The sequence below is a fragment of the Halomonas sp. KM-1 genome (genome assembly GCF_000246875.1).
Lineage (GTDB): Bacteria > Pseudomonadota > Gammaproteobacteria > Pseudomonadales > Halomonadaceae > Halomonas > Halomonas aerodenitrificans.
In genome coordinates, this window is record NZ_BAEU01000017.1 from 1 (window position 1) to 43,753 (window position 43,753).

General features: G+C 66.4%; 40 protein-coding genes. 22 read left to right on the forward strand and 18 right to left on the reverse strand.

Going from position 1 to position 43,753, the window contains the following annotated elements; translation table 11 throughout:
- The 3 genes from B8115_RS01085 to lhgO form a co-directional block, all read right to left on the reverse strand.
- A partial coding sequence (locus tag B8115_RS01085; protein ID WP_010625882.1) for a hypothetical protein occupies window positions 1–654 on the reverse strand: 654 nt, incomplete at its 3' end.
- Complete coding sequence (locus tag B8115_RS01090) at window positions 651–1,478, reverse strand: hypothetical protein (protein WP_010625883.1); 828 nt, start codon at window positions 1,476–1,478, stop codon at window positions 651–653. The genes B8115_RS01090 and B8115_RS01085, both read right to left, overlap by 4 nt.
- A gap of 59 nt (window positions 1,479–1,537) precedes the next feature.
- The gene (lhgO, locus tag B8115_RS01095) at window positions 1,538–2,737 is read right to left on the reverse strand and encodes an L-2-hydroxyglutarate oxidase (RefSeq protein ID WP_010625884.1); all 1,200 of its coding nucleotides are present in this window, start codon (window positions 2,735–2,737) and stop codon (window positions 1,538–1,540) included.
- Window positions 2,738–2,973: 236 nt separating this feature from the next.
- Between lhgO and B8115_RS01100 the strand changes: the two genes are divergently transcribed.
- Window positions 2,974–3,861 (forward strand): cytochrome c5 family protein, encoded by an 888-nt coding sequence (locus B8115_RS01100; RefSeq protein WP_010625885.1) that lies wholly within the window; start codon window positions 2,974–2,976, stop codon window positions 3,859–3,861.
- A gap of 180 nt (window positions 3,862–4,041) precedes the next feature.
- Here B8115_RS01100 and rep read toward each other — a convergent pair whose 3' ends face one another.
- The 4 genes from rep to pyrE form a co-directional block, all read right to left on the reverse strand.
- Window positions 4,042–6,105: a DNA helicase Rep gene (gene rep, locus B8115_RS01105; RefSeq protein WP_010625886.1), complete on the reverse strand. Its 2,064-nt coding sequence runs from the start codon at window positions 6,103–6,105 to the stop codon at window positions 4,042–4,044.
- Window positions 6,102–6,596: a tRNA (uridine(34)/cytosine(34)/5-carboxymethylaminomethyluridine(34)-2'-O)-methyltransferase TrmL gene (gene trmL, locus B8115_RS01110; RefSeq protein WP_010625887.1), complete on the reverse strand. Its 495-nt coding sequence runs from the start codon at window positions 6,594–6,596 to the stop codon at window positions 6,102–6,104. Before trmL ends, rep begins: the two co-directional genes overlap by 4 nt.
- A gap of 63 nt (window positions 6,597–6,659) precedes the next feature.
- A complete protein-coding gene (locus B8115_RS01115) occupies window positions 6,660–7,226 on the reverse strand; it encodes a YfaZ family outer membrane protein (RefSeq protein WP_010625888.1) in 567 nt (188 codons plus the stop codon).
- Between the two features lie 42 nt (window positions 7,227–7,268).
- Window positions 7,269–7,925, reverse strand: coding sequence for an orotate phosphoribosyltransferase (gene pyrE / locus B8115_RS01120; protein WP_010625889.1), 657 nt, complete (start codon window positions 7,923–7,925; stop codon window positions 7,269–7,271).
- A 144-nt stretch (window positions 7,926–8,069) separates the two neighbouring features.
- Here pyrE and B8115_RS01125 point away from each other — a divergent pair, with 144 nt between their 5' ends.
- Window positions 8,070–8,837: an exodeoxyribonuclease III gene (locus tag B8115_RS01125; RefSeq protein ID WP_010625890.1), complete on the forward strand. Its 768-nt coding sequence runs from the start codon at window positions 8,070–8,072 to the stop codon at window positions 8,835–8,837.
- A 235-nt stretch (window positions 8,838–9,072) separates the two neighbouring features.
- Here the strand turns inward: B8115_RS01125 and rph are convergent, their stop codons facing one another.
- On the reverse strand, window positions 9,073–9,810 hold the full coding sequence (gene rph / locus B8115_RS01130; RefSeq protein WP_010625891.1) for a ribonuclease PH: 738 nt from the start codon (window positions 9,808–9,810) through the stop codon (window positions 9,073–9,075).
- Window positions 9,811–9,981: 171 nt separating this feature from the next.
- Here rph and B8115_RS01135 point away from each other — a divergent pair, with 171 nt between their 5' ends.
- From B8115_RS01135 to glsB, 5 genes are all read left to right on the forward strand, one after another.
- The gene (locus tag B8115_RS01135; RefSeq protein ID WP_010625892.1) at window positions 9,982–10,860 is read left to right on the forward strand and encodes a YicC/YloC family endoribonuclease; all 879 of its coding nucleotides are present in this window, start codon (window positions 9,982–9,984) and stop codon (window positions 10,858–10,860) included.
- A 55-nt stretch (window positions 10,861–10,915) separates the two neighbouring features.
- Entirely contained in the window at window positions 10,916–12,634 is a 1,719-nt protein-coding gene (locus B8115_RS01140) for a transporter substrate-binding domain-containing protein (protein ID WP_010625893.1), read from the forward strand.
- On the forward strand, window positions 12,631–14,073 hold the full coding sequence (locus tag B8115_RS01145; RefSeq protein ID WP_010625894.1) for a sigma-54 dependent transcriptional regulator: 1,443 nt from the start codon (window positions 12,631–12,633) through the stop codon (window positions 14,071–14,073). The genes B8115_RS01140 and B8115_RS01145 overlap by 4 nt, the downstream gene beginning before the upstream one ends.
- A gap of 326 nt (window positions 14,074–14,399) precedes the next feature.
- Window positions 14,400–15,878: a sodium:alanine symporter family protein gene (locus tag B8115_RS01150; RefSeq protein WP_010625895.1), complete on the forward strand. Its 1,479-nt coding sequence runs from the start codon at window positions 14,400–14,402 to the stop codon at window positions 15,876–15,878.
- 98 nt (window positions 15,879–15,976) lie between these two features.
- The gene (glsB, locus tag B8115_RS01155) at window positions 15,977–16,900 is read left to right on the forward strand and encodes a glutaminase B (protein ID WP_010625896.1); all 924 of its coding nucleotides are present in this window, start codon (window positions 15,977–15,979) and stop codon (window positions 16,898–16,900) included.
- On the opposite strand, the gene B8115_RS01160 is transcribed toward glsB, so the two are convergent.
- Together B8115_RS01160 and ppk1 are read right to left on the reverse strand one after the other, a co-directional pair.
- Window positions 16,881–18,395 (reverse strand): Ppx/GppA phosphatase family protein, encoded by a 1,515-nt coding sequence (locus B8115_RS01160; protein WP_010625897.1) that lies wholly within the window; start codon window positions 18,393–18,395, stop codon window positions 16,881–16,883. The two genes, glsB and B8115_RS01160, sit on opposite strands and share 20 nt — an antisense overlap.
- A gap of 87 nt (window positions 18,396–18,482) precedes the next feature.
- Entirely contained in the window at window positions 18,483–20,720 is a 2,238-nt protein-coding gene (gene ppk1 / locus B8115_RS01165; protein WP_010625898.1) for a polyphosphate kinase 1, read from the reverse strand.
- 260 nt (window positions 20,721–20,980) lie between these two features.
- Between ppk1 and gmk the strand changes: the two genes are divergently transcribed.
- From gmk to B8115_RS01195, 6 genes are all read left to right on the forward strand, one after another.
- A complete protein-coding gene (gene gmk, locus B8115_RS01170; RefSeq protein WP_010625899.1) occupies window positions 20,981–21,595 on the forward strand; it encodes a guanylate kinase in 615 nt (204 codons plus the stop codon).
- Window positions 21,596–21,747: 152 nt separating this feature from the next.
- On the forward strand, window positions 21,748–22,008 hold the full coding sequence (rpoZ, locus tag B8115_RS01175; RefSeq protein WP_010625900.1) for a DNA-directed RNA polymerase subunit omega: 261 nt from the start codon (window positions 21,748–21,750) through the stop codon (window positions 22,006–22,008).
- 22 nt (window positions 22,009–22,030) lie between these two features.
- On the forward strand, window positions 22,031–24,166 hold the full coding sequence (locus B8115_RS01180; protein ID WP_010625901.1) for a bifunctional (p)ppGpp synthetase/guanosine-3',5'-bis(diphosphate) 3'-pyrophosphohydrolase: 2,136 nt from the start codon (window positions 22,031–22,033) through the stop codon (window positions 24,164–24,166).
- Between the two features lie 91 nt (window positions 24,167–24,257).
- Complete coding sequence (locus tag B8115_RS01185) at window positions 24,258–24,647, forward strand: RidA family protein (protein ID WP_010625902.1); 390 nt, start codon at window positions 24,258–24,260, stop codon at window positions 24,645–24,647.
- Between the two features lie 151 nt (window positions 24,648–24,798).
- Entirely contained in the window at window positions 24,799–25,311 is a 513-nt protein-coding gene (thpR, locus tag B8115_RS01190; RefSeq protein ID WP_010625903.1) for an RNA 2',3'-cyclic phosphodiesterase, read from the forward strand.
- A 67-nt stretch (window positions 25,312–25,378) separates the two neighbouring features.
- Window positions 25,379–25,885: an acyloxyacyl hydrolase gene (locus B8115_RS01195; protein ID WP_010625904.1), complete on the forward strand. Its 507-nt coding sequence runs from the start codon at window positions 25,379–25,381 to the stop codon at window positions 25,883–25,885.
- 1 nt (window position 25,886) lies between these two features.
- On the opposite strand, the gene B8115_RS01200 is transcribed toward B8115_RS01195, so the two are convergent.
- Together B8115_RS01200 and B8115_RS01205 are read right to left on the reverse strand one after the other, a co-directional pair.
- Window positions 25,887–26,528: a response regulator transcription factor gene (locus tag B8115_RS01200; protein WP_010625905.1), complete on the reverse strand. Its 642-nt coding sequence runs from the start codon at window positions 26,526–26,528 to the stop codon at window positions 25,887–25,889.
- Window positions 26,525–27,811, reverse strand: coding sequence for a sensor histidine kinase (locus B8115_RS01205; protein WP_010625906.1), 1,287 nt, complete (start codon window positions 27,809–27,811; stop codon window positions 26,525–26,527). The genes B8115_RS01200 and B8115_RS01205 overlap by 4 nt, the downstream gene beginning before the upstream one ends.
- Before the next feature lie 240 nt (window positions 27,812–28,051).
- On the opposite strand from B8115_RS01205, the gene B8115_RS01210 reads away from it, so the two are divergent.
- Window positions 28,052–28,735, forward strand: coding sequence for a hypothetical protein (locus tag B8115_RS01210; RefSeq protein ID WP_010625907.1), 684 nt, complete (start codon window positions 28,052–28,054; stop codon window positions 28,733–28,735).
- A gap of 101 nt (window positions 28,736–28,836) precedes the next feature.
- On the opposite strand, the gene B8115_RS01215 is transcribed toward B8115_RS01210, so the two are convergent.
- Window positions 28,837–29,709, reverse strand: a complete 873-nt coding sequence (locus B8115_RS01215; RefSeq protein ID WP_026037798.1) for an NAD(P)H-binding protein — start codon at window positions 29,707–29,709, stop codon at window positions 28,837–28,839.
- A 77-nt stretch (window positions 29,710–29,786) separates the two neighbouring features.
- Here B8115_RS01215 and B8115_RS01220 point away from each other — a divergent pair, with 77 nt between their 5' ends.
- Window positions 29,787–30,707, forward strand: coding sequence for a hydrogen peroxide-inducible genes activator (locus B8115_RS01220; RefSeq protein WP_010625909.1), 921 nt, complete (start codon window positions 29,787–29,789; stop codon window positions 30,705–30,707).
- Window positions 30,704–32,785, forward strand: a complete 2,082-nt coding sequence (gene recG, locus B8115_RS01225; protein ID WP_010625910.1) for an ATP-dependent DNA helicase RecG — start codon at window positions 30,704–30,706, stop codon at window positions 32,783–32,785. The genes B8115_RS01220 and recG overlap by 4 nt, the downstream gene beginning before the upstream one ends.
- A 4-nt stretch (window positions 32,786–32,789) precedes the next feature.
- Here recG and yccS read toward each other — a convergent pair whose 3' ends face one another.
- On the reverse strand, window positions 32,790–35,009 hold the full coding sequence (yccS, locus tag B8115_RS01230; RefSeq protein ID WP_010625911.1) for a YccS family putative transporter: 2,220 nt from the start codon (window positions 35,007–35,009) through the stop codon (window positions 32,790–32,792).
- A gap of 204 nt (window positions 35,010–35,213) precedes the next feature.
- On the opposite strand from yccS, the gene B8115_RS01235 reads away from it, so the two are divergent.
- The 5 genes from B8115_RS01235 to B8115_RS01255 all read left to right on the forward strand — a co-directional run bounded on the left by B8115_RS01235 (window position 35,214) and on the right by B8115_RS01255 (window position 40,221).
- Entirely contained in the window at window positions 35,214–36,035 is an 822-nt protein-coding gene (locus B8115_RS01235; protein WP_010625912.1) for a DUF3100 domain-containing protein, read from the forward strand.
- Entirely contained in the window at window positions 36,022–36,522 is a 501-nt protein-coding gene (locus B8115_RS01240; RefSeq protein ID WP_010625913.1) for a hypothetical protein, read from the forward strand. The genes B8115_RS01235 and B8115_RS01240 overlap by 14 nt, the downstream gene beginning before the upstream one ends.
- A gap of 10 nt (window positions 36,523–36,532) precedes the next feature.
- Window positions 36,533–37,693 carry an amidohydrolase gene (locus B8115_RS01245; RefSeq protein ID WP_010625914.1) on the forward strand — a complete coding sequence of 387 codons (1,161 nt, stop codon included), beginning with the start codon at window positions 36,533–36,535 and terminating at the stop codon, window positions 37,691–37,693.
- A gap of 99 nt (window positions 37,694–37,792) precedes the next feature.
- Complete coding sequence (locus tag B8115_RS01250) at window positions 37,793–38,674, forward strand: NAD(P)-dependent oxidoreductase (RefSeq protein ID WP_010625915.1); 882 nt, start codon at window positions 37,793–37,795, stop codon at window positions 38,672–38,674.
- The gene (locus B8115_RS01255; RefSeq protein ID WP_010625916.1) at window positions 38,671–40,221 is read left to right on the forward strand and encodes an aldehyde dehydrogenase family protein; all 1,551 of its coding nucleotides are present in this window, start codon (window positions 38,671–38,673) and stop codon (window positions 40,219–40,221) included. The genes B8115_RS01250 and B8115_RS01255 overlap by 4 nt, the downstream gene beginning before the upstream one ends.
- Here B8115_RS01255 and B8115_RS01260 read toward each other — a convergent pair.
- The 4 genes from B8115_RS01260 to B8115_RS01275 form a co-directional block, all read right to left on the reverse strand.
- Complete coding sequence (locus tag B8115_RS01260; RefSeq protein WP_010625917.1) at window positions 40,218–41,147, reverse strand: LysR family transcriptional regulator; 930 nt, start codon at window positions 41,145–41,147, stop codon at window positions 40,218–40,220. The two genes, B8115_RS01255 and B8115_RS01260, sit on opposite strands and share 4 nt — an antisense overlap.
- A 49-nt stretch (window positions 41,148–41,196) precedes the next feature.
- Window positions 41,197–41,553 carry a hypothetical protein gene (locus B8115_RS01265; protein WP_010625918.1) on the reverse strand — a complete coding sequence of 119 codons (357 nt, stop codon included), beginning with the start codon at window positions 41,551–41,553 and terminating at the stop codon, window positions 41,197–41,199.
- 79 nt (window positions 41,554–41,632) lie between these two features.
- Window positions 41,633–41,911, reverse strand: a complete 279-nt coding sequence (locus B8115_RS01270) for an HU family DNA-binding protein (RefSeq protein ID WP_010625919.1) — start codon at window positions 41,909–41,911, stop codon at window positions 41,633–41,635.
- A gap of 199 nt (window positions 41,912–42,110) precedes the next feature.
- Window positions 42,111–43,271 (reverse strand): FAD-dependent oxidoreductase, encoded by a 1,161-nt coding sequence (locus B8115_RS01275; RefSeq protein WP_010625920.1) that lies wholly within the window; start codon window positions 43,269–43,271, stop codon window positions 42,111–42,113.
- A 106-nt stretch (window positions 43,272–43,377) separates the two neighbouring features.
- Between B8115_RS01275 and B8115_RS01280 the strand changes: the two genes are divergently transcribed.
- Window positions 43,378–43,753 (forward strand): chorismate lyase (locus tag B8115_RS01280; protein WP_010625921.1); only part of this gene is annotated, 376 nt, incomplete at its 3' end.

Below are 43,753 nucleotides of genomic sequence, written 5' to 3' on the forward strand. Positions count from 1 at the left end.
CGCCGTACCCCAGCGCGCCTCGTCCCAGCGGCCCTGGAGCGTGCCCTCGAGGGCCAGATCGAGATCGATGGTGGGGAGTTCATCTTCGTTTCGCGCCGCGGCCTGACGGGGGGCATAGCGTGTCTGCAGCGTGCTGCCGATCTCCCCCACGACTCGCTGCTGCACTTCGACCAGACGTGCGCCGAAATCGGCTTCCAGCTCTTCCAGCGCCGCGGCGATATTGCTGCGCTCGAGGAGCCGTTCGTTGAGCTGTGCCTCGAGCCACTCATCGAGATCGCCGCCCAGCGCCACCGCCAGACGCAGGTAGCTGCCCCGCAGCGAGAAGTGCCAGTCGAGATACTCGGGTATGGCCGCCTCCAGCGGTGCGAAGGCGGTATCGAGACGCGCATCCAGCCACGGCTGCATCTCGTCACGCAGATGAAGGTCGAGCCGGCCGGCAAGCACGCTCAGCTCCTGGCCCAGGGCGGCATGGGTCTCGCCGTCCAGAATCAGCGTCTCACCGTTGACGACGACCCGAAACAGCGGCGCTTCGCTGCGCTCCTGCAGCTGTCGGTAGCCGTAGCCCAGCGCGAGCATCGACGTCAGCACGAGCAGCAGCGTCAGCCACCAGTAGGCAGCCGGTACACGTCGCAGGGGCTCGGCCATCGATGTCATGGTGCATCCTTCCTTTCAGCGTTGCGCAAGTGCCCGAGCGTATCGCGCAGGGCATCGGCGCCGACCGCCAGCCTCACCACGGCCCAGGCAAAGGCACTCTGGGTGAGCAGCAGCAGGAACCAGCCGAACAAGATCAATCCCTGGCCCAGGCCGCGTCGCTCGAGGGCATTCTGCATGGCCCAGAACTGGGTCAGTTCGAGCGCCTGGCCAAAGCGCTCGAAGGCGCCCAGCAGACCGTCGCCGGCCGCCGTCGAGGTGTGGCGTATCACCGCCTCTTCCCAGCCCAGCCCCACCAGATAAGGCTGCGGCAGCCACAGCGCCGTGAGCACCAGCAGCAATGCCAGCAGCGCGCTGGCGGGCCACACCAGCAGCCGTCGCACCAGCGCGGCGAGATACTCGCCAATGACATGACGCTGCAGCTGCCGCTTCAGGAGCTGCTGAATGAGCACCAGCGCCACCAGCGACATCAACAGCACTGGCCAATAGACCGGTGGAAGGAGCCGCAGTTTCACCAGCAGAAGCAGGGCCAGCAGGATGGCGAGGCCCTGGTGCCACAGGGCCATCAGCAGGCCGCCGCGCAGCCAGCGATGCCAGGGCGAGGCGGCAACGAGGTACTGCCCCAGCCAGGCCCGGCGACGCAGGCGTGCCGCCTCGAAGCTGCCGAAAAAGATCAGCTGCGCCGCGATCACCCACACCGGCAGCAGCAGAGTGGCGGCCACCCTTGGCCCCAGCAGCGCCCACACGGCCATGAGGCCTGCCACGAGCACGACATGACCCTGCCGTGACAGGACCTTCCGACAGCGTTCGGAAAGGCGCTTGGCCATGTTCATGCCTCGTTCGCCTGCGCAGCCAACACCTTACGATGGCCAGCGCACGGGTTCGATCAGCTCGTCTGCACCATCGCGCTGACCTTGTCGAGAATGTGCCGACCGATGGGCAGCGCCGAGGTGGCGGCCGGCGATGGGGCATTGCAGACGTTGACGGTGCGCTTGGTATTGACGAACAGGAAGTCGTCGATCAGTCGACCATCGCGGGAGACGGCCTGAGCCCGCACTCCGGCGGGCCAGGGTTCGAGGTCGTCCAGCGTCAGGCTGGGGCAGTACTTGCGTACCTCTTCGAGATAACCGCGACGCCACAGCGAATTCTTCATCTCGTGCAGGCCCGGCCGCAGGTTGCGCCCCAGCACCTTGAGAATGCCGGGATTGGTAAACATGCGTGCCATGTCGGCGAGCGAGACGTCGCTCTTGCGGTAGCCTTCGCGCTTGAGCGCCAGCACCGCATTGGGCCCCACGGTCACCGAGCCGTCGATCATGCGGGTCAGGTGCACGCCGAGAAACGGCATGCTGGGATCGGGAATGGGATAGATCAGGTGCTTGACGATATCGCTGTGGCGATCGGACAGCCGATAGTATTCGCCGCGGAAGGGGCAGATGGTGAAGCCCGGATTGCGGCCCAGCAGGCGCACCACCCGATCGGCCATCAGTCCGGAGCAGGTCACCAGATAGCGGCTGCTGAACTCGCCCTGAGAGGTGCTGACAAGCACCTCACCGGTGCGTTCGGCGATACCGGTGACCCGATGGTCGTAGCGGACCTGGCCGCCGTGACGCTGGAACTCGTCGGCCATGGCCTCGGCTACCCGGGCATAGCTGACGATGCCGCTGGAGGGCACGAAGATGGCGCCCTGGCCGGTGATGTGAGGTTCGCGCTCCTTCAGTTCACCGGCAGAGAGCCACTCGCGCTCCAGCCCGTTGGCGGCGGTGCGCTCCCACAGCGCCTCCATGCGCTGCATCTCCTGCTCGTTGGTGGCCACCAGCAGCTTGCCGCAGGCCTCGTAGGGGATGGCGTGACGGTCGCAGAACTCCTTCGTGGCGCGGTTGCCCTCGAGGCAGAAGCGCGCCTTCAGGCTTCCCGGCGCGTAGTAGACGCCGGCATGGATCACACCGCTGTTGTGGCCGGTCTGGTGCTGCGCGGGGCCGCTCTCCTTTTCCAGCAGCAGCATCTTCTTTTCGGGGTAGCGTTCGATCAGCTGCATCGCGGTGGAAAGGCCGAGAATGCCGCCACCCAGAATGATGAAATCGTACACGTGGGCCTCGCGTCGCCAGTGTGATCGCCAGAAGGATGGCCATTACGATACCCTTGGCCCGTTGGGCTTGCCAGCCAATGGCACGAGCCCTTCATGCCAAAGGCGTGGGCAACGGCGTTTTCCAGCGGTTTGGGTTGTCGGTATACTAGTGCGCATTGCATTCAGGCGCCCGGCCGTTGCGTACAGACATCGCCATGGGCAGATAACGATTACAGGACCGTCGAGAGGTGGTGAGAGTGAAATCCAGCAAACTGATCTTGGGCTGTCTGGCCACCGTGGGCCTCACTGCAGGCGCTGCGACCGTGCACGCCGAAGTGGACCGCGATGCCATTGCCGAGCGCATCAAGCCCATCGGCCAGCTCTGCCTGGTAGGTGACGACTGCGGTACGGCCGCGGCACCCGCCAACGGCAACGGCGAGGCCGCGGCCAACGGTATCGATGGCGGGGCCATCTACCAGCGCGTGTGCATGGCCTGCCACGATACCGGCGCTGCCGGCGCTCCCCGCCGCGGCGAAGAGGGTGAGTGGAGCGAGCGTATCGACCAGGGCTGGGACACCCTGCTGGAGCACGCCATCGTCGGCATCGGCGCCATGCCGGCCCGCGGTGGCAACCCCAACCTCTCCGACGAGGAGGTCGCGGCTTCCACCGCCTATCTGCTCGAGCCGGTGATGGACGTTCCCGAGATCGGCGGCGAAGAGGCCGCTGATGAAGCGCCTGCCGAAGATGCCGCCGCCGACGAAGAAGCCGTGACCGAAGAGGGTCCGGTGGAAGAGGAAGCCGAAGCGGCCGCCGTGGCAGCCGAAGAAGCGGTGGAAGACGAGGCCGTGGAAGAAGCCGCTACCGAAGAAGCAGCCGCCGGTGATGACGAGCCGGCATGGGCCGGTATCGACGGCGAAGCCATCTACAACCAGGCGTGCATGGCCTGTCACATGACCGGCGCCGCCGGTGCCCCCCGCCGTGGTGAAGAGGGTGAGTGGGCCCAGCGCATGGAGCAGGACATGGACACCATCTATGACCATGCCATCAACGGCATCGGCGCCATGCCGCCCAAGGGTGGCCACGCCAACCTCTCCGACGACGAAGTGCGTGCCGCTACCGACTACCTGGTCGAGCCGGTTCGCTGATCCAGCCAAGAGCGGTAACGCAAACGGGGCGCCAGTGGCGCCCCGTTTGCATTGGTGGCAGGAGCCTTCAGCTTGTGAAGAGCCCTCAGCTCAGTGGAAAGCCCTCAGCTCAGTGGAAAGCCCTCAGCTCAGTGGAAAGCCCTCAGCGCAGTGGAAAGCCCTCAGCTCAGTGGAGAGCCCTCAGCCCAACAATGAGCGCAACCCGGCGATGGCATCCTGCCCCCGCGCCTGTTTCTTGTCCGGGTCCTCGCGGTCCGGCCGCCCCTCCCACTCCAGGTCGTCCGCCGGCAGTTCATCGAGAAAACGGCTCGGCACGCAGTCCATCATCTCGCCGAAGGCCTTGCGCTGCCGCGCCAGGGTCAGGGTTAGGGTCTGGCGCGCCCGGGTGATGCCCACATAGGCCAGGCGCCGCTCTTCCTCCACCGTGCCGGCCTCGATGGCATTACGATGGGGCAAGAGCTCCTCCTCCAGTCCCATCAGGTAGACGTGGGGAAACTCGAGCCCCTTGGAGGCGTGCATGGTCAACAGCTGCACCCGGTCGGTGTCGTCCTCCTCGGCCTGCTGCTCGAGGATGTCGCGCAGCACCAGGCGTGAGATGGCCGCTTCCACGTCGTCGGTCTCGGCGTCGTCTTCCGCCCCGGCCTGCTCCGCACGCTCTTCGGGGTCGCTCTTCATCGACTTCTCCAACTGGTCGATCAGCGTCCAGACGTTGGCCATGCGCTTTTCGGCGATGGTCGGCGCGCTGGCGTTCTGGTAGAGCCACGCCTCGTAGTCCATCTCGTGCAGCATGCCGCGAATGGCGGCCAGGGCGTCGCCCTCGTCCATGCGCCGGCGCACACCGTCGATGAAGTGGGTAAAACGCCCGAGCCGTTCCACCGCCCGCGCCGGCAGCTGCTGCTCCAGGCCCAGCTCGTGGCAGGCGTCGAACAGCGAGGCGCCGCGCTCGGTGGCATAGTTGGCCAGCTTCTCCAGAGTGCCGGGGCCGATCTCGCGGCGCGGCACGTTGACGATGCGCAGGAAGGCGTTGTCATCGGCCGGGTTGATCAGCAGGCGCAGGTAGGCCATGGCGTCCTTGATCTCGTTGCGCGAGAAGAACGAGGTACCGCCGGAGAGCTTGTAGGGAATCTGGTAGTGCTGCAGCTTCAGTTCGAGCAGGCGGGCCTGGAAGTTGCCGCGATAGAGCACCGCGAAGTCGCGCCACTCGGCGCGCTCCTTGATGCGCCGGGTGAGGATCTCGCTCGCCACACGCTCGGCCTCGGCTTCCTCGTGGCGATTGACCACCACGCGGATCGGCGCGCCCTGGCCCATCTCCGACCACAGCGTTTTCTCGTAGACGTGGGGATTGTTGGCGATCAGCGTGTTGGCCGCGCGCAGGATGGTGCCGGTGGAGCGATAGTTCTGCTCCAGCTTGATCACGTTGAGCCGCGGGAAGTCCTCGCCCAGGGTCACCAGGTTCTCGGGCCGCGCGCCGCGCCAGGCATAGATCGACTGGTCGTCGTCGCCCACCACGGTGAAGGTCTTGCGCTCCTCCATCAGCAGCTTGACCAGCAGGTACTGCGAGACGTTGGTGTCCTGGTACTCGTCCACCAGCATGTAGTGGATCTTGCGCCGCCAGCGCGCCAGCACCTCGGGGTTGTCCTTGAGCAGCACCACCGGCAGCAGGATCAGGTCGTCGAAGTCCACCGCGTTGTAGGCCTTGAGGTGGCGCACGTAGGCCTCGTAGACCCGCGCGGCGTACTGTGCATCCTCATCCACGGCGTGGGACAGCGCCTGACCCGGCAGCACCAGGTCGTTCTTCCACTCCGAGATCTGATGCTGCACGGCGTTGATCTGCTCGGCGTCGACCTGGGCATCCTTGTTCATCAGGTCGCGCAGCAGCGCCTTGGCGTCCTCGGGGTCGAACAGCGAGAAGCCCGGCTTGTAGCCCAGCGCCTTGAGTTCACCGCGAATGATGTTGAGCCCCAAGGTGTGGAAGGTCGAGACGGTGAGCCCGTGACCCTCCTTGCCCTTGAGCATCTGCCCCACCCGCTCCTTCATCTCGCGGGCCGCCTTGTTGGTGAAGGTCACCGCGGCGATGCGCCGGGCGCTCATGCCGCACTCCTGCACCAGGTAGGCGATCTTGGTGGTGATCACGCTGGTCTTGCCCGAGCCGGCACCGGCCAGCACCAGGCAGGGGCCGTCGATGTAGCGCACCGCCTCCTGCTGACGCGGGTTGAGCTTGGCCAGGCGCTGCTGAATGCTCATGGGCGTGCCTCGCTAGGCATATCGAGATCCACCGCACCGGCGAAGCCCAGCTGACGCCAGGCCTCGAACACCAGGATGGCGCAGGCGTTGGAGAGGTTGAGGCTGCGGCTGTCGGGCAGCATGGGGATGCGCAGGCGCTGTTCCGGCGGCAGGGCGTCGAGCATGGCCTGGGGCAGCCCACGGGTCTCGGGGCCGAACAGCAGCACGTCGCCGGGGCGGTAGCTGGGTTCGTGGTAGCCGGTGCGGCCGCGGGTCGAGACGGCAAACACCCGCTCGGGTTGCAGCGCTGCGACGCAGGCCGGCCAGTCGCGGTGCACGCGCATGGCGGCCCACTCATGGTAGTCGAGCCCGGCGCGGCGCAGGCGCTTGTCGTCGAGCACGAAGCCCAGCGGCTCGATCAGGTGCAGGCGAAAGCCGCTGTTGGCGCACAGCCGGATCAGGTTGCCGGTGTTGGGCGGGATCTCGGGTTCGAACAGCACGACATCGAGCATGGGGTGGCCTGCTGGAACGCATGCGGGCCCCCGCAGGGGCCCGCTGGCTCGGTGAACGAGCGATCAGAAGCTCAGGCGAACGCCGACCTGGGCGCCACGGTCCAGGGTGCGGTTGCCATGACGGTTGTCGAAGTCGGCCGCCGCCTGACGCAGGCCGACGTAGCCGTCGACGTTGGGCGTGAAGGCGTAGCGGGCGCGCACGCCGAACTCGTAGCCGTCGTCCAGGTCGCCGCTGGTCACCACGCTGGGGGTATAGAAGCCGTAGCCGCCCACGGAGACGGCCGGCGCCTGGGGCAGGTAGACGTAGCCATAGCCGCCCAGACCGAGACCGCCGCCGTTGCCGTAGTCGGTGTCGTACTGGGTCCAGCGGGCGCCGATGCCCACGTCGCGCTCGCGGGTACGCTGTGCGCCGAGCAGCTGAGCGTGGTAGATGGTGGCATCTTCGCGATAATCGCTGTGCAGGACGCCACCGCCCAGCATCACGCCATGGGCGATCTCGCCGGCCGCCTCGAACTGCACGGCATCGGGTCCGAGGTTGAGATCGAGACTGCCCGCCGCGTGGGCGCCGGTGGCAGCGAAGAAAAAGCCGGTGGCCAGCGCGGCCTTGGCGAAGTGTCCAAGCGTTTTCATCGACGACTCCTCATAAGATGCGCTTGAATCGCGCTACACAATTCACTCGGCGGCGACACCGTAGCGCGCACGATAGTCGCGTATGGCGGCCGCATGTCCCTGTAATTCTTGGTTCGACTGTTGCTCGAGGTAGCTCAGCACCATATCCAGCGTGACGATGCTGACCACCGGCATGCCGTAGCGCGACTCGACTTCCTGGATCGCGCTCTGGCTGCCCTCGCCGCGCTCCTGACGATCCAGCGCGATCACCACCCCTGCCGCCTCGGCGCCGGCGGCCTCAATCAGCGTCATCACTTCGCGAATGGCAGTGCCTGCGGTGATCACGTCATCGATGATCAGGATGCGTCCGGCAAGCGCCGCACCGACGATGTTGCCACCCTCGCCGTGACTCTTCGCCTCCTTGCGGTTGAAGGCGAAGGGCAGATCGCGGTCGTGATGATCGGCCAGCGCCACCGCCGTGGTGGCTGCCAGCGGAATGCCCTTGTAGGCTGGGCCGAACAGCACGTCGAACGAGAGCCCGCTGGTCTCGATGGCATTGGCATAGAAGCGGCCCAGCTGCGCCAGGGCGCTGCCGGTGCGAAACAGCCCGGCATTGAAGAAATAGGGGCTGACGCGGCCCGACTTGAGGGTGAACTCGCCGAACTTCAGCACGCCCTGCTCGATCGCGAACTCGATGAACTCCCGCTGATAGGCTTGCATGCTGGCCGACACCTCACTCCCCCTGCTATTCATAGGCCTCATGGAAATCGAATATCCTGTCCTACCACGAATATCCATGCGGGCCATTTACCCAAACGTCGAAACGTCGGGTATCATACACGCGCGACGTCAAAGGGACCATGTATGAAAATTGCCACCATCAATGTCAACGGAATCCGCGAAGCGGTCGGACGGGGCTTCCTCGACTGGCTGGCCGAGCAGGACGCCGACGTCATCTGCGTGCAGAACCTCAAGGCCAAGAGTTTCGAACTCGACGACAGCATTCTGTACCCGGAAGGCTACGAAGGCTACTTCCTCGACGCCGAAGAGGACGGCTTCTCCGGCGTGGGAATCTATTGCCGCAAGATACCCAAGGCGATCATGTACGGCCTCGGCTTCCCCCAGTGCGACCACGAGGCGCGCTTCCTGCAGGCCGATTACGACCGTTTCAGCATCGCCAGCTTCCTGATGCCCGACGGCAGCGACTACGCCGCCAAGCAGGCCTTCATGGCCCAGTATCAGGAATACCTGAACAAGATGGCACGCAAGCGTCGCGAGTACATCATCTGCGGCACCTGGCACATTGCCCACAAGACCATCGACTTGGAGAACTGGGCCGACAACCAGACCACACCGGGCTTCAAGCCCGAAGAGCGGGCCTGGATGGACCAGGTATTCGGCCCCACCGGCTTCATCGACACCTTCCGCGAGATCAACCGCGACGCCGGTGAGTACACCTACTGGCCCAAGCTCGACCAGGATGTGCCGCGCTCACGCCAGGAAGGCTGGCGGATCGACTATCAGATCGTCGGACCCAACCTGCGCCGCCACGTGGTCGACGCCTGGATCGACTACGACGCCACCTTCAGCGAGTACGCCCCGCTGTTCGTCGAGTACGACCTGACACTGTAAGTACGCCCCTTCGTCGCAGCCGGGTTTTCCCGGAACGCATAGCGCCGGCTCTGAGGCCGGCGCTATGCGTTTGAAGCTATATCGTCGCTCGGTAGAGAGATGAGCTTTCCCGGCGCCAAGGCTTCGCGAGGGCGCTGTGAACCCGTCCCTGGGCGCTACTTTTGCCATCCATGGCAAAAGACCCTCGCTCCGCCTTGCCCCCGGCGCTCATCTCATCCGTGCCGGGCAGGTAGTCTCAGCGACGAATGCCCAGGGCCTCGCGCTGGTGCTCGAAGAGCTGGGCGCCGGCGTTTTCGGCCAGCTCCAGCATGGCGTTGAGCTGCTCGCGGGAGAACACCCCCGCCTCGGCGGTACCCTGCACCTCGATCAACCCGCCCGACTCGGCCATCACCACGTTCATGTCGGTGTCGGCGCCGCTGTCCTCGGGGTAGTCAAGATCCACCACCGGCACACCCTTGAACAATCCCACCGAGACCGAGCTGACCAGCTGCACGAAGGGGTCACCCTTGATCAGCTTCTTGCGCTGCAAATAGCGGATGGCATCCACCAGCGCCACGCAGCCGCCGGTGATCGAGGCGGTTCGGGTGCCGCCATCGGCCTGGATCACGTCGCAATCCACGGTGATGGTGAATTCGCCCAGCTTCTTGAGATTGACCGACGCCCGCAGCGAACGGCCGATCAGGCGCTGGATCTCCAGCGTGCGCCCGCCCTGCTTGCCGCGGGCCGCCTCACGGCCGCCGCGGGTGTGGGTAGCGCGCGGCAGCATGCCGTACTCGGCGGTGACCCAACCCTGCCCCTTGCCACGCAGCCAGCGCGGCACGCCGGCCTCGACGCTGGCGTTGCACAGCACCTTGGTGTCGCCGAACTCCACCAGCACCGAACCCTCGGCATGACGGGTGAAATCGCGGGTCAGGCGAATCTCGCGGGGCTGGTCGGGGCGCCGTCCGCTGGGGCGTTTCAGGTCGGAAGCCATGTTACCTCTCGAATCGATACGAACTGAGTGACGCCGGGCCGGGCGGGACGCCCTGGGCATCGGTGTCGAATGGCTGGCCATTCTACACGGTCGGGGCAGGTAATCGGTTAAACTCCTCGTCTCACATCCCGTCCGCTGCCTGAAGTGCCGCCGACCGAACAAGGAGTTCCCATGGTTGACCAAAGCAAGGTTCACAGCATGACCGCCTTTGCCCGCCAGAGCCGTGAGGACGACTGGGGCAGCCTGCAGTTGGAGCTGCGCTCGGTGAATCAGCGCTACCTTGAACCCTTCTTCCGGCTGCCCGAGGCCCTGCGCGATCTGGAGCCCGCCTTCCGCGAGGCGCTGCGTACGCGCCTGGCCCGCGGCAAGGTGGAGTGTCACCTGCGCTTCGAACCCACCGACATCAGTGAGACCCTGGCGGTCAATCACCCTCGACTGGTGGCCCTGGCCGCGGCGCTGGGCGAAATTCGCGAAGCGCTGCCCCAGGTCGCCATGCCCGACGCCCTCTCGCTGCTGGAGCACCCCGGCGTGCTCGACTCACAGGGCATCGACCTGGATCTGGTGAAGGCGGAAGCCACGGCGCTGTTCGAAGCTGCCCTCGACGAGCTGATCGAGGCCCGCGCCCGCGAGGGCGACAAGCTCGCCGTGATGATTCGTGAACGCCTGAGCGGCGTACGCGAGCAGGTCGCCGAAGTGCGCCGCCTGATGCCGACCATCCTCGAGCGTCAGCGCGCCCAGCTGCTGGAGCGCCTGGAAACGGTCAAGGCGGAACTCGACCCCCAGCGCCTGGAAGCCGAGCTGGTGCTGCTGGCCCAGAAGGCCGACGTGGACGAGGAGCTCGACCGCCTCGAGGCCCACGTCAGCGAGGTGGAGCGTCAGCTCGGCCAGAAGGGCCCCAAGGGGCGCCGCCTCGACTTCCTGATGCAGGAGCTCAACCGCGAGGCCAACACTCTCTCCTCCAAGTCGGCGGTGGCCAGCACCACCCGCTGCGCGGTGGAGCTCAAGGTGCTGATCGAGCAGATGCGCGAGCAGATCCAGAATATCGAGTAGTGCAGCAATGAAGGCGAATCGGGCAGTGTCCTGTCGAAAGCATCCATCCCGCGTCATGGGGTGGAGACGACTGCTGGCCCTGGCCGTCTGCCTCGTGGTACCCCTGCCGGCCTGGGGACAGACGACGGTCGAGGGGCCCGAGGGGGTCAGAGACGTCATCGTCGTCGGTGGCGATCACTATCATCCGCCCTACGAATTTCTCGACGATGACGGCGAGCCGGCCGGCTACAACGTGGAGCTGACCCAGGCCATCGCCGAGGTGATGGGCATCGAGGTGCGCATCAAGCTCAAGCCGTGGAGCGAGGTGCGCCGGGGGCTGGAGCAGGGGGAGATCGACATCCTCCAGGGCATGTCGTTCTCCGAGGCGCGCACCGAGCAGTTCGATTTCGCCCCGCCCCATGCCATCGTCCATCAGTCGATCTTCGCCCGCCGCGGCGACCCGGTGGTCGAGGTCGAGGAGCTGCGCGGCAAGGAGGTGCTGGTCCAGCGCGGCGACATCATGCACGACTACCTGATCGAACATGACATCGGCGCCGTGGTGATCCCCGTGGATACCCACGCCGATGCGCTGCGGGCGCTGGCCGCCGGCCAGCACGACTACGCGCTGGTGGCCAATCTGCCGGCGCTCTACCTCAGCCGCGAGCTGGGCCTGACCAACCTGGTACCGGTAGCGAGGCCCTTCTCGCTGCGCTACGGCTACGCGGTGCGCCAGGGCGACGCCAACCTGCTGGCCAAGTTCAGCGAGGGGCTGGCGATTCTCAAGAACACCGGCCGCCACCAGGCCATTTACGACCGCTGGCTGGGGCCACTGGAGGGTGGCGAGGGCTTCCCCTGGCACCGGGTCGGCCAGGTCGGCGCGGCGCTCTCGGCGCTGCTGCTGCTGATCCTGGGCGTCATCGTGATCTGGAACCGCATGCTCAAGCTCGAGGTGGCGGCGCGCACCGAGGAGCTGCGGCTGCACCAGCAGCAGCTGATCCAGGCCGACAAGATGGCGTCGCTCGGCGTGCTGGTCTCGGGGGTGGCCCACGAGATCAACAACCCCAGCAGTCTGCTGCTGCTGAACCTGCCGGTGCTGCGCGACGCCTGGGCCGACGCCGAACCGATCCTCGAAGCGCACTATCGCAGCCACGGCGACTTCCCGTTCGGCGGACTGCCCTATTCGCGCATGCGCGAGGAGATCCCCGGCATGATCGACGACATGCAGGAGGGTACCCGCCGCATCAAGCGTATCGTCGGCGACCTCAAGGATTTCGCCCGCCAGGGCGGTGACGCCCGGGGCGAGGTCCTCGATCTCAACGAGGTGGTGGCCACCGCCGTGCGCCTGGTGGACAATTCGATCCGCAAGGCGACCGGGCGCTTCGAGGCCCACTATGGCGACGACCTGCCGCCGCTGGTCGGCAACGCCCAGCGCATCGAGCAGGTAGTGATCAATCTGGTGCTGAACGCCTGCCAAGCGCTGGAGAACCCTGCCCAGGGCATCCGTCTGACGACGCGTCACGAGCGCAGCGAGGGCCGGGTGCTGGTGGAGGTGTGCGACGAGGGATGCGGTATCGCCCCCGAGGACATGCACCGCCTGACGGACCCCTTCTTCACCACCCGCCGCGAGTGCGGCGGCACCGGGCTGGGCCTCTCCGTCTCCGCCAGTATCGTCAGCGAGCACCAGGGCAGCCTGACCTTCGACTCCCGGCCCGGCCGCGGTACCCGGGCAGTGCTGTCGCTGCCGACCTCGACCGGCACGCCCCCGAACCGTGAGCAGGAGACAGACGCATCATGAGCACGCCCCTGACCACAAACCCGACCACGCCCCTCTACCCCGCATTCGGCGTGCTGCTGGTCGACGACGAGCCCTCCTTCCTGCGCAGCCTGAGCATCGCCCTGGAGCGCAGCGGGGGCATCAACCACATTCACCGCTGCCAGGACAGCCGCGAGGTGATGGACATCCTGGCCCGGGAGAACATCGGCCTGGTGACCCTGGACCTGACCATGCCCCACCTGTCGGGCGAGGAGCTGCTGGCGCGCATCGTCGAGGAGTATCCCGATATCGGCGTGATCGTCATCAGCGGCCTCAATCAGGTGGAAACCGCGGTCAACTGCATCAAGCTCGGCGCCTTCGACTACTTCGTCAAGACCGACGAGGAGAGCCGGCTCATCGAAGGCATTCGCCGCGCCATTCGCCTGCAGGAGCTGAGCCAGGAGAACCAGGCGCTGCGCCAGCGCGTGCTCTGCGACACCCTGGAACAGCCCGAGGCCTTCGCCCATATCGTCACCACCGACAAGGCGATGCGCGCGGTCTTCCAGTATCTGGAGTCGGTGGCGCTGACCCGCCAGCCCATCCTGATCACCGGCGAGAGCGGTGTGGGCAAGGAGCTGATCGCCCGGGCCGCCCATACCCTGAGCGGCTGCAGCGGGCCGCTGGTGTGCGTCAACGTGGCCGGTCTCGACGACAACGTCTTCGCCGATACGCTGTTCGGCCACCAGCGCGGGGCCTTCACCGGCGCCGATCAGCCGCGGGCCGGCATGATCGAGCAGGCCGCGGGCGGCACCCTGTTCCTCGACGAGATCGGCGACCTCAGCCTGGCCTCTCAGGTGAAGCTGCTGCGCCTGCTCCAGGAGGGCGAGTACTACCCGCTGGGCAGCGACCGGCCCAAGCGCCTGCAGGCCCGGGTGCTGGTGGCGACCCACCACGACCTGGCCGAGAAGCAGCGCACCGGTACCTTCCGCAAGGATCTCTACTACCGTCTGCGCACGCATCAGGTGCACATTCCACCGCTGCGCCAGCGCAAACAGGATATCCCCCTGCTGCTGGACCACTTCCTGACTGAAGCGGCCGAGGAGCTCGGCAAGCGCAAGCCGAGCCATCCCCCCGAGCTGGAAATCCTGCTCGGCGAGTACGCCTTTCCCGGCAACGTGCGCGAGCTGCGCGCCATGGTCTACGACGCCATGAGCCTGCACCGCAGCCACACGCTCTCCATGGAGTCGTTCAAGCGTGCCATCGGTCAGCCGGGAGCGGTGTTTCCCGCACCCCAGCCCAGCACAGGGCCCGTCTTCGCTGCCGACGAGCCGCTGCCCACCTTGGAAGCAATCGCCGAGGCGCTGGTGGAGGAAGCACTGCGCCGCGCCGAAGGCAATCAGTCGATCGCCTCGCGCTGGCTGGGCATCTCGCAGCCCGCCTTGAGCAAGCGGCTGAAGAAGCGCCGCACGGAAGGGTCATAACTTGAGTTATAACGATAACCTGAGTTATAGCTCTTTTTAATTCTTTTAATTCAATTGGTTACCTTCCACACCTCGCCCCTCTAGAACCTGGGTTATATAACCGGCGCTGGCGAAAAACCTCGCGCCCTTGAATTTTTCCACTCTGAATCAACAGCTTGCAGGAAAGCGGCGGAATGGCATGGAACTTGCGATGACAACCGGCCCGCTTACGGCGGGCCCAGTCGAAAAACAGCTAGAGGTTCCAGTTTCATGCCAAGAATAACGATACCCACCGCCACTCCCCGGTCCGTGCAGCCCCACGTCTCGCCCGAGCGGAGGAACGCCTGATGCTCGATCTGATCAACGACCTGCTGTGGGGCAAGGTACTCATCGCCCTGCTGATCGCCGTCGGCGTCGGCTTCACCCTGGGCTCGCGCTTCGTCCAGTTTCGCTATTTCACCCGCATGTTCCGCATCCTCGGCGCCAGCCAGGCGTTCAAGCGTGACAAGCACGGCCACCTGAGCTCCTTCCAGGCGCTGCTGCTCTCCATTGCCGGCCGCGTCGGCGGCGGCAACATCGCCGGCGTGGCGGTGGCCATCACCCTCGGCGGCCCCGGGGCGATCTTCTGGATGTGGCTGGTCGGCCTGATGGGCATGGCCACCAGTTTCCTCGAGTGCACCCTGGCCCAGGCCTACAAGACGGCCCAGCCGGACGGCACCTACCGCGGCGGACCGGCCTACTACATCGCCCGCGGCCTCGGTAGCCACTGGAAGTGGCTGGCCGCGCTCTACTCGGTGCTGCTGCTGGTCACCTTCGGTTTCGGCTTTACCGCGTTGCAGTCCTACGCCGTGGCCACCTCCTTCGACGACGCCTTCGGCATTCCGGTGCTCTATACCGGCCTGGGCATGGCCGCGGTGGTCGGCCTGATCATCTTCGGCGGCATCAAGCGCATCGCCCGGGTGACCGAGGTGCTGGTGCCGGTCATGGCGGTGGGCTATCTGCTGATCGCCTTCGTGGTGCTGGGCATGAACCTGCCGCGCATCCCCGAGGTCTTCCTGCTGATCGTCAACAGCGCCTTCGGCCTGGAGCCGGCGGTGGGTGGCGGTATCGGCGCCGCCATCATGATGGGGGTCAAACGCGGCCTGTTCTCCAACGAAGCGGGCCTGGGCAGCGCCCCCAACGTCGCCGCGGTGGCCTATGTGCCGCACCCGGCCAACCAGGGGGTCGTGCAGGCCTTCTCGGTGTTCATCGACACCCTGATCATCTGTTCGGCCACCGCCTTCATCATCCTGCTCAGCGGCGCCTACGACCCGGCCAGCGGTGCCGATATCGGCGGCGTGGCGCTGACCCAGGTCTCGCTGGCCGACCACGTGGGCGAATGGGGCCGCAGCTTCGTCAGCGTGGCGCTGCTGCTGTTCGGCTTCAGCACCATTCTCTACAACTACTACCTGGGCGAGAACAGCCTCAACTACTTCAGCGATGGCAACGTCACGCTGTTCAACCTGTTCCGCATCGCGATCGTCGCACTTTGCGCCTGGGGTGCGCTGACCGACCTGGGTACGGTATTCGCCTTCGCCGACGTGACCATGGGCTTCCTGGCGCTGGCCAACCTCATCGCCCTGCTCATGCTGTTCAAGCCGGGGCTGCGCCTGATGCGCGACTTCGACGAGCAGATCCGCGCCGGCATTCGCCACCCCGTATTCGACGCCCAGAAGTTCGCCGATCTCGATATCGATCCCGCCGCCTGGGAAATCGAGCCCGAGGACATCGAGCGCCTCAAGCGTTACGGCGCAGCGGCACCGACTGCCAGCCAGCCGGCGAAGTAGCGGTGCGACATCCCAAGTCACAGCCTGCGACCGGCCCCGATGCTTCGGGGCCGGCCGTTGGGGCTCAGAGCGTGCGAACCCTGCCGGAAAGGGAAGACATGCAGGCCTGGCTGGAGAGCGTCCACGCCCGAGCCCGTTCCCGGCTCGGCAGCGGCCGGGTCGCCAGCTATATCCCGGCGCTGGCCGAGCAGAACCCCGCGCGGCTCGGTATCGCCGCGTGCACCAACTACGGCACGCTGTATGCCGTCGGGGACGCCGAGACGCCCTTCTCGATCCAGAGCATCGCCAAGGTGCTGCTGCTCACCCTCGCCCTGCGCGTGCACGGCGAAGCGCTGTGGCAGCGGGTCGGGCTCAATCCGTCGGGCATGCCCTTCAATTCGCTGGCCCAGCTCGAGGCCGAGCGGGGCAAGCCGCGCAACCCCTTCATCAATGCCGGCGCCATCGCGGTCACGGATCGCCTGGTCAGCGCCTTTGCCACCCCGGACAAGCACCTGCAGGACGTGGCCCGGCGGCTGGCGGGCAACGCCAGGATCCTGATCGACGACGAGGTGCTGGATTCCGAGTGGCAGCACCGCTCGCGCAATGCCGCCATGGCCTACCTGATGAAGGCCTTCGGCAACCTGGACAACGACGTCGACGAGGTGCTGCGCACCTACTTCTCCTGCTGTGCGCTGGCCATGAGCTGCGCCGACCTGGCCGTGGCCATGAACTTCCTGGCGGCCGACGGCGAGGCCCGCGCCATGGGCGAGCGCTTCGTCTCGCCGGGGCTGACGCGGCGCATCAATGCGATCATGGCGACCTGCGGCATGTACGACGCCGCGGGGGATTTCGCCTATCGCGTCGGGCTACCGGCGAAGAGCGGCGTGGGCGGCGGCATCGTTGCCGTGGTGCCGGGCCGGATGACGGTCTGCGCCTGGTCGCCGGCCCTCGACGACAACGGCAATTCCGTGGCCGCCCAGTACGCCCTGGAACTGTTCGCCGAGGAGCTCGATCCGGCTGGGATCAGCGTGTCCCGGGGATGATTTCGAGCTGATAGCCGGCAGCGAGCTGATAATTTTTCTCCTGCTCGAGGGCGCCGAACAGCAGAGCGCTACCGGTCAAGTCGTCGGGCAAGGTGACGAGAAGCACTTCGCCCTCGACGCCCAGGGTAACGCCATCGGGCGGCGCTTCAGGTCGGGAGTGGTTGAGTATCGCCGCCAGACGCAGCAGTCGCGCCAGACGCGCATAGCGCTGGCGTACCGTTGTCGGAAACTCCTTGAGCTCCTTGATGGGGAACTTGCGCCGGTGCGCCCGTACCAGGAAGGCAAGGCCGCGCTGATCCGTGCGCGAGAAGCCCGGCAGGTCGGAATGCTCGAGCAGGTAGGCGCCATGCCGATGGAACTGGCTATGCGAAACGGCCAAGCCTATCTCGTGCAGCCTGGCTGCCCAAGCCAGCAACTGGCGCTGCTCGTCGCCGAGCTGCCAGGCCCCGGCCACCTGGTCGAAGGCCGCCATGGCACTTGCAGCCACGTTGCCAGCCTGGCGCCTGTCGGTGGCATAGCGCAGATCGAGACCATCGAGCGTCTTGAGCCGCGAATCCTCCGGGGTGTTACGGCCGATCAGATCGTAGAGCATGCCCTCGCGCAACGCGCCGTCCGAATAGCGCAGAAACGGCAGGTCGAAGGCTTCGAAAACCGCGCACAGCACCGCCACGCCCGCCGGAAACACTCTGGCGCGATCGGGCTTGAGCCCAACCAGGGCGAGCTGGTCGATATGGCCGTAATCGATCAACTGCTGGCGCAACCGAAGCAGCGCATCACGACGAATGATGCCCTCGACGCTCGCCCCCTCGGCGGAGACGATGGCCGCCACGTTGCGGATAGTGCCGCTGGTGCCCACCGGATCCGACCAGCCCAACTGCAGGAACGGCTGGCGGATACTCTCCACTTCGTACAGCGCTGCGGTTTCGGCCTGGCGGAAGCGACTCTCGTCGATTCTGCCCTCGGCAAAGAAACGTCGGGTGTAAGAGACGCAGCCCATCTCCAGGCTCTCCAGGGCCTGAGGTTCGAACCGCTCCCCGATGATGAACTCTGTCGAGCCGCCACCGATGTCGATGATGAAGCGGCGGCCATGCACGTCGGCCAGCGAATGCGCCACGCCCAGATAGATCAGGCGGGCCTCTTCGCGACCGGAAACGATCTCCACCTCATGGCCAAGCAGGGCTTCGGCATGGGCAATCAGCTCCTGGCCGTTGCTGGCCACGCGCAGCGTTTGGGTACCGACGATACGCAGGTGCCTGGGGTCGATGTCGGCGACGAACGGCGCGAACCGGGTCAGGCACTCCATGGCGCGCTGCATGGCCTCGTCGCTCAGCCTGAGGTCGTCGTCGAGCCCGGCGGCCAGTTGCACCTTCTCACCGTACTTGGCGGTCACCTGGAAACGTTCGTGCTGATAGTTGGCGACCAGCAAGTGGAAGCTGTTGGAGCCCAGATCGATCGCCGCCAGGCGGCGCGGCTCGTCATGAGTCGATGGGGTCATCGGTGGCGAGTTCTTCCTTCAGAGGCCTGCCGAAGCAGACAAGAGCAAAGGGGCGGCTACGGCTTCAGCCGGAACGGACAAAGCCACTCAGGCCTTCGCTGCATAAGCGTAGAGCAGCGTCTCCTGGGCGCTGATGGCCGGGACGCCCTCTTCGGGCACCTGCTTCACGTAGCGACCGTCAGCGGTCAGTACCCAGGCCTGGCAGTTGTCCACCAGGTAGGTCTCCAGGTCCTTGCGTACCTGCTGTGCCAGCTTCTTGTCGAGGATGGGGAAGCAGGTTTCCACGCGCTGGAACATGTTGCGTTCCATGAAGTCGGCGCTCGAAGCCCACACCTCCGGCTTGCCATCGTTGTGGAAAGTGAAGACACGGGTATGCTCGAGGAAGCGCCCCACGATCGAGCGTACCTGGATATTCTCCGACACCCCCGCCACACCGGGGCGCAGGCAGCACATGCCGCGTACGATCAAGTCGCAGCGCACCCCGGCCTGCGAGGCGCGATAGAGCGCCCGGATGAGCTGGGGCTCGGTCAGCGAATTGCACTTGATGATCAGGTGCGCCTTCCTGCCCTTCTCGGCGTGTCTGGCCTCACGCTCGATCATCTTCACCAGCCGGTCATGGAGCACGAATGGCGCATGCAGCAGGGTTTCAATCACCCTGGGCTTGCCCATTCCCGACAGCTGCTGGAAGACCAGATGCACGTCCTCGCACAGCCGCTCATTGGCGGTCAGCAGGCTGTAATCGGTGTAGAGCTTGGCCGTGCGCGAGTGATAGTTGCCGGTGCCCAAGTGGGCGTAGTATCGCAGGCCGCCTTTCTCGCGGCGCACGATATGCAGCATCTTGGCGTGGGTCTTGTAGGCCATCACGCCATAAATCACGATGGCACCCGCCTCCTGAAGGCGGGCCGCGAGCAGCAGATTGTCCGCCTCGTCGAAGCGCGCACGCAGCTCGATCACCACCGTGACCTCCTTGCCGTTGCGCGCGGCCTCGACCAGCGCACTGACGATGGCCGAATCGGCACCGGTGCGATACAGGGTCTGCTTGATGGCCAGCACGCCAGGATCGTTGGCCGCCTCGGCCAGCAGGCTCTCGATGGGCGTGAACGACTGAAAGGGATGGTGAAGCAGAATGTCGCCCTGAGCGATCAGGCTGAACAGGCTCTCCTTGCGATTGTTGAGCACCTTGGGCAGCCCGGGAATGAAGGGCTTGTAGAGCAGTTCGTGGCGCTCGAAATCGCCCAGCAGCGTCATCAATCGGCTCAAGTTGACCGGGCCATCCACCAGGTAGAGGTCGCGGGGCGCAAGGTTGAACTGGTTGAGCAGAAAGTCGGTGAGATGAGCCGGGCAGTCGTTGACCACCTCCAGGCGCACGCCGTCGCCGTAGCGTCGCGCCAGCAGCTCACCCTTGAGGGCCGAAGCGAGATCGGAGATCTCCTCCGTATCCACCGAGAAGTCGGCGTTGCGGGTCAGGCGGAACTGATAACAGCCGATGATCTTCATGCCGGGGAACAGCTCCTCGGCATGGGCATGAACCATGGAGGAAAGAAAGACGAACTCATCGCAGCCCGGACGGCTCAGGTGCGCAGGCAAGCGAATCAAGCGCGGCAGCGGTCGCGGTGCGGGTAGAATCGCCAGTCCGCCCTCGCGGCCGAATGCATCCTGTCCCTCCAGCTCGACGATGAAGTTCAGGCTCTTGTTGACCAGGCGCGGGAAAGGGTGGGAGGGGTCGAGCCCGATCGGGCTGATCACCGGCATGATCTCTTCGTCGAAATATTCCCTGACCCACTCCCGCTGGGATGCGGTCCAGCTCTCGCGGCGCAGGAAGAAGATATTCTGCCGGGCGAGCTCGGGAATCAGCGTCTCGTTGAGAATACGGTACTGTCGCTCCACCTGCTCATGCACTATGCGAGAAATTTCGTCGAGCAGCTCCGTGGGTCGCATGCCATCGCTCCCCACCTCGTCGGGATGCAAGGCAATATGCCGCTTGATACCCGCCACGCGAATCTCGAAGAACTCATCCAGATTGGAAGAGAAGATGAGCAGGAACATCAACCGATTGACCAGCGGGTGAGACATGTCCAGCGCCTGCTCGAGCACGCGGATATGAAACTGCAGGGTCGACAGCTCGCGATTGAAGTAGAGGCTGGGAGACTTCAGGTCGAGCTCGGATGTGGCGGAGGTCGGCTTGGCACGGACCCCGGTACGGGTGTGATTGACCCGCAGCAGCGGTTCGTCATGCGTCTCGGCGGGCGTCAAAGGCTCGGGGAGCGCTGCCGGTATCGCCTCCTGGCTGCGTTTCTCCTCAATGGCGCTCTGTTCTTCCGGCATGGCCTCTACCCCGCTGCAGCATGACCCCACCTCTCGGCGACATGACGCGCCGTGAGCCTGAGTGACGTTGTCACGTAGCATACGCAGCCTTTGTGACAAGCTGATGTCCACCGGGCCGGAAGAGCGCTGTCGAGAGGCATCTTGGCGTAGTCTCGCCGGTGAAGACGGTCTGCCCCTGCAGCGCACCTGGAATTCGTGAGATACTTCGCGTTTTCCTGCAGTCGCTCCATCACTCGTCGCCACATCAGGGACGCACGCTCATGTCTCAAGGTACGCTTTTCATCGTTTCCGCCCCCTCCGGGGCCGGCAAGACCACACTGGTACGCGAGCTGATCGAGAGCCTCGACGGCATCCAGGTCTCGGTGTCGCATACCACCCGGGGCCAGCGCCGTGGCGAGGTGGACGGCGTCAATTACCACTTCGTGACGGTGGGCGAGTTCGAGGCGATGATCGCGCGGGGCGAGTTCTTCGAGTACGCCCGGGTATTCGACAACTTCTACGGCACCTCGCGGCCCGCGGTGGAAGCCCTGCTCGAAGCCGGCCAGGACGTGATTCTCGAGATCGACTGGCAGGGCGCCCGCCAGGTCCGCGAGCAAATGGCCGATGCGGTATCGATCTTCATCCTGCCGCCTTCCCGCGACGAGCTGGAGCGGCGCCTGGCCAACCGCGGCACCGACGAGCACGCCACCATCGCCCGGCGCATGCGCGATGCGGTCAGCGAGATGTCGCACTACGACGAATACGACTACCTGGTGATCAACGACGACTTCACCACCGCCCTGCGCGAACTGCAGTCACTGGTGATCAGCCGGCGGCTGAGCCTGGCGCGGGTGAAGGAGAGCCACGGCCCGCTGCTGGATGCGCTGCTGTCCTAGCCGCGTCGCTGTTGTCCTAGCCGCAGGCGCCTGTCCTGGCCCGCAGACGCTTGTCAGGGTAGCCGAACGTCGAGTAATCTAGTCTGTCCTGTTCCATTTCGGTCCTCAGGCCGCTGCCGTGGGCCCACTACAGTTTTCGGGAAGTACCCTATATGGCGCGTGTCACCGTCGAAGATTGTCTGGAAAACGTCGAAAACCGCTTCAAGCTGGTGATGATCTCCACCCAGCGCGCTCGCCAGCTGTCGCGCGGCTCGCGCGATGCCCAGCTGCCGTGGGAGAACGACAAACCCACCGTGATGGCGCTGCGCGAGATCGCCGCCGGGCTGGTCGACCATACCGTGCTGGACGAGCCGATCGAGGCACCGGTGAGAATTCGCCGCGAAGGCGAGCCGGGTATCGCTCTCGAGGAGTAAGGCTGTCACTCAAGGCGCGCTAATGTTCACCATCGACGACCTGGCCGACAGACTCGGCGGCTATCTTCCTCCCGACGAGATCCAACAGGTCAAGCGCGCCTTCTACTATGCCGAGCAGGCCCACGACGGCCAGCGCCGGCGCTCCGGCGAACCTTACGTCACCCATCCGCTGGCGGTGGCCAACATCCTCGCCAACATGCACATGGACCATCAGAGCCTGATGTCGGCCATGCTGCACGACGTGATCGAGGACACCGGGGTTTCCAAGGAAGCTCTCGCCGAGCAGTTCGGCAAGCCGGTGGCGGAGCTGGTCGATGGCGTCTCGAAGCTGACCCAGATCACCTTCGAGGACAAGGCCGTCGCCCAGGCCGAGAACTTCCAGAAGATGGTGCTGGCGATGTCCCGAGACATCCGCGTCATCATCGTCAAGCTCGCCGACCGTCTGCACAACATGCGCACCCTGGGCGCCCTGCGCCCGGAGAAGAAGCGCCGCATCGCCCGCGAGACGCTGGAGATCTACGCCCGCATCGCCAGCCGTCTGGGCATCAATACCATCCGCGTGGAGCTCGAGGATCTCTCCTTCCAGGCGCTGCACCCGATGCGCGCCGAGCGCATCAAGCGCGCCGTCTCCAGCGCCCGCGGCCATCGCCGCTCGGCGATCCGCCAGATCCAGACCACGCTGCAGAAGAGCCTCGACGACGAAGGGCTGGCCGGCACCGTGGTGGGCCGCCAGAAGCACCTGCTGTCGATCTACAAGAAGATGCGCGACCAGCGCAAGCCGTTCGCCGAGATCATGGACGTGTTCGGGTTCCGCATCATCACCGAGGACGTCGACAGCTGCTATCGCATCCTCGGCGTGGTGCACAACCTCTACAAGCCGGTGCCGGGACGCTTCAAGGATTACATCGCCATCCCCAAGGCCAACGGCTACCAGAGCCTGCACACCACCCTGTTCGGCAGCGGCGGCATGCCCATCGAGGTGCAGATCCGCACCCGCGAGATGGAGGCCATGGCCAACAACGGCATCGCCGCCCATTGGCTCTACAAGGCGGGCCAGACCGATCACCCCATCGCCGAGGGCAGCCACGCCCGGGCCCGGGAGTGGGTCAAGGGGCTGCTCGAGATGCAGCGTCACGCCGGCGACTCGCTGGAGTTCATCGAGCACGTCAAGAACGACCTGTTCCCCGACGACATCTACGTGTTCACGCCGCGCGGCGACATCATGGAGCTGCCCCAGGGCGCCACGGTGATCGACTTCGCCTACGCCGTGCACACCGACATCGGCAACAGCTGCATCGCCTGTCGCATCGACCGCCACCTGGCACCGCTCTCGACCCGCCTGGAGAGCGGTCAGACGCTGGAGATCATCACCGCCCCGGGGGCGCGTCCCAACCTGGCCTGGCTCAACTTCGTGGTCACCGCCAAGGCGCGTTCGGCGATTCGCCACGCCCTCAAGCATCAGCAGCAGACCGAGGCGGTTCAGCTCGGCCGGCGCCTGCTCAACAAGGCCCTGGCCGATTTCGAGACCAGCCTGGAGGAGCTGCCGGACACCGTGCTGCCGGAGCTGCTGGACGAGCTGTCGCTCAAGGACGAAGAGAGCCTGCTGGAGTCGATCGGCCTCGGCACCCGAGTGGCCCACGTGGTGGCCCGACGCCTGGTCGATCTGCTGCATGGCGACATGGCCGAGGCCGGCGAGCGCGGGCTGGCCGCCCAGGGCCCCATCGTCATCAGCGGCGGCGAGGGGATGGTGATCAAGTTCGCCCGCTGCTGCCACCCGCTGCCCGGCGATCCGGTGGTGGGCCATCTGTCGGTGGGCAAGGGCATCGTGGTGCACCGCACCGAGTGCCGCAATCTCGACGAACTGAAGAGCGATCCGGACAAGCTGTTCGCGCTGGAGTGGTCCGACGAGATCAGCGAGGACTTCCCGGTGGCCCTGCGCATCGAGATCGAGAGCCGCCGCGGGCTGGTGGCCGAGCTGGCCAGCCTGGTCACCGACGCCGATGCCAATATCGAGCGCATCGGCATCGAGGAGCGTGACGCCCGGCTCTCCATCGTGCATCTGACCCTGGCGGTACGCGACCGCGTGCATCTGGCCCGCATCATCAAGCGCATTCGCAATCTGTCCCACGTCGGCAAGATCACTCGCGTCGGCAATTGAACCCGTTTCGGCCCGTTCGCCGCCCGGCGCGGCGAACGGGCTTTTCATTGACCCTTGCCATGCAGTACATGAACACCACGAGGAGAGCGTCATGAGCAACAAGGCCGTGATCAATACCGAAAAGGCCCCCGCCGCCATCGGCCCCTACTCCCAGGCCATCAAGGCCGGCAACACCGTCTATCTGTCCGGTCAGATTCCCCTCGACCCAGCCACCATGGAGCTCGTCTCCGACGACTTCGAGGCCCAGGCCCGCCAGGTCTTCATCAACCTCAAGGCCGTGTGCGAAGAGGCCGCCGGCTCGCTGGGCGAGATCGTCAAGCTCAACCTCTACCTGGTCGACCTGGACAACTTCGCGGTGGTCAACAAGGTGATGGAGGAGTTCTTCGACAAGCCCTACCCGGCCCGCGCCGCGGTGGGCGTCAAGGCGCTGCCCAAGGGCGCCCAGTTCGAAGCCGAAGCAGTTATGGTCATCGGCGACTAGAAAAGGCGAATTCGCTACTGCGCTTGAGATCCTGACCGCCGGCGGTGCTCGCTCTCCTCATGTAGCGGACTACACTCCGGGAGCTGCGCTCCGGCGGCGATCAGCCTCTCTTCGCTCGTGACGCGACTTCATCCTTTTCAGCTGATTAGCCATGAGGCTCTTCCTCGCGCTGAACCCGCCTCCCGAGCTGCGTAAGCGGCTCGGTGCGCTGGCGGATATCGCCCACGACCGCTGCGGCGGAAGGCGCATGCCCGACCCTAGCCTGCACCTGACGCTGGCCTTTCTCGGCGAGGTGGAGGAGGCCAAAGCCGCCGAACTCGTCGAGTGGGTCCGGGGCCTGAGCATCGAACCCGGCGAGTGGCGCCTCGACGGCTGGGGCTGTTTCCGGCGCCCCGGCATCGTCTGGGTAGGCGGCCGGCACACCGACCACGGCCTGGCACGGCTGCAGGGCCGGCTGTGGGACGCGCTCGAAGCACGCGGCTTCGGCATGCGTCCCGGCGGCTTCACGCCTCACGTCACCTTGCTGCGCCGCGCCGCCTCGCTCGAGGTGAACGGGCTTCCCGCCGTCGACCTGACATGGTCTTATGAGCGCATGGAGCTGCTTCACTCGGTGGTCGATCAGCGGGGCGCGCACTACCACTCTCTGGCCACATCTCAGCATTGATGCCTCAAGGACGAAGAGGCGCCAGATCAGCCAACACAGATTGGCACACAAGAAAAAGGGGAACACTGTGAAGCGCAGGAAGAACCTCGCCGCCGGGCTGCTGGCCTGCCTGGCACTGATCGGTAGTCCTGCCGGACTGGCCGACTTATACCTCGACGTCGGCATGACCAGCGAATCGGCCGCCGCCGCCCGTATCGAGCTCGATACACGTCCTGAACTCGACTTCCTGCCGGCAGCGCTTAGCCTGCGTCTGGCCACCGGCCTGCTGTTGCTGCAGGGCCGCGAGGGCAACCACAACGCGGCCTGGCTGGCCACCCCGGCGCTGCGCTGGACCTTCGGCGAACAGCGCGGCGTGTTCGTCGAAGGCGGCATCGGCGTGGCGCTGTTCCTCGAATCGCGCCACGAGTCGCGCGAGCTCGGCAGCGCCTTCCAGTTCCAGGATCGCCTGGCGCTGGGCGGGCCACTGGGGCCCGGCGAGGTCGCCCTGAGCCTGACCCACTACTCGAACGGCGGAATCCGCTCGCCCAACCAGGGCTTCGAGGTGCTGGCTCTGGGCTATCGCCTGCCGCTCTAGCTCAGATCCAGCCCAGCTCGATGCCGCGCAGCACTGCGCGCACCCGGTCACGCACGCCCATCTTGGAGAGGATGCTGGAGACCTGATTCTTCACTGTGCCCTCAGCCGTGCCCAGCGCCAGCGCCACCTCGCGATTGTTGAGACCGCTGGCCAACAGCCGCAGGATCTCCGTTTCCCGCGAGGTCAGCCGACACGGTGGATCGAGGCATTCGAACTCGGGGCTCAGGCTGCGCAACCCGCGCAGGACGCGCTCGGTGATCGACGGCCGGATGGCCGAGCCACCCGCGGCGACATGGCGAATGTCCTCGGCCAGACGCTCCAGAGAAATGTCCTTGAGCAGAAAGCCGCGGGCACCGGCACGCATGCCGGCCAGCAGCGCCTCGTCGTCGTCGAAGGTGGTGAGCAGAATGGTTGGCGGGAAGTACTCCGCCTCGTTCAGACGAGCCAGCACCTCGATGCCGCTCATGCCGGGCATGCGCACGTCCAGCAGCATCACGTCGGGAGTTTTGGCGGCGACGAGCTCCAGTGCCTCTTCGCCACCCGCCGCCTCGCCGACCATTTCGATGTCGGGCGTCAGCCCCAGCAGCCCGGCGATGCCGCTGCGCACCAGATGCTGGTCGTCGACCAGCAGCACTCGAATCATGATCTGCCCCCTTCCATAGGCAGCCATAGCCCAACCTGACAGCCGGCGCCGGGTCGCGATTCCAGCGCCAGGCTGCCACCCACCTCTGCGACCCTTTCGCGCATTCCCGTCAGTCCGTTGCCCGGCACGATCCTGGCCGCACCGCGGCCGTCGTCGACGATGCCGACATGTATGCCGCCGGCCTTGCATGCCACACTGATCTCGACCCTACCCGCGTCGGCATGGCGCAGGGCGTTGGAGAGCGCCTCCTGCACCGTACGGAAAATCACATGGGCCAGGGCCGGGTCGCACACCCGGCAGCGCGGGTCGTAGCGCAGCTCGATGTGGGGCTGGGGTATGCCCGAGCAGAGCGTCTTCAGGCTGCCGAACAGATCGATCGGGACGACGAGGCGCTCGCGCTCGACCGTGCTCCTGACCTCCTGATAGAGCGCCTTGGCGATCTCACGCGCAGTATGCAGCGATACCGCCTTGTCCTCCGGCTGCCGCGAAGCCAGGTCCAGATGCAGATTCAGCGCCGCCAGATGGTGGCCGAGGCCGTCGTGAAGGTCACGCGAAATACGCAGGCGCTCGCTGGCGCGTGCGCTGTCCGCCAGCAGCTGGCGCGTAGCCGTGAGTTCGGCATGGGCCTTGGCCAGCCGATAGCGCTGGCGCCGCTCGGTCATGGCGATACAGCCCAGACAGAAGGCGAACAGCTGCCATACGAAGAACATCAAGATGGCCAGCCCCAGCAGGCTCGCCAGGCTGATGGCCGGCAGCTCGATACCCGCTGCCTCAGCCGCCGCAAGGGTCGCCTCCATCGGATCCGCCGCCAGCAGAATCGCGCCCCACAACAGCGCCTTGAGCAGTGCCTGGGCCAGCAGCCAGGTGAACGCCAAGGGCAAGGGATAGAGAAAGGGAAGCTGGGCGGCCACGATCAGCAGCAGCTCTTCGTTGATCACCAGACCTATCGCTATCTGGATCACCAGCAGCCAGCGCGTGCGGGGCTGGCGATAGGCAGTCGGCGCCGTCGCCAGGCAGAACGCCACGGCGAAGACGACGAAGCCGATCATCACCAGCGTCTCGCTGAACAGCAGCCCCGCCACGGTATCGCCCAGCCACTGCCGCACCAGGGTCTCGCCGTTCAACACGAGGGTCAGCTCGTCTTCCGCAGCCAGCTCCTCGTGTACCCGGTGCATGGCATAGATCACCGCACAGGCGATCAGCCCGACGCCGCGAAACAGCAGAGTGGTGGGGCCGAACGATCCCGCTAGGGCATGCCAGCCGCCTCGCGCCCTGTCTCCCATATCCGATACCCATGATCCGGCCGCCATTTCCCCGCCCTCGAACCATGCCTGTGGAGAGGGTCACGCTCACCGGCGCGACCCGATATCGCGGCAGCATATCAGGCGTTTCGGTCGACGGCGTATGCACTTTGTCACATGGGGCGATAGCGACGGGCGGGACATGCCGGTGGGCCGGGCCAGGCGTAACGTGACGGCTCGTCGGGCCGGCCAGGTGGCCGGCCCACTACCGAGGAGACACCCATGAACAAACGCGTGATCGCCGCGACCTGCCTGGCCGCTCTCTGCTCCAGCGTGGCCTTCGCCGATGACAATGCCGCCGGGTCGGGCGCCTTCGTCTACAGCAAGCTCGGCACCTTCGGCCTGGGAGCCGGCGTCGGCTATGCCATCGACCGTCAGTTGGCAGTGCGTCTAGGCATCAATGGCGAATCGGAGTTCAAGGACGACCGCACCCTGGAGGGCGTCGAGTACGAGCTCAAGCGCAAGCAGCGCAACGCCGTCGAGGCGCTGGTCGACTGGTATCCGCTGGCGGGCAGCGGCTTTCGGGTGAGCGGTGGATTGCTGTTCGCCAACCCCGAGACCCGCCTGGAAGGCAAGCGCGACAACCGGGGCGGCTATACCATCAACGGCACGCGCTACAGCGCAGCGGAAGTCGGCGATCTGACGGGCAAGGTGGAACACAACCGCGTCGCGCCCTATCTCGGCCTGGGCTGGGAGTCGTCGCCGGCCTGGCAGCCTGGCTGGCGCTTCATCAGCGACCTGGGCGTCGCCTACTACGGCAGCCGCAGCCCTTCTCTGGAAGCATCGCGCGGCAGCGGTAACAGCGACCTACGAGCGGATCTACGCGCCGAACGTGAGCGCCTCTCGCTGAGAAGGCAGGACGAGTTCGGTCTTGGCATGTCGATCGGTGTCGCCTACACCTTTTGACGTCTCACCTTTTGAGGCCCCATCTTTTGAAATTCAGACGCTTCGTCTGACACCAACGCGGGCAGTGAGCCCGCGTTGGCGTATCGCGGTGGCGAGCGGACTCAGACCGGCTCGGGCAGAAAGCCGCCTTCCTTCATGACCTGAGCGTAGCCTTCGCGATAGCTGGGATAGCGGAATACGTAGCCGGTCTCGCGCAGGCGGGTGTTGTCGCAGCGCTTGCTGGAGCGCTTGCGCAGCGGGGCCTGGATCACCTCGGTGGACTCCACCTTGAGCTGACCGGCCAGCCACGCCATGACCTCGTGCAGCGGCTCCGGCGCACAGTCGCTGGCCAGATAGAGCTCCTCCAGCGACTCGCCTTGCGCGTCCAGGCCGATCAGGTGGGCCAGTACGCCTGCGCAGTCGTCGCGATGGATGCGGTTGGAGTACATGGGCGGCGTTGCCGGCGCAATGCGGCCCTCCAGCACCTGCCGGATCAGGCGATCGCGGCCCGGCCCATAGATACCCGAGAAGCGCACCGTGGTACCCGCCAAGGGGCTCGCCCGCAGGGCCTGCTCGGCCTCGCGCATCAGCGCACCGGCAAAGCCCGCCGATTCGGCCGGGGTCTCCTCGTCGACCAGCTCACCCTCCTTCTGGCCGTAGACGCTGGTGGACGAAACGAAGAGCAGGCGCTTGGGAGCCGTGTCACGCCCTTCATAGACCTGCAGCACGGCCTTGAGACCATCGAGATAGGCGGCCCGGTAGGCAGCCTCGTCGAAGCGATCGGCGCTGAGGATATAGACCACGTAGTCGGCGTCGGGCAGCGCGGCCAGAGCCTCTTCGTCGTTCAGGTCGAGCGGCAGCGGTTCGATACCGCTACCCTCCAGCGGTGCGACGCTGCGCCGGGCTCCGATCACGCGATGCCCTGCCGCCAGCAGCTCCCTGCCCAGCACCATTCCGATGTCGCCACAGCCTAGAATCAGTGTGGTTTTCTTCACCTTTCTCTCGCCCCCTGATAAAAAGTCCCTATTGAAAGTCATCTATCGTCCGAGAGGATGCCCAAAGGGCACCAGTCATGACTCTAACAGAACTTCGCTACATCGTAACCTTGGCGCAGGAGCGCCACTTCGGCAGAGCGGCCGAGCGCTGCTTCGTTTCCCAGCCCACCCTGTCGGTGGCGGTGAAGAAGCTCGAGGAAGAGCTCGGCGTGGCCCTGTTCGAACGCTCCAAGTCCACCGTGCAGGTCACGCCGCTGGGCGAGAAGATCGTCGAACAGGCCCAACGAGTGCTGGAGCAGAGCAGCGTGATCAAGGAGCTGGCCAATGCCGGCAAGGATCAGCTGGCAAGCCCGCTGCGCATCGGTGCCATCTACACCATCGGCCCCTACCTGTTCCCGCACCTGGTACCGGCCCTGACCCGCAGCGCGCCGCAGATGCCGCTCTACATCGAGGAGGGCTTCACCGCCAGCCTGCGGCGGAAGCTGCGCAGCGGTGAGCTCGATGCGATCATCATCGCGCTGCCGTTCACCGAAACCGACGTGGTGACCAAGCCCCTCTACGAAGAGGAGTTCGAGGTACTGATTCCGGCCGATCACGCCTGGAGCCAACGCCAGTACATCGAGAAGGAGGACCTGCTCAAGGAGCGTCTGCTGCTACTGGGCGAGGGTCACTGCTTCCGCGATCAGATTCTCGAGGCCTGCCCCGCCATCAGCCAGCAGCTCAACAGCCCCAGCAATACCCTGACCGCTGAAGGCGGCTCGCTGGAGACGATCCGTCACATGGTCGCCTCGAAGCTGGGCATCACCGTGCTGCCGCGTTCGGCCATCGGCACCGGCCACTACGAAAGCGGGCTGCTCACCAGCCGGCCGTTCAAGTCGCCGGCGCCATCGCGCACCGTGGCAATCGCCTGGCGCGCCAGCTTCCCGCGTCCCAAGGCCATCGACGCGGTGACCGACGCCATCCAACTGTGTCACGAGGCGCTCCCCGAGCTCGCATGAACGGCCTCGACGCGCCGGTCACCTCCCTGAAGGGCGTCGGGGAAGCGGTAGCCCTCAAGCTGGCTCGCCTGCGCATCGAGAGCGTGGCCGACCTGCTGTTTCACCTGCCGCTACGCTATCAGGACCGCACCCGCATCACGCCGATCGGCACGCTGAGAGCCGGACACGAGGCGGTGGTGGAGGGCGACGTCTCGGCCAGCGACGTGGTGAAAGGGCGTCGTCGTAGCCTGCTGGTGCGGCTGCGCGATGGCTCCGGCATCCTCAGCCTGCGCTTCTTCCACTTTTCCCCGGCGCAGCAGCAGCAGTTCCGCCCCGGCGCCCGGGTGCGCTGCTTCGGCGAGGCGCGTGCCGGCGCCACCGGGCTCGAGATCTACCATCCCGAATACCGCCTGCTCAGCGCCGATGCCCCGCCGGTGGAAGATCATCTGACGCCGATCTACCCCACCACCGAAGGGCTCAATCAGGCGCGTCTGCGCGCACTGATCGAGCAGGCGCTGACCCGCCTGGACGAGGCCCCCGAGGCGCTGCCTGACTGGATCGGCGAAGAGCTGCGCACCCGCTTCGGTCTGCCCGAGCTGCGTTACTGCCTGCAGACGCTGCATCAGCCGCCCCCCGACGCCGACCCCGAACGCCTCTCCAGCGGCAAACACCCTGCCACGCGGCGCCTGGCCTTGGAGGAGCTGCTGGCCCATCGCCTGAGCCTGCAGCAGGTGCGTCTGAAGATTCAGGAGGATGGCGCCCCGGCGCTGCCCAGCGGGCGCAGCCTGCAGGCGCGCTTTCTGACCCATCTACCGTTCTCGCTGACCGGCGCCCAGCGTCGCGTGCTCGACGAGATCGGCGCGGATCTGGCCCGCGAGGTGCCCATGCTGCGGCTGGTGCAGGGCGACGTCGGCTCGGGCAAGACGGTGGTGGCCGCCATGGCAGCACTGGCGGCGATTGCCGGCGACTGCCAGGCGGCCATGATGGCGCCCACCGAGATCCTGGCCGAGCAGCACTACCGCACGCTCAAGGCATGGTTCACGCCGCTCGGCATCGAGGTGGCGTGGCTGGCCGGCAAGCTCAAGGGCAAGACGCGGCTCGACACCAAGGCCGCCATCCTCGACGGTCGCGCGCAGATGGTGGTAGGTACCCACGCGCTGTTCCAGGGCGACGTACACTTCAAGCGCCTGGGGCTGGCCATCGTCGACGAGCAGCACCGCTTCGGCGTGCACCAGCGCCTGGCGCTGCGCGAGAAGGGCGAGGCCGGCGGGCTGACACCGCATCAGCTGGTGATGACCGCCACGCCGATTCCGCGCACCCTGGCCATGAGCGCCTACGCCGATCTCGACGTCTCGATCATCGACGAACTGCCCCCCGGGCGCACGCCGGTGAAGACGGTGGTGGTGCCCGACGAGCGACGCCCCGAGGTGGTGGCGCGTATCCGCCACGCCTGCGCCGAGGGCCGTCAGGCCTACTGGGTCTGCACCTTGATCGAGGAGTCGGACGCGCTGCAGTGTCAGGCCGCCGAGGCCACCCGCGACGAGCTTACCGAGGCGCTGCCGGAGCTGGCCATCGGCCTGGTCCACGGACGCATGAAGCCAACCGAGAAGGCGGCGGTGATGGACGCCTTCAAGAGCGGTGAGCTAGACCTGCTGGTGGCCACCACGGTGATCGAGGTCGGCGTCGACGTGCCCAACGCCAGCCTGATGATCATCGAGAACCCGGAGCGCCTGGGCCTGTCGCAGCTGCACCAGCTGCGCGGCCGGGTCGGCCGCGGCTCCAGCGAGAGCTTCTGCGTGCTGCTCTATCACGGGCCGCTGTCGGCCCATTCCCGCGAGCGCCTGGCGGTGATGCGCGAGACCACCGACGGCTTCCGCATCGCCGAGAAGGATCTGGAGCTGCGCGGCCCCGGCGAGGTGCTCGGCACCCGTCAGACGGGCCTGGCGCAGATGAAGATCGCCGACCTGGAGCGCGATGCCGACCTGCTCGAACGGGTCGCGCCACTGGCCGAGGCTCTGCTGGCCCGCCATCCAGAGGCGAGCCGGCCGCTGATTCGGCGCTGGCTGGGCGAGGAAGCCGGACGGTACGGCCAGGTGTGAGTCCCTAGCCGGCGGCGCTCAGGGCCTCGCGCTCACGGCGGTCGCGCATCGCCACCAGCCGCTCGGCGGCCTCGCTCAGGGGGGCCAGCTGGCGTGCGGCCAGCAGCAGCTGGCCATGCATGGGCCGGTACTCCTGCTCCTCCTCTTCCGATGACTGCAGCACCTCCTGCTCCAGGCTCGTCAGCAGGGCTTCGCGCTCTGCCGCCAACTCCGCCACCGGCTGGCGCCGCTCGAGCCGCTCGGCCAGCGCGGCGAGGTACTCGGCAATACGTTCGCCGTTCGGCAGCAGTCGGGCGTCGGCCTCTTCGGCATCGAGCCGGTGGCGATGGGCGCCCAGCGCCGAGAGATAGCCCAGCAGCGTATGCGAGTGCACCAGGAAGCGGAAGCCGTCGTCGGCGTCGCGCCGCCGGTAGTGCTCCGGCTCCTGCAGCATGTTGGCCAGCATCGTCGACAGCGCCGCATCGGCATTGTGGGCGTTGCGCCGCGCCAGGCGGTAGGCCAGGTCGTCCTGCTTGCCGCTGGCGTACTGATGCAGGATCTCCTCCAGGTAGCGCCGGCTCGCCTGCAGCGCCGCGGCAGCCTGGCGATGCAGCCGCCGGCCCTGCCAGTCGGGCAGGATCAGGAACACCGCGGCCCCGGCGATCGTGGCACCGATCAGCGTATCGAAGAGCCGCGGCCAGATCAGATCGAAGCCATCACCCACCTGATTGAAGCTGCACAGCACCAGCAGCGTGATCGCCGCGGTGGCGATCACATAGCGCCTCTCCCGCGTGGCGAAGAAGGTCACCCCCGCGGCTACCGCGATCAAGGTCTGCAACAGGGGGCTCGGGAACAGCGTGATCGAGACCCAGCCCGCCACCAGGCCCAGCACGGTGCCGACGATACGCTGGGACAGGAAACGCCGAGTGGCGGCGAAATTGGGACGGCATACGAACAGCGTGGTGAGCAGGATCCAGAAGCCCTGCGTTGGATGGATCAGGTGCAGTACCCCGTAGCCGGCCAGCAGCGCCACGGCCAACCGCAGCCCGTGGCGGAAGGTGGGTGAGGCCACCGTCAGATTGAGGCGAACACGCTCCCAGGCGTCCTTCACGCTGCCGGGCGAGCGGTCGAACAGGCTGGTGTCGCCGGGGCTCGAGTCGCTGTCGGGATTGTGCGCCAGGACCAACTGACTCTCGAGACTGGCCAGGTTGTCGGCCAGGGCGTTGAGCGGCGGCATCAGCTCGCGCCACGCGGGGTTGCGCATGCCTTTGAGATGATCGATGGAGGCGCGCAGATCGGCCAGCGCCTGCTCGCTCTGATCGTGTTCGAAAGGCTGATTGAGCAGCAGCGCCTTGGCCAGCCGCCGGCACGCCTGGCCCTGCTGATCGAGCAGGCGCTGGCAGCGAAAGAGCACGTCGTAGTGGAAGAAGGCCTCGGTCAGCCGCGCGTAGGGATAGTGCGATGAGCTGGCCCGTTCGTGGATGTCCTGGGCAACGAAATAGATGCGCAGGTAGCGGTTGAGCTTGCTCTCTCCGCGCTGCCCTTCGAGACGACGGAAGATCGTCTCCTTGGCCAGATTCAACGCCTCCACCACCCGGCCGTTCTGCCGCGCCAGAGCCAGACGCCGTGCCTCGACGTCGACACCGCGCAGCGGTTCGAACAGGGTAGCCTTGAGTATCAGGTAGCGGGCCAGCTCGCGATAGAGCCGGGCCATGCTCTGCTTGACCGGCTGACGCGAGAACAGCGCGCACCATATCACCGAGATCGCCCCGTACCAGGCCGCTCCGGAGAGGATCAGCAGCGTCTGGCCCCAATCGCCCGCCTGGGGTACGCCGCCATGATGCTCGATGTTGATCATGGTGTAGATAGACAGGATCAGCGTGCCGGAGGCGATGGTGGCGTAGCGCTGCCCCACGGCGCCCAGCATTACCAGCACGAAGGTGGCAAGCCCCAGCCCCAGCGCGAACAGCCACGGCCAGGGAAACAGCCAGCGCACGATGAGCGAGGCGGCGGCAAAGCAGAACAGTGTGACCACCAGCGCCTGCAGACGGCCCTGCCAGCTGTCATCGGTCTCGGAGAGGGCGCTGGCGATGATGCCGAGGAACAGCGGGATCACCAGCCCGATGTCGGCCAGCGTCCAGCTGAGTAGCAGCGCCCCGCTGAAAGCGAGAAATACCCGCAGGCTGTAGGCGAACTTGTCCAGCGTCCACAGACGCCGCAGCGACAGGGAGAGCGAGATCGGCATGTTTTCGACTTATTTGGGAATGGCCATCGTCATGTTACTCGACACTAGACTTTCGTATAAAGCCCAACCTTCCTTCGGCACACAGCAGCCCGCCCCCAGCGGCACCGTTACGCGCGTAACAAAAAGCAGAACACCGGCCGCCTATCATTGGAACATCCACCTTTCGATACTCGAAGAGTCCCCTAACACGACAAGGACAACCCAATGGACATGAAGCTGTTGCTCAATTGGCGCCTGCACCTGACGGTGATACTGGCGTCTCTCCTAGCCGAGTGGATCGGCATACTGCGCATCCCCCTCGGCCCCGGCACGCTGCTGCTGCTGCCGCTGTTCTACGCCTTCATCATTGGCGTACTGCTCAATCCGCACCTGTTCTCGGGCATGCAGCGGGTCATTCCCAAACCGGTCAGCAATGCCGCCGGGCCGCTGATCATGATCTCGATCCTGCCCTTCATCGCCAAGTTCGGTTCCACCATCGGGCCGGCCATCGAACAGATCATCGCCGCCGGGCCGGCTCTGATCCTGCAGGAGCTGGGCAATCTCGGCACCATGCTGCTGGCGCTGCCCTTCGCCGTGCTGGTGCTGCGCATGGGACGCGAGGCCATCGGCGCCACCTACTCCATCGCCCGCGAGCCCAACATCGCCATCATCTCGGACAAGTACGGCCTGAGAAGCCCCGAGGGCATCGGCATCATGGGCGTCTATGTGGTGGGCACCATGTTCGGTACCCTCTACTTCGCGCTGATGGCCGGCTATCTCGCCTCGCTGGACATCCTCGACATCCGTGCCCTGGCCATGGCCTGCGGCGTAGGCAGCGGCAGCATGGTAGCGGCCTGCTCGGGTGCCCTGGCCGAGGCCGCTCCGCACCTGCGCGACGACCTGCTGGCCTTCTCCGGCGCCAGCAACCTGTTGACCTACGCCACCGGTCTCTACGTTTCCCTGTTCATCGCTCTGCCCACGGCCGAATGGCTCTACAAGCGCCTCGGCGGCGCCAAGCTCAAGGAGGCTCGCAATGAAACCCTCTGATACCACTGCACCCAATACCGGTTTCGATGCTTCCGCCCTTCAGGAGCTGCGCCCCGAGCAGCAGCTCGGCAAGACCGCCCTGCTGCTGGCCGTGGTGTGCGTCGCCGCGTGGATCGCCAACATCGTGCATGGCGCCCCGCTGCACCAGGCGCTGCCCGGCATGGTGCTGCTCTACGTCATGGTCATGATCGGCCTGCTCATCGGCCGCTTCGCGCCGTTCTACCTGCCAAGCGTGGCCTGGGTCTCGCTGATCAGCATCGTCATGACGCTGCCCTTCTTCCCCGGCAATGGCTGGATCGTCGGTCAGCTCGCCCACGTGAACTTTCTCGCCGTGGTGACCCCGGTGCTGGCCTATGCCGGCCTGGCGCTGACCGGCCGCGAGTTCACCATGTTCCGCCAGACCGGCTGGAAACTGGTGATCGTCTCGCTGCTGGTCTTCACCGGGACCTTCGTCGCTTCGGCGTTCATTGCCCATCTGATTATCTGAGGAGCCGCTCATGGATGACAGCCTGCTGCCGACGCCGGAACGTCTCGTGGCCTGGCGCCACGACTTCCACCGCCACCCGGAGACCGCCTTCGAGGAGCATCGCACCGGCGCCCGCATTGCCGAGCTGCTGCGCCAGGCCGGGCTCGAGGTCGTCACCGGACTGGGTGGCGGCACCGGAGTGGTGGCGATTCTCGACGGCAGGCGCGGTCCCGGGCGGGCCATCGGGCTGCGGGCCGACATCGATGCGCTCGACGTCGAGGAGGCCAACCGCTTCGCCTACGCCTCCCAGGTGCCGGGCAAGATGCACGCCTGCGGCCACGATGGACACACCACCATGCTGCTGGGGGCGGCCTATGCGCTGGCCGCCGACCCCGACTTCGCCGGGCGGGTGTACTTCATCTTCCAGCCGGCGGAGGAGAGCGAGGGCGGCGGCCGCGTGATGGTCGAGGAGGGGCTCTTCGAGCGCTTCCCCATGGAAGCCGTCTACGGCCTGCACAACTGGCCGGGGCTCGCCGTGGGCGAGGCGGCGGTACACGACGGCGCGGTGATGGCCGCTTTCGACGTCTTCACCCTGAAGCTCAGCGGGCGCGGCTGCCATGCCGCCATGCCCCACCTGGGCAGCGACACCATCCTGGCTGCCTGTCAGCTAGCCAGCCAGTTGCAGGGGTTGATCAGCCGCGAAACGCCGCCCCACCAGAGCGCGGTTCTCAGCATCACCCAGTTCCACGCCGGCGATGCCTTCAACGTGATTCCGGAGACGGTGGAGCTGCGCGGCACCCTGCGCTGCTTCGACGGCGAGCTGCGTGCCTATCTGGAGCGACGCTTTCGTCAAGCCGTCGAGGCGCTGGCCGGGTTCCACGACCTCAGAGTCGAACTCGACTATCAATCGCGCTACCCCGCCACGATCAACGCACCCGAGCATGCGGCACGCTGCGCCGGGGTGCTCGAAGCGCTGCCGGGCATCACCCGCGTGCATCGCGACCTGCCGCCGAGCATGGCCTCTGAAGATTTCGCCTTCATGCTCGAGGCCTGCCCCGGCGCCTACATCTGGCTCGGCAACGGTGTCGAGAGCGCCGCCCTGCACAACCCGCACTACGACTTCAACGACGCCATCGCCCCGCTCGGCGTGGCGTACTGGCAGGCGCTGGTCACGACCCTGCTCGTCGAATGACGGCGCCTTTCGCCACTGCTTCCATGGCCGCAGCGTCGCTGCGGCCCGGATCGACGCGCCTGCCAGGCACGACATCCTGCATCTTCTTGAGGAACGAGCATGAGAATCTGCGTTATCGGCCTCGGCCAGATGGGCGGCAACATGGCCCTGACCCTGCAAGCCGCCGGCTTCGACGTCACCGGCAGCGACCTGTTCGACAGCGCCCGCCAGCGCCTGGCCGAGCAAGGGCTGCCTGTGGTCGCCCCCGACGAACTGCCACCGTGCGACGTCTACCTGCTGTCGCTGCCCACCTCGGCCCAAGTGCGGGAGGTGATCGAAACTTCTCCCGGTCTGCTCGGCCTGGCGCCGAAGGGCAGCGTCATCGTCGATACCTCGACCTCGGATCCGGTGGTCAGTCGGGAGTTGGCCGCCAAGGTCGAGGCCGCCGGGCTGGCGTGGCTCGACGCCCCGGTCAGCGGAGGCCCCAAGGGGGCGGCGACGGGCAAGCTCGGCATGCTGCTGGGCGGCGAGACGGCCACCATCGAAAGCCTGGTGCCGATGCTCGAGGCGATGTCGGCCCGCTACACCCACGTCGGCGGACCAGGCAGCGGTCATGTGGTCAAGCTGGCCAACAACTACCTGTGCGCCGCCCACCTGCTGACCACCGCCGAGGCGGTGGCCATGGCCGCCCGCGCCGGGGTAGATCCCGCCGCCTGTCTGGCCGGGCTCAACAGCGGCTCGGGGCGCAGCGCAGTGAGCGAGGTCAACTTCCCCGAGTGGATCCTCTCCGGGCGCTTCGACTCCGGTTTTACCACCGGCCTGATGCGCAAGGACCTGCGCCTGGCCCGCGACGCCGCCGAACGCCTCGACATGCCGCCGGGCCTGCTCCAAGCCGTGGTCGAGGCGTGGCACGCCGATCCCGAGCACCCCGCCGATAGCGACGACTTCAACCGTATCGCCGACGCGCTGCTGGCTGCCGCCAGCGAGGAGACCGCATCATGAACCGTCTCAATCGCCAGGCCCGGGAGCGTATCTCGAAGCTGCTCGATGGCTTCGACCTTCAGGGCGCAACGCCGCTCTCCAATTGGATCGACGGCGCGCCCTGCCCGGGCGAAGGCGAGTCGATCACGCTGATCGATCCCGCCACCGGCGAGGCGCTGCTCGACTATCGCGACGCCGGCCCGGCCCTGGTCGAGCGCGCCGTTGCCGCCGCCACACGGGCACAGCAGGCCTGGATGGCGCTCACCGCCAGCGAGCGCGGCCGGCGCATGAACGCCGCCGTACGCGGCCTCGAAGGCCACGAGGAGGCGCTGGCCCAGCTCGAGAGCATGGTGGCCGGCAAGCCGATCCGCGACTGTCGCGGCGAGGTCGGCAAGGTGCGCGAGATGTTCGAGTACTACGCCGGCTGGTGCGACAAGCAGCACGGTGAGGTGATCCCGGTACCCACCAGCCACTTCAACTACGTGCGCCACGTACCCTATGGGGTGGTGGGCCAGATCACGCCGTGGAACGCGCCAATGTTCACCTGCGCCTGGCAGCTCGCCCCGGCCATCGCCGCCGGCAACGGCGTGGTACTCAAGCCTTCGGAGCTCACCCCCTTCACCTCGGTGACGATTGCCCGGCTGCTGGAGCAAGGCGGCCTGCCCAAAGGGCTGGTCAACATCGTCAACGGCCTGGGCCCGAGCACCGGCGCGGCGCTGACCGGCAACGAAGGCATCAGCAAGCTGGTGTTCGTCGGCTCGCCCCAGAGCGGTCGCCTGATCGCCGAGGCCGCTGCCCGGCGGCTGGTGCCGAGCGTGCTGGAACTGGGCGGCAAGTCGGCCAACATCGTCTTCGCCGACGCCAGCCTCGATGCCGCCGTGGCCGGTGCCCAGGCGGCAATCTTCGCCGCGGCGGGACAGAGCTGCGTGGCCGGCTCGCGACTGCTGGTCCAGCGCGAGGCCTTCGCGGAGGTGACCGAGCGGTTGGCGCGTGCCGCGGCCGGGATCGAAGTCGGTCTGCCCGGCGACGAGGCGACCCGCATGGGGCCGCTGCAGAACGCCCGCCAGTACGCTCACGTGGCGCGCATGATCGAGGACGCCGTGGCCGCCGGCGCGCGGGTGATCGTCGGCGGCAGCCGCCCGGCAGGCTTGCCCGAAGAGGCACAGGGCTATTTCCTGGCGCCCACCGTGCTGATCGACGTTACCCCGGAAATGGAGATCGCCCGCGAGGAGGTGTTCGGCCCGGTGCTGGTGGCAATGCCCTTCGACGACGAAGCGGACGCCGTACGCCTGGCCAACGCCACCCGCTTCGGCCTTGCCGGCGCGGTATGGACCCAGGACCCGGCCCGTGCGCACCGGGTGGCCGGCCAGCTGCGTGCCGGCACGGTGTGGATCAACGGCTACAAGGCAATCAGCGTGATGTCGCCCTTCGGCGGCTTCGGCGACAGCGGCTTTGGCCGTTCCAGCGGCCTCGACGGCCTGCGCGAGTACACCCTGCCGCAGAGCGTATGGGTGGAGACCGCCAGCGAAGCCAGCGTGGCCATGGGCTATGGTAGCGGCGTGGGCTAACGGATAGAGGTCGAGTCGACGTTCTGGAAGGCCTGCATCCAGCGCTGCAGGTGACGCAGCAGCAGAATGCTAGCCTTGGGCTGCTGGCGGCCGATACGGGTCACCATGTGCGCCTGGGAGCGCTGGAACAGCGGGTCGTCGACGGAGCGTGCCACCAGACGTCCCTCTGCCAGGTCATCCGCCACGGCAAAGGCCGGCAGCAGGGTGATGCCCATGCCGCTGCGCACGTACTGGGCAAGAATGGCCATGGAGTTGGTGTTCATGGCCATGCGCGGCCGCAGCCGCGCCTGATGGAACGCCTCGTCCACCATATGGCGCACCTGATGGCTGGGGTCCCACATCGCCATGGGCGCCTCGCTCAGCTGCGCCAGGGTCAGGGGCTCCGTCTCTTCGGCCAGCGGGTGCTCGGGCGGCAGAATGGCCATCAGCGGCTGCGGGCTCGACACCCAGAAGCGCAGCTGGTGATGGGTGCGTTCATGGAACATCAGGCCGATATGCGCCTGCTCGTTGATCACCGCCTCGATGATGCCCGAGGTGCCGGCCAGATTGATGTCGATCTGAATACCGGTATAACGCTCGGTGAATTCGCGCAGCGGCTTGGCCACCAGGTCGCCGACGAAGCCCTCCCCCACCACCAACGATACGGTACCGGTCTCCAGCCGCTGATAGGCTTCCAACGAGGCGATGAAGCTCTCGTCCAGGGCACCGCGGCGCTCGCAGTATTCGAGCAGCATCTCGCCCACCGGGGTGGGCCGAATCCCCGTGCGCTTGCGCTCCAGCAGCGTGGCGCCCAGCGCATCTTCCAGCAGGCTGATCTGGCGGCTCACCGCCGACGGCGCGATATCCAGACGAGCGGCGGCCTGGCGCACCGAGCCCGACTCCAGGGTGACTCTGAAATAGACCAGACGCTGGTGGGGTATGTCCACGTCATGTTCCGCCGATTGAAGGCTCGATGATACGTGAAATGGTGAGAGTTCAGAGGTGCTTGAGCAGTTTCTGCAGCTTCTTGAGGTCGCCCGAATCGCCCACCAGACGCACCTTGCCAGCCATCATGCCGTCGAGAAAGGCCTGCTGGGTCGGCTTGCGCAGCACGCGAATGGCGGTGGCTTCATCGTCGAAGCGCAGCTCCAGGTCGAGGTCCACCGGCAGCCCGGCGCCTACCTGGATGCCCTGGGGTGTCATGCGGTAATGACGGGCAATGGAGAGGTCTTCGGTGGCGATGCCCCAGTCGAGACTGCGCATCTCGGTGAGCTGCTCGCGAAAACGCGGTTTGCGACGCAGCGCGCGTTTCAGCATCCACCCAAGCAGCCAAAGCATCAGACGCAGCTTCATGTCGAATCCATTTCGCGCAGGTGGTGGGGGTACCGCGGCCTGACGAGGCAGGCCGCGCCGGGTGTGATCCGAGTTCGGATCAACCCTTGCCGACGGCGTCCTTGAGCCCCTTGCCCGGCTTGAAGGCAACGGTCTTGCTGGCCGGGATGGCCAACGGCTGGCCGGTCTGCGGGTTCTTGCCGGTGCGAGCGGCGCGCTCACGCACGGTGAAGGTACCGAAACCGATCAGGGAGACGTCCTGCCCCTGGGCCACGCTGCCGGTGATCTCGTCAAGGATGACGTTGAGCACCTGGCTGGCCTTGTCCTTGGATAGTTCCGCACGCTCGGCGATTGCTGCGGCAAGTTCTGGTTTACGCATACAGCCCTCCTGATATTGGCTCTACCCCGGCAACATGCCGGTATGTTGTTATTCACGATCGAGTCAAGTTGATGATAACTGCCACTTTACCCGGGAGAGCCCGTCCCCCTTTGTTTGGGTTCTTCCCCTGCTCCTGAAGCGTCAAGCGCGGCGATCATCGACGCACCGGGCAACGAAGCCAGCCGGTGCGATGACGACACTAGCCTAGCAACGGCGGCGTTGCCCGCGCCAGCTCAACTTTCCGCTTCACGCAGCCTCCTGTCAACGCAAAGCCGATCAAACGTTCGTCTTGATCTTCGGCAAGGGCGACCAGATCGCGTCCTTCGCCCTCCACTCGCCAGCGCGCCGGCGTCTGCAGCGGCGGCAGGGCCACCACCGGCAGCAGAGGGGTCTTCACCAGCACCGGCCAGGCGCCATAGCTCACCGGAGTGGGCGATCCGGCAAGCGTGCGCGCCAGCGCCTTGGCGCTGGCCTGCAGCGGCTGCACGTACATAGCATTGACCCCGTCCACGCAGGCCACATCGCCGAGGGCGAAGACACCGGCAGCCGAGGTCTGCAGGTAGCGGTCGACCTGGATACCTGCCGGCCCGGCCTGCAGTCCGGCAGCCTGAGCCAGTTCGATACGCGGTCGCAGGCCGGTGGCCAGCAGCACCAGATCGGCCTCGAGCATGCTGCCATCGTCGAGCTCGAGCCCCACGTCGCTGCCGCGCTGTGCCAGCCGCTGCAGGCCGTGCCCCAGATGGAGCCCCATACCGGCTTCGACGAAGGCCTCGCCCAGGGCCTTGCCCAGAGGCTCCGGCAGCAGGCGCGGCAGCGGCGCTCGCTCAGGTGCGACCAGGCTCACCGCATGACCTCCCGCCACCAGGTCGTTGGCGAACTCGCAGCCCACCAGGCCGGCACCGACGATAGCCACCCTGGCCGGCCGGCCCAGCGCCTCGAGGGCGGCATGAAAGCACCGGTAGTCGTCCAGGTCGTTGATGCTGAACACCCGCTCTGCGATTCCCTCGGGAATGGCGAAAGGCGTACCGGGTGCCGCACCGGTGGCCAGCACCAGCTCGCTCCAGGCCAGTCGCTCCTCGCCTATGTGCAGGGCACGGGCGTCGAGATCGATGGCATCGACCCGGGTGTGCGTGCGCAACACCGCGCCCAACTGATCGGCCACCTCCAGCGCGGTGCGCGTGGCCAGCCGCTCGGGCGGCAAGCGCTTGGCGAAGCCGGTGGAGAGCAGCGGCTTGGAATAGTCATCGCCGCTGTCGGCGGTGATCAGCGTCACGGGACGTTCGGTATCCAGGGTGCGCAGCTGCTTGAGCAGGCCAATGCCTGCCATGCCGGATCCGATGATGGTCAGAGGAGCGGTCATGGGGTCCTTGTATCGCACGGGGGCCGCCGGCTCGCGCCACGGCTCGGTCAGATTCGTTCAGGTCGCATGTTACACTATGCGCCCCTAGTTCAACCGGAGAGAGCAGGTGACCCGCAACCCCACGGCGCACCACGGCAAGCCACCCCTGTCCTTGGCCTGGCGCCCTCTGGCCGCGGGCCGGCCGGCCATGAGCCCGGCCTGGTGGGCCTGGGTGGCGACCCGCGACTCTCTCACTGCGCGCCTGACTGAGGCCGGCAACGGCCGACCCTTCCGCGTGCGCCTGCTCGAACAGCGTCTGGGGCGGCCTCGCCCCGACGAGGCCCGTGCCATGGGACTGCCTCTCGACCGCATGGCCTGGCTGCGGGAAGTGGCCCTGTGTCTCGATGGGCGCCCCTGGGTGGTGGCCCGTTCGGTGGCCCCGCTGGCGCAGCTGCGCGGTCAGCGTCTCGAGCGACTGGGCGAGCGCTCGCTGGGCAGCTGGC

Bases quoted from the DNA above. Each gene is read 5' to 3' on its own strand.
- B8115_RS01220 (WP_010625909.1), top strand. From the start codon at position 29,787: ATGACTCTAACAGAACTTCGCTACATCGTAACCTTGGCGCAGGAGCGC.
- B8115_RS01250 (WP_010625915.1), top strand. From the start codon at position 37,793: ATGAGAATCTGCGTTATCGGCCTCGGCCAGATGGGCGGCAACATGGCC.
- B8115_RS01150 (WP_010625895.1), top strand. From the start codon at position 14,400: ATGCTCGATCTGATCAACGACCTGCTGTGGGGCAAGGTACTCATCGCC.
- pyrE (WP_010625889.1), bottom strand. From the start codon at position 7,925: ATGCAAGCCTATCAGCGGGAGTTCATCGAGTTCGCGATCGAGCAGGGC.
- B8115_RS01115 (WP_010625888.1), bottom strand. From the start codon at position 7,226: ATGAAAACGCTTGGACACTTCGCCAAGGCCGCGCTGGCCACCGGCTTT.
- ppk1 (WP_010625898.1), bottom strand. From the start codon at position 20,720: ATGCCGGAAGAACAGAGCGCCATTGAGGAGAAACGCAGCCAGGAGGCG.
- B8115_RS01185 (WP_010625902.1), top strand. From the start codon at position 24,258: ATGAGCAACAAGGCCGTGATCAATACCGAAAAGGCCCCCGCCGCCATC.
- B8115_RS01210 (WP_010625907.1), top strand. From the start codon at position 28,052: ATGAACAAACGCGTGATCGCCGCGACCTGCCTGGCCGCTCTCTGCTCC.
- B8115_RS01090 (WP_010625883.1), bottom strand. From the start codon at position 1,478: ATGGCCAAGCGCCTTTCCGAACGCTGTCGGAAGGTCCTGTCACGGCAG.
- B8115_RS01160 (WP_010625897.1), bottom strand. From the start codon at position 18,395: ATGACCCCATCGACTCATGACGAGCCGCGCCGCCTGGCGGCGATCGAT.
- B8115_RS01255 (WP_010625916.1), top strand. From the start codon at position 38,671: ATGAACCGTCTCAATCGCCAGGCCCGGGAGCGTATCTCGAAGCTGCTC.
- rpoZ (WP_010625900.1), top strand. From the start codon at position 21,748: ATGGCGCGTGTCACCGTCGAAGATTGTCTGGAAAACGTCGAAAACCGC.
- B8115_RS01180 (WP_010625901.1), top strand. From the start codon at position 22,031: ATGTTCACCATCGACGACCTGGCCGACAGACTCGGCGGCTATCTTCCT.
- B8115_RS01265 (WP_010625918.1), bottom strand. From the start codon at position 41,553: ATGAAGCTGCGTCTGATGCTTTGGCTGCTTGGGTGGATGCTGAAACGC.
- recG (WP_010625910.1), top strand. From the start codon at position 30,704: ATGAACGGCCTCGACGCGCCGGTCACCTCCCTGAAGGGCGTCGGGGAA.
- B8115_RS01135 (WP_010625892.1), top strand. From the start codon at position 9,982: ATGGTTGACCAAAGCAAGGTTCACAGCATGACCGCCTTTGCCCGCCAG.
- rep (WP_010625886.1), bottom strand. From the start codon at position 6,105: ATGAGCATTCAGCAGCGCCTGGCCAAGCTCAACCCGCGTCAGCAGGAG.
- B8115_RS01270 (WP_010625919.1), bottom strand. From the start codon at position 41,911: ATGCGTAAACCAGAACTTGCCGCAGCAATCGCCGAGCGTGCGGAACTA.
- B8115_RS01140 (WP_010625893.1), top strand. From the start codon at position 10,916: ATGGGGTGGAGACGACTGCTGGCCCTGGCCGTCTGCCTCGTGGTACCC.
- B8115_RS01240 (WP_010625913.1), top strand. From the start codon at position 36,022: ATGAAACCCTCTGATACCACTGCACCCAATACCGGTTTCGATGCTTCC.
- trmL (WP_010625887.1), bottom strand. From the start codon at position 6,596: ATGCTCGATGTCGTGCTGTTCGAACCCGAGATCCCGCCCAACACCGGC.
- B8115_RS01245 (WP_010625914.1), top strand. From the start codon at position 36,533: ATGGATGACAGCCTGCTGCCGACGCCGGAACGTCTCGTGGCCTGGCGC.
- rph (WP_010625891.1), bottom strand. From the start codon at position 9,810: ATGGCTTCCGACCTGAAACGCCCCAGCGGACGGCGCCCCGACCAGCCC.
- B8115_RS01205 (WP_010625906.1), bottom strand. From the start codon at position 27,811: ATGGGAGACAGGGCGCGAGGCGGCTGGCATGCCCTAGCGGGATCGTTC.
- B8115_RS01145 (WP_010625894.1), top strand. From the start codon at position 12,631: ATGAGCACGCCCCTGACCACAAACCCGACCACGCCCCTCTACCCCGCA.
- B8115_RS01125 (WP_010625890.1), top strand. From the start codon at position 8,070: ATGAAAATTGCCACCATCAATGTCAACGGAATCCGCGAAGCGGTCGGA.
- glsB (WP_010625896.1), top strand. From the start codon at position 15,977: ATGCAGGCCTGGCTGGAGAGCGTCCACGCCCGAGCCCGTTCCCGGCTC.
- thpR (WP_010625903.1), top strand. From the start codon at position 24,799: ATGAGGCTCTTCCTCGCGCTGAACCCGCCTCCCGAGCTGCGTAAGCGG.
- yccS (WP_010625911.1), bottom strand. From the start codon at position 35,009: ATGCCGATCTCGCTCTCCCTGTCGCTGCGGCGTCTGTGGACGCTGGAC.
- B8115_RS01235 (WP_010625912.1), top strand. From the start codon at position 35,214: ATGGACATGAAGCTGTTGCTCAATTGGCGCCTGCACCTGACGGTGATA.
- B8115_RS01275 (WP_010625920.1), bottom strand. From the start codon at position 43,271: ATGACCGCTCCTCTGACCATCATCGGATCCGGCATGGCAGGCATTGGC.
- gmk (WP_010625899.1), top strand. From the start codon at position 20,981: ATGTCTCAAGGTACGCTTTTCATCGTTTCCGCCCCCTCCGGGGCCGGC.
- B8115_RS01200 (WP_010625905.1), bottom strand. From the start codon at position 26,528: ATGATTCGAGTGCTGCTGGTCGACGACCAGCATCTGGTGCGCAGCGGC.